Here is a 57,671-nt window from a genome sequence, read left to right on the forward strand (position 1 = left end):
GAAATTAACTGGCGGTGCGTTTTAAACGCTAAAAATTTACTAAGATAGGAAGTTATCAATGAGTGAAAAATTTACCAGAAGAGAATTTCTACAAAGTGCCTGTATCAGCGTAGGTACGCTAGCTACAACGGCTGGTGCGACCAATGTTTTTGCTGGTGAGTTGCCAAAAGGCAATGAAAATGGCTTGCCATCTGTTGATGTACTAATAATCGGCTCTGGCGGTGCTGGACTTCGTGCAGCAACAGCCGTTCGCAAGCAATATCCAAACTCAACCGTTGTTGTCGCTACAAAGATGATGCCATCACGCAACGCAACCTGTATGGCGGAGGGCGGAATAAACGGCGTTACTGACTTTAGTAATGGCGATAGCTTCAAGCTTCACGCTTATGACACAGTTAAAGGTGCAGCTTATCTTGCTGATCAAGATGCAGTTGTGAAATTTTGCGAGGCAGCAGGCGCAGTCATCCACGAGCTAGACCACAATGGCATGCTCTTTTCTCGTATAGACAATGGCGACGTGTCCCGTAAAGATAATGGTGATGTTGCGTTTCGCTTCATGGGTGGCGCTAGTAAAAAACGCTGTAACTACGCGGCTGATAAAACTGGTCACATTTTGATGCACGCCTGTCTTGACGACGCTATCACAGCTGGCGTTAAATTTCTAATGGATCATGAGCTACTTGAGATCGGTCTTGAGGATGGCAAGGTTGAAGGCGTCGTTCTTCGCAACATCCAAGATGGTCAAATTTACCCAGTTCTTTGCAAATCTCTAGTCATCGCAACTGGCGGATACACTAGAATTTTTTATAACCGCACATCAGTTCCATTTATAGCAACTGGTGATGGTATCGCTGCTGCGCTTAAAGCAGGTCTTGGTTTTGAAGACCCTGAGATGCTTCAGTTTCACCCAACTGGCGTTCAAAATGGTGGCACACTAATCACAGAAGCTGCTCGTGGCGAGGGTGGTTACTTGTTAAACAACAAGGGCGAGCGCTTTATGAAAAACTATCACGAAAAGATGGAGCTAGCTCCTCGTGACGTCGTCGCTCGTGCGATCGAGACAGAAATTCGCGAGGGTAGAGGCTTTGGTGAGGGCATGAGCGCTTACGTGCTTTGTGACGTTCGCCACCTTGGCAAAGATACTATTATGAAAAAGCTTCCAAAAATTCGCCACACTGCTATGCTTTTCCAAAACATCGATCTAATCGAACAACCAGTGCCTATCCGCCCAACAGCTCACTACTCAATGGGTGGTATAGAGGTAGCTAAATTTGATGATATGAGTACAAAAATTCCTGGAATTTATGTAGGTGGTGAGGCATCATGCGTATCTATTCACGGTGCAAACCGCCTTGGTGGAAACAGCCTAACTGACGCAGTTGTAACTGGCGATCTAGCTGGCAAGGGTGCTGGAGCTTATGCGCAAAATGCAAAATTTTCAAGCGGTAAAAAGACTTCTGAGCTAGCAAAAATGTGGCAGGATAAATTTAAAGCCATAGCAACAGGCGAGGGCGGTGTAAATGATATGTACGCACTTCGCGAAGAGCTTGGTAAAAACAACTGGGATCTAATGGGTATCTTTAGAACTGGCGCAAAACTTGATCAGCTCTCTAAAAATTTAGAAGCTATCCAAGCAAAATATGACACCCTTAAAGTGCCAAATCAAAACCCAGTTATGAACACAGCATTTACTGACTATGTCGAGCTTGGCAACCTTATTCTCCTTTCTCGTGCAGCATGTCTTGCAGCGCAAAATCGTCTTGAGAGTCGTGGCGCTCACACAAGAGAGGACTATCCAAAAAGAGATGATGCGAATTTCTTAAAACACAGCATAGTCACACTAAAAGACGGCAAGTTGGAGCTTGGCTACAAAGATGTTGTGACAGGCATATTTTCACTTGACGGCAAGAAGCCAGAGTAAGGAGCTAGGATGAAAATTATTATCGACCGCTTTGACGGAACTAAAAAATATGAATCAACTTATGAACTAACAAATGAAGAGATCGCGGGAAAAACTCTTTTAACAGTGCTTCTTGATATCAAACAAAAAAAGGATGCGACGTTAAATTTCACAGCATCTTGCCGCTCAGCGATATGTGGAGCGTGCGCTGTTAGAGTAAATGGTCACTCATATCTAGCCTGTGATACAAAGATGAATGAGCTTTTGGCGGAGTATGACAATCCAGAGAGCATAAGAATTTCTCCACTTGGAAATTTCAGGGTCATCTCTGATCTTATAGTGGACTGGGAGCCAAGTATCGAAAATTTACGCAAGATTAGGCCTAGCATCACTGCTAAGTCAGAATTTAGCGCAGAAAAAGGCTGTAAACAAAGTCAAAAAGAGTATGAAAAAGTAGCACTTGAATGGGACTGCATACTTTGCGGTGCGTGCGCTAGCGAGTGTAATAAACTTGAAGCTGATGCGAGTGATTATATGCAGCCATTTGTCTTTGTGCATGCTTATAGAGCGGCGTTTGACTCACGCAACAAAGATCCTATGCCGCACTTAAAACCAGCTATAGATAATGGTCTTTGGATGTGTGTAAAATGCCAAGAGTGCGCTGATCGATGTCCAAAAGGCATAAGCGCATGCAAAGACATAACTGATCTTCGCATTATGGCTATACAAAAAGGCTTTGATGATGGCATGGGGCCAGATCACGCTGAGGCGTTCTTAACCGATCTAGTTGATGGCTCAGGCAGACTAAATGAGATCAAGCTTGCACTTCGCTCTGAGGGAGTGTTTAGAAATATGGGCAAAATGGATATCGCTGCAAATTTAATGCTTGCAGGTAAGATGAATCCGCTTCATATTTTCGGCGAAGAGGACATAGAAGGACATGATGATCTAGTAAAAATGATAAATGCGGCTCGCAAAGCTGCTAGTAAGGAGTAACTATGCAAAACGAATTCGCTTTTTTCCCAGGATGCGTACTCTCTCAAGCAGCTAAAGAGGCTAAAATGTCGCTTGAGGCTATCGCTCCGATACTTGGCTGGAAGCTTCACGAGATAAAGGGCTGGAGCTGCTGTGGTGCTCAACAAGCACAAGACGTAGATCCTATCGCTGCACTTGTAGCAAATGCTAGAAACATAGCGCTTGCTGAGCAGATGAATATGCCGATGCTTACGACATGCTCAACTTGTATGCTAACTCTAACAAGAGCAAAAACTACACTTGATAAGGGTGCAAAGGACCGCATAAATACTTTCTTGGCTGAGGGCAATATGAAATATAATGGCTCAACCGAGATCACAAGCCTTCTTTGGGTACTTTATCAAAACGTAGAAACGCTAAGAGCAAAGGTTGTTAAACCACTTAGTGGGCTAAAAGTAGCGCTATTTTATGGCTGCCATAGCCTAAGACCTGAAAAAGATCTGCATAATAGAGAAAGCTCAGTCAATCCAAAGAGCTTTGAAACCGTTGTAGGCGCACTTGGTGCTACTATTGTGCCATTTGAGAAAAGACTTGACTGCTGCGGCTTCCACGCTAGCTATCCAGCTGGAAAATCAGTAAGAAAAATGTCAAGCCAGATCGTAAATAACGCTGATAAAAATGGTGCAGACGTAGTTGTAACTCCGTGCCCACTTTGTCAAATGCAGCTTGACATCTACCAAGAGAGATATCAAGATGAAAACCACTCAAACGTGAGAAAGCCAATCATCCACCTTTCTCAGCTTGTAGGTCTTGCACTTGGACTATCTGTTGAAGATCTAGGCCTTGATCTAAACATCATCGACGCTACCAAGATAGCTTAAATTTATCCCACGTCTTTTGGCGTGGGAAATTCTTAAAATTTATTTTTCTATTACAAACAAAGCAAATTTGGCATTTTATAAAAATTTTTAATATAAAAATGGATCAAAAATAATAAAATTTATTATGTAAATTCTTTTATTTATATAAAATATTTTTTAGCTATAATCGCGTGAAATTTTAAATGGATTGATTATTAAATTTAAAGGACTAAATATGCAAAACGTTGGTATAGTCGCAAAAATAAGCGGAAAAGTATTTGTAAAACGCAATGGAAAGTTGATCGCACTAAAACAGGGAGATGAGATATTTTTAGGCGACGAGATCATAACACAAAGCAGCGGTGATACAGTCGTTATAAATTTCTATCACGCTTCGCCTATTGCGCTACTTGAGCCCCAAACTATCGTCATCACAAAAGAGCTATCAAAAGCAAATTTTAATACGCAAGGCAGCGAAGCCCAGATAGAAGAAGATAAGAGAAATTTTCTTGTTGAGAATGAAGAAACAAAAAACAAAGGCGAAGACGACAGCTCTCATAACGCAAGTCATAGTTCTCATGGCTCAAACCACGGTAGTAGCTTTGCAAGCATAAATGGTTTAAATTTTGATACACAAGGTCATATCTCAAATATTATTAGTGTTGATGGTGGTGCGGTTGTACTGCCAGTCATATTAAAAGAGTCGGCATTGGCACATAGGTCTATTAGCGGCGCGGTAGCAGCGGTAGAGCAAAAAGAGAGTGTTCCAGTTATTGCAGCGCCAATTGTTAGAATTTTAAAAGACATTGATGGCGACGGCTATATAAATATTGCAGAAGCAGGCGGCGATGCAAATCATACTGGTATGGCGGTTACTTTTAATAATGACTTTAAGCCAAATGACAAAGTGACATTGGAAGTCGTAAATAACGGTGTAAAGACCATGCTTGTTTATAAAGTCGATCAAGCTGGTATAAGCGTGATAAATATAAATAATCCAAGTGAAATTTTACCTATTGCGCCAAATGCTACAAACCCAGAACAAAAAGAATTTATCATTCCAAGTGTCGCTGTCACTCCAAATACTACATTTAGTGTAAATTCTAGTATCACTCTGGCAAATGGCACTAACTCATCTGTGGCAAATATAGCCACAAGCGTTGATACAATCACTCCGACTCTTGGCTTCAAAAAGGTCGTTTTGGGAAAAGATTTAAACCGAGATGGCGTCATAGATGCAAGCGAAAATAGCTTTAATCCAGCAGTTAGTGCACCAAGTGATGATGCCAAGATCATCTTGTCGCCAAATATGAAAATAGGTGACAAGATAAAACTAACTACTACCGATCCTGACGGAACCTTGTATGAAAAGGTACTGGTTAAAACATCACAAAACACGCTTACAGATAAAGAGAGTGGCGAGAGCTATCCGCTCACAAGTGAAAGTGGTGGAAATGTCGGTTTTAACCTAGCAAATGCGGTTAAAATTTCATCTTCAACTCCAACAAATGTAAATATCCAAATGATAAGTAAGTCGGGTAATCCAGGTGCAACTGAAACCATAACCATAGCAAACAATAACGACCCAATCGCTGTTTTTACGCTTGATGAGAATAAAGATGGCATGATAAATTTGGCCGAGCTCGCAAAAAGTGGTGGCACAGCCTTGATGATAGATATTTATGTGCCAAACAATGCTACAGCTGGCGACAAGATCCGTATCAAAGTTGATGATCCAGCTAGCGCACCAACAAGCGTAACAAAGACATATACCATCTCATCTGACGGACTTACTGCTACGCTTGATGGTGGAACGGAGATTATCCCTATAGAAAATGGCAAGATTACTATTGCTGATCCAACAAACTCGAGCGATCCAAGCATAAAAAGGCTAAGTACGACGATCATTGATGGCACGACTGGCACCCCAAAAGCTTCAAGTGTAAGTGAAATTTCAAGCGATACAGTTGCACCTATTAAATCCCCACATGTACAGTTTGCAAAAGATAACGATAAAGATGGTGTTCTAACCAGTAAGGAGAGCGGCTTTAGCCCTGATGGTGTAAAGACACCGATAAAAATAAAAATTCCAAACGATGCAAAAGATGGTGATAAATTTGAGATAGATATCGCAGGAAGTGATGGTAAAACAGATAAAATCACTATTAAAATTTCTCAAAACGCATCTGGTGTATATAGTGCCACGAGAGATGATGGTGTGCCTATTAGTGTAAATAATGGTACCATAGAGACCACCACAAGACTTTATGGGCTTACGACAAATTTTACAACTACATTTACTGACAAAGCTGGCAATAAAGCAGCCCCAGTCACAGACAAGATAACTCTAGATAATAGCATAAAGGTGCAATTTGCAAGGGATAATGATGGTGACGGACTGATAGATAGCATCACAACTCCTTCAGGCTCGCCATCTACTCAAAGCGATCTTGATATCTACCTACCTAATAATACAAAACCAGGAAGCAGTATAAATGTCACGATATCAACTCCTACCATACCATCTGTTACAACAACTGTCAAATATACCATAAGCGATGATGGACTGACTGCCATACCAAGCGATGGATCAGCACCACTTCCGATAGTTGATGGCAAATTTAGCATACCAGGCGTTCCTATTTCTATGGATCATTCTACGCCGGTTAGAGCGACTATTACAACACCTGGCGAGACTACGACGACTGATGGTATCCGTGGTAGATTATTTGACTTTGGAATTTTAGAGTACATTGATGATGTAAAGCTTGCCACGCAGATAGATGGAGGAGTTATAAATATCGCAAAATACTTAAGAACAGGAGATAATGAAAAAGTTATTCAGAAAAATAACTTTGACAATGAGAGCAAAACTATAAAAGAGTACAATATTTCGCTTACTAACGATGAGCAGCCAAATATAGTCTTTGGTGTAGACCGTGCTCCTGGAACCAAGCTTCGTTTGGCTCTTGAAGATGATCTTGGTAATGCTAAAATTTTACCAAACGGACAAAACTATATAGATCTAGTTGTAGGTGCGGACAAGCGTGTAAATATGGACTTTGAAACGCTTGGGATAAAGCTAGATGAAAGATACTCAAATATTAGAGCGACTGTTTTAAAGAGTGATGAAACAAAAGATGATAATCTTTTGGTCCGAGTCGATCTTGATGCTACTCCAGATGCGATAGGCACACCAAATGCCACGTCTAATGTTACTAGTGTAGATATTTCAGGCAGTATCGGAACCGACTCAAATGGTAATAACACTCTTAATAAAAATACCATAAATAAAGTCGATCTTTATGATTTGCTAAATTCTGTTCACAAAAGCTCGTCTCTTGATAATACACACACTTATTCTGAAAATTTTGCCCTATCAGCCAATAGCACTGGGGCAAATTTTATGATAAAAAATTCTGACGCTGCAGGAAACGTATCTATTAGTACTGCTACATTTATTGGCAACAGCGGTCTTGATGCTGATATGTGGTTTTACAACTACGTAGATCCGTCATGGAGAGCTAGAGTTGGTAACAATTCTGGTGTTTATAGTACGCAAGGCGGCAAGCCTATCTATAAAAACTATATGGAAATTTATTCTCCAAGCGCCTCTACTACCTACGATGTTGTGCAGTTTGCTTCAGGAACACACTATAAGACGTTGTCTAATCAAGGAAATATGCATGCGGAGGATCTAGCTAGAGTTGGTAGGCATGAAGATAGTGCTTTATATGATGCGTCTAATCCATATGCACCAAAGAAATTTAGAAATGGCGTCGATACTGCTGCTGGCACTGGTGACAATATAGGCTTTGCAAATGGTGTTTTAAAAGGTAGACCCGGCAACTATACTCTTGGTGAGTCAAATCCTGTTGGATCTGATCTTGTTATGAAGATGAATGGCTGGATATATGTAAGTGCACCCGGAATATACTCTGTAAGAGCAGCAGACTTGCATAACTATGCAGAGCTTACTATAAATGGAACGACACAAAAATTTGGAAGTGCGACTAATTATATAAATCCATCTACCGAAGCATCATATGGTAAAAATGGTCAGTGGTGGAGTAGGGATTTTACATTTGATAAAGCTGGTTTTTATAAACTTGATATGGAGTATATGGACGGAACTGGTGAGATGAACTTATCTTTATATATGCTTCCAAAAAGTGTAGCAAACACTTATGGCCCCCAAGATCCATATCCTTCATCTATGCTAGTTGGAGCACAAGGTAGCGGCACACATCTATTTAGTAATAATTACGTTGAAGCACTTATCCAAAATGGACATCTAAAAAAGATAGGGACTACAAATTCTTACGAGCTAAGTGACGCTAGTAAATACGGCGAATCAAATTTTGGCGATCTAGTATATCTAAGACAAGAGGGCGATATAAAAGGTGGCAACCTAGATGATGCCTTTGTTTATAGTAAGGGTAGAATGATAGATGGCAGAGGTGGTGTGGATACTTTGATAGTCGTTGATGATGTGGATTTTTCAAATTTAGATAACGTTAAAAAGATAAATAACTTTGAAAAGATCCAGCTAGGAAGTGCTGATCAGGCGGTATCTATAAAATTTAGCCCAGATGGTGTCTTTGATATTGTTGATAGCAGAAACACAAGGGATGCAAGCAATAGTGTAGCTAGTGAGAGCGTAAATACAGTGCTAAAGATAATAGGCGACAGCAAAGACCTGGTACAGCTCACACATGACTTTGTAAAAGCTACAAAAGCTGATGTTGCTACGCTAAATAGAAAACATAGTGTTGTAGGTGACATATATAACAAAGTAGATGTCACAAGCGAGGGTGACGCAGTAAATCAAGTATATAAAGCGACATTTAATCGCCAAGAAACCATCAATGGAAATACAATAAACACAAGACACACCGTCTTTCTTGAGATCCAAGATGGTGTACAGGTCGATTTATTATAAGAAATTTAAATTTATAGAAGTAGGTTAAAGCCCAAAATTTCTCTTGGGCTTTATAAATTTAGATAGCTTTTATCATCACTTTTGTTAGAAGTTCTGAAAATTTAGCTGGATTTTCTAGACTCATGCCCTCATTTAGCCTTGCCATATCAAGAAGCAAAGGCGCTATGTCATAAACCATCGCCTCATTTTTCTCTAGTTTTGCAAAAATTTCATGATCAGCGTTGATCTCTAAGATCGGTTTAACTTTTGGAGCATTTGCGCCTTGTCCCATTTGCCTTAGCATTTCTTGCATAGCGTAATCAGGATCGTTTTTGTCGTAAATTAGCACCGCAGCCGAGCTTGATAGTCTTGAGCTTAGTCTTACATCTTTGACTTCATCTTTTAAAATTTCTTTCATTTTAACAAGCGTATTTGCAACCTTGCTCTCATCGACTTTCTCATCGCTTTTGATCTCGTCGTTTATATCAGCATGTGAGACTGATTTTAGAGGTGTTTTATCAAATTCATTAACCATTGGCATAACAATCGTATCGATCTCCTCGTCCATAATAAGCACTTCGATGTCGTTTTTCTTAAAGCTCTCAAGAAGCGGAGAATTTCTTAGCATATTTTCATTATTACCGCTGATATAATAGATCGATTTTTGATCCTCTTTCATTGCCTCTTTGTACTCTTTTAGGCTGATAAGTCCATCTCTTTTTGAGCTTTTAAATAGGCAAATGTCTAAAATTTGCTCTTTTTCAGCGTTAAAGCCGTAAAGTCCCTCTTTTAAAACCTTGCCAAATAGTTTGTAAAATTTTATGTATTTATCGCGGTCGCTCTCTTTTACTTTTGAAAGCTCGCTTAAAATTTTCTTCACGCTTTGCTCTTTGACGCTTCTCATGATCGCATTTTCTTGTAAAATTTCACGGCTAACGTTTAGCGGCAGATCCTCAACGTCGATCACACCTTTGATAAATCTTAGATAAGGTGGCAAAAGCTCTTTTGCATCGTCAGTTATAAAAACCCTCTTCACATAGAGCTTCACGCCACTTTGATAATCAACCCTAAAGAGGTCAAACGGCTCAGTGCTTGGCACATAGAATAGCGTCGAGTACTCGATCTTACCCTCAGCTTTTGTGTGGATATAAAGGAGCGGATCGCTGCTGTCATGTGAAATTTGCTTATAAAAGTCGTTGTAGTCTTGCTCTTTTAAGCTAGCTTTGTTTAGCCTCCAAAGCGCATTTGCCTTGTTTATCTGCTCATTTTTAGTCTCATAAGTGCCTTCTTTTTCACCTTCTTTAGGAGCGACATAGCTTTGTTTATCCATAAATATAGGATAAGGAATGTGATTTGAATACTTCTTGACTATTTCTTCGATACGCCAAGAATTTGCAAACTCATCATCGTTTAAATGTAAGATGATGTCCGTTCCAAAGCTATCTTTTTTAGTATCTTCTATCTCGTAGCTTTTTGCATCAGATATCCATTTATAGGCCTTCTCGCTAAGTGCTCGTTTGCTTATGACCTCGATCTTATTTGCCACCATAAATGCTGAGTAAAAGCCAACACCAAACTGACCGATTAGTGAGCTATCTTTTTTGGCATCGCCACTTAAATTTTTCATAAAACCTTTTGTGCCACTTCTTGCTATCGTGCCTAAATTTGCGATGAGCTCGTCCTTATCCATGCCGATACCATTGTCGCTGATGGTTAAAGTCTTAGCCTTATCATCTACTTTGATGTCGATCCTTGGAGTGTAGCTTAAGCTTTTATACTTTTCATCAGTTAAGCAAAGGTAGTTTAGCTTGTCAAGAGCGTCATTTGAGTTTGAGATGAGCTCTCTTAAAAATATCTCTTTATTTGAGTAAAGAGAGTGGATCATTAAATTTAAAAGGTCATTTACCTCAGTTTGAAATTCAAATTTATCTGCCATTTTTCTTTTCCTTGTTTTAGAATTTTGGCAGATTATAACACAAAGTGATAAAAATATACTTAACCTTGATAGTATTACTATCAAGGTTTTTAAATTAAATTTTTAAAATGATTTCAAAAAAGTTATAGTTTATGAATAAAATAATAATGATAATTTATTAATTATTATTAATTATACATTCTTGTATAAAATTTATTTAAAATGGTGCTATAATCAAGGCGAAAATTTTTAGGAAAAAGGAGACAAAATGAATTTACGAAGCATTTTGGTAAAAGTTTCAGCAACGATTGCTACGGTTTTGGCAGTATCTATGACATGTTTTGTTGTATATACATCAAATATTTTAGAGCGCGAGATAAAAGATGGTGTGCTTACAACAGTAGAACAAAACGTCCAGCTTGCTATGAATACGGTTAAATTATTTGAAAAAGATAATGTAAGTAGCGCAGAGCTAATAATGAGTGTTTTTAAAGAGATGATTGGAAAAATTTCAACTAATCACCAGATGAGCAAGACTGACAAATACGAGGCGATAGATCTAATATCTCAAAATGGTATTTTAAACAACAACTACGATATTCTGGATAAATTTAATAACGCTACAAAAGGCGGAATTTCAACCATTTTTGCAAAATCAGGTGATAATTTTTTAAGAGTTAGTACATCGGTGACGAAGGCTGATGGTAGTAGAGCTGTTGGTACGATGATTGACAAAAACGGTCAAGCCTATAAAAATATCATGAATAAAGAGAGGTATATAGGCGTTGTAAATTTATTTGGACGCAACTATATGAGTATTTATGATCCTATTATTGAAAATGACGAGGTAATAGGAATTTTATTTGTTGGTTATGATCCTACCGAGGGATTAAACAATATGAAAAAGACTTTTTCTGAGATGAAACTTGGTAAGCATGGATATTTTTCTCTTTACAATACTAAAACTGGTAAATTTGACTTTCATCCAACCAAGGCAAATCAAGAGCTAAGTAGTGAATTAAAAACTACTATGGATAATATTGTTAAAAAAGGAAAGGGTATTGAGCCTATTATAATTGATGGGGTTGACTGCATAGTTGCTTTTGAGTCATTTGATAAACTAGACTGGATGGTTTTAGGTTCAGCTGTTACTGATGATTTTTTAACACCACTAAAAGTAGTTAGTAAAAATTTCATCATAGCAAGCATCATAGTTACCTTACTTTTGATAGCTGTTTCGATGTTCTTGCTTAAGAAGATGGTTGCAAATCCTATTGATAGACTAGGAACAAATTTAAATGAGATAACATCTGATTTTACAATTAAAATTCCTATTTATGGTAAAGATGAAATAGCTAAAATAAGTAAAGATATAAATGATTTTATTGAAAGAATAAGGGTATTAATAAGTGATACAAAGCACCTTTCAAGTGAAAATAGCTCTGTTGCAAATGAGCTTAGTTCCACATCTCTTCAGACAGGCAAACGTGTAGAAAAATCAACCGAAATAGTGGAAGAGACAAATCAAAGATGTAAAGTAATGCAAGAAAATATGAAAGAATCTTTAGCAGTAGCTCAAGCTGGCAAAGACGATCTTCAAAAAGCAAGCACGCATATAAAAACGGCAACTGAAGCTATAAGATCGCTATCGGCACAGATTATTGACTCTGCTAATGTAGAAAATCAAATGGCTGATAAGATCGATCAGCTTAGCCGTGATGCCGAGCAGGTAAAATCAGTCCTTGTTGTTATCAATGATATAGCTGATCAGACAAATTTACTTGCACTTAATGCCGCTATTGAGGCTGCAAGAGCAGGTGAGCATGGACGCGGTTTTGCCGTTGTTGCTGATGAAGTTAGACAGCTAGCTGAGAGGACTCAAAAGAGTTTAACTGAGATAAATGCAACTATCAATGTCATCGTCCAAGCGATCAATGATAGCAGTGAGCAAATGGGTATCAACTCTAAACAGATCCAAGAGCTAACTCACGTGGCAAGCGACGTTGAAAAAACTATAAATGTTATGAGTGAGACAATGAATAACGCCATAGCAATGTCTGATAAGACTATGCAAGACTACATCGCAACTGGCAAAAATGTAAATGAAATCATGGAAGGCATCTCAAATATCAACCAAATTTCATCTGAAAATGCTAGAAGTGTTGAAGAGATAGCTTCAGCAGCAGAACATCTAAACAAGATGACAGATGCATTAAATTCAAAACTTAGTGTCTTTAGGACTTGAAAGCTTACCTCTTAAGCTAATATTTTTAGGTCTAGCTCCCGCTAGACCATTTTAAATTTATTGATAAAAATTTCTAGTATATAAAATCAAATTTTTATAGATAATGATATAGAAGCAGGGGGCTTTGTAAATTTGCAAAGCCAAATTTATTTTCTATTTTCGTCTAGGACTTTTTGCATACTCTCTCTAGTCGTCTCTAGCCAGTTGTCTTTTGAAGTATCGACTAAATCAAGACAAAAGAGCTTGATATCTGCTTTTTTAAAGCTAAATTCTTTTACTTTCATCGCATCGCTTCCTACAATAACGATAGGCTGGACTTTTAAATTTAGCTTTTCAACTAATAGTTTTGCACCGCCCTTAAAAGGTAAAAGTTTATTAGTTTGAGATCTAGTTCCTTCGGGAAATATGGCTAAAACGCGACCATTTTCAACTCTATCTTTTGCTTCGCTTAAAAGCTTTATAAGTGAGTGTTTATTTTCACGTTCAACCGCTATCATTTTTGGTAAGCTTAAAATTTTACCAATTATAGGAATTTTGACGATTTGTGCCTTTGCTATCCAGCAAAGATTTTTTGGATGAACCTCTTCAAGCACAATAATGTCAAGCATACTTTGATGATTTATAAGCAAGATATTGGCCTCATCTTTAAAATCACCAATTACTTCAAGTTTATATCCACCAAAAAACCTTTGCGATCTTCCCCAAAATTTTCTTATGGCTCTATTTTTATCATTAAATAGCCACATAAAAAAGACAACTAGAACAACGCTGATAACAAACTCAATAGCAAAAAATAAAGCTCTAATTTTTAACAAGATTATCCTTTTTTACCCAGCCAATCTTACCATCAGCAAATAAAATTTTTGAGTAGTCACCTTTTATGTCTAAAATTTCTACATTTTCATTTTTACGAGATGTGTAAAAAATGGTTGAGTTTTTTGTAGGCAAGATCGAAACGCTAATATCTGGTTTTAGAATAGCCTTACCAAAAGGGTTGTAGGTATAAATTCCAAGTGCGATAAAAACAGCTGCTACAAAAAAGTAGCTAAGCCTTCTGCGCCAAATAGCTAATAATATAAAAATTACCGCACAAGAGTATATCGTGATATCTTTATAGGTGCTAAACTCGCTTTGTTTTGGGTTTAGTCCGATTTGTGTGCTGACATCGTCATCTTCGACACTCACTGGCAAAGAAAAGCTTTCAAATTTAGCCTTTTTTAGGTTGTAGTAGTTAAAGTCAAGCGATTTTTTATTTGGCTTAAATACTGCAAAATAATATGCACTTTGTGAGTTAAAGTCGCCATTTATCGTATCTACGCCTTGCTTTAATATCGTTTTATTTTCAATATTAAAGGCGCTTAGATCGACATTGTTGCCATAAATTTCTACAACCATGATATTGTTTATATCATCAAATTTTGTTGTCTTAAATTTCTTAACTTCAAGATTATCAGCTACGATATGGTTGTAGTTCTCATCACTTCTAAGCTCTTTTAACTTCGGCAAAAAGATGTTTATGCTTGAGCTCTGATAGTTTTCGCCATTTCTTTTTAGGGTTAAGCTAACTTTTAAAGTCTTTGCGTCAATGCTTGTTGCCTCAAGATAAAAAGTACCTACATATTTGTTGTCTTCACTTTTTACCCATTGAAAATTTTTCTTATTTAGCCATTTGATATTTGTTTCATCAAGCTGTGTCTCAAACTCAAACTCAAAGTCATTTTGTGTATCAGCCACTATCTCAACACTAAAAATTTCTCCTATAACAACATTTTTTGGCACATTTGTGGCTTTTAAAAGAAGCTCTTTTACTTTGATCTTGTCATATACTTGATTGTCTGGAACGCTAATATCTGGCTCGTTTGTTGGCACGATGTTTCGCATCTGCTCTGGAGTGATACGTTCTGGCTGTGGTGATACAAATTTTCTTGAAAAATCTTGTTCTTTTGGTGGTTTTTGAGTTTTTGGATTTGAAGTAGGGCTATTTACAAATTTATCCTCCCTAGCTTCGTCCATCATGTCAAAAACGCTTACCTCGTCGGTATTTACAGCAAATAAATTTAGTACGAGTAGGGAGATAAAAAGAAAATGTTTTACCAAACTAGACCTTTTAGCATCTTCATACCATCATCTGTACCTAAAATTTTCTCACAAGCACGCTCAGGATGAGGCATAAGGCCAAAAATCTTTTTGTTCTCATCACAAATTCCTGCTATGCTATCGACTGAGCCGTTTGGATTTATTTCGTTGCCTTTAGCATCACAGTATTTTAGTAATACTTGATCGTTGTCATAAAGACCTTTTAGAGTGGTTGCGTCAGTATAATAGTTGCCCTCGCCATGAGCAATAGGGATATTAACCACTTCATTTTTGGCTAAATTTGCTAAGAATTTATTATTATTTGAGATTACTTTTAGATGGTGATATTTTGAGACGAAATTTAAATTTTCATTTCTTCTCATCGCACCCTTTAAGAGTCCAAGCTCAAGTAGCATCTGAAAACCATTGCAAATCCCTAAGATATAGCCGCCTTTTTTTGCATGCTCTTTTACAGCTTGCATAGCTGGGCTAAATTTAGCTATCGCAGCCGTTCTTAGATAATCTCCATAGCTAAAACCACCAGGTAAAACGACTAGATCAGCATCTATTTTATCTTCTTTGTGCCAGATGATCTGCGTTTGGCAACCAAGCAGCTTAAAAGCGTGAGCTGTGTCTTCTTCGCAGTTTGTGCCAGGAAAAAGTATGATCGCTACTTTCATAGCACGATCTCATAGTCTTCGATGACGGTATTTGCTAAAAGCTCTTCGCACATCACTTTTAGCTGCTCATTTGCTTTAGTTTTATCACTCTCATCTATATCTAAAACGATTTGTTTGCCTATTCTGACATTTGATACACCGCTAAATCCAAGAGAATTTAAAGCATGCTCCACTGCTTTGCCAGCAGGGTCAAGGACCCCACTTCTTAATGCTATATTTACAACAGCTTTCATTTTTGTCCTTACGATAAAATTCTTCTTAAAACTTCTTCGTAAGCGACTTTTACGCTACCAAGGTCTTGTCTAAATCTATCTTTGTCAAGTTTTTCATTGGTCTTAGCATCCCAGAATCTACAACTATCAGGGCTTATCTCATCAGCTAGAATGATATTGCCGTCTTTATCAATACCAAATTCTATTTTAAAATCAACTAGTTTTAGATCTCTTTCGGCAAAAAATTTAAATAATATAGAGTTGATCTCTCTTGCTGTGTGTCTTAGCGTTTGAAGATCTTTTTCACTCTTTACTAATCCCATGATAATACAGTGCTCATCTGTTACTAATGGATCGTGCAAATCATCGTTTTTGTAGTAAAACTCAACGAGAGTAAAAGGTAAAACTGTGCCTTCTTTTATACCAAGTCTTTTGCTTAGTGAGCCAGTTGCGATATTTCTCACAACAACTTCAAGAGGTATGATCTCGCATTTTTTGACTACTTGTTCAGTGTCGCTAATAGTCTCAACTAGGTCAGTCACGATGCCTTTACTCTCCAAAAGCTTAAAAAGCTGTGTTGAAATTTTATTATTTAATGCGCCTTTACCAGCTTCGTTGCCTCTTTTTTGAGCATCAAATGCTGTTAGATCGTCTTTAAATTCAGCCACAAGCAGATTTGCATCGTCTGTGGCATACATTTTTTTACCTTTTCCCTCGTAAATAAGTTCTCTTTTTTGCATGGAGATCTCCTTCTAATTTATTGTTTTATTTTTAAAATTTTGATCGTATCAATCGCTGTTTTTAATTGAATATCTTCATCGACTTTTTTTTGCGTGATTATCTTTTTATCATCTTTTGCTTCAGTTTTATTGCCCTCGCTTGTAGGATTTATCTTGTTTAGCTCGCTTTTTAGGTGCGCTTTTAGCTCACTCTCTTTGATACTAAATGCACTGTCGTCACTTTGTGGCACTTTACCAGGATGCACGACTACATCAGGTGTTACGCCAACTGCTTGGATAGTTCTGCCACTTGGCAAATAGTATCTTGCGATAGTTAGTCTTAGTGCTTCGGTGTCATCTATCGGAAGGATTACTTGAACACTTCCTTTGCCAAAGGTATTTTCGCCAATTATTACAGCACGTTTATGATCTTGAAGTGAGCCGCTTACGATCTCGCTAGCACTAGCACTTCCGCCATTTACTAGTGCAACAAGTGGTAGTTTTGAAAGAGTTTTGCTCGCACTTGCTTTATACTCTACATTTTCAGATGCGTCGCGACCTTTTTGAGAGACGATGACGCCGTTATCTACAAAAAGATCCACTAGATCAACAGCTTGATTTAAAAGTCCGCCAGGATTATTTCTAAGATCAAGTATGATGCCACTTGCTTTTGGATATTCTTTGATTGCTTCTTTTACCTTTGTAACGACGTTTTTGTCAAAATTTGTGACGCGTATATAAAGGATGTTATCGTTTTCTATCATTTTTGCATAGACAGACTCAACCTTTATAAGATCTCTTATGATCTTTACGTCAAATGGTTTTTGCTCGCCTTTTCGCAAAATTGTGATAGTTATTGGAGTTTTTGGCTTGCCGCGCATTTTATTTACAGCTTCATCTATCGTTGTACCGATAGTTGAGTTGCCATCTATTCTTAAAATAATGTCGCCTGATTTTATACCTGCTTTATCAGCTGGGGTATCTTCTATCGGTGAAATAACGGTTAGTGCGCTATCTTTCATACCAACTGTTATGCCAAGGCCACCAAATTCTCCACTTGTTTGCACCTGCATATCTTTGTAAGCTTTTTCATTTAAAAAGCTTGAGTGGGCATCTAAATTTTGCATTAAACCAGCAATGGCTTTATCGATGATCTCTTTAAATTTAATGTCATCAACATAGTATTTTTCAACAGTTGAAATTGTTTTTGTAAGCTTTGAAAGTGCTTCAAGCTTCGCACTTGCTTCGTCTTCACTCTTTGCAAAAAGTGCATTCACTGCTACGCTTGAAATAAGCAAAGCACCTGTAATTTTTAGTGCAAAAAATCTACTAAATTTATTCAAAATTTCTCCTATAATTTTTGGCTCAATTCTATTAGCTTTTGGCTAAAAAAAGTATAAATTTAAGCTTATATTTTTGCTTTTGGATAGTTTTTGATACAAATTTATAACAGCGAATTTTAGCAATTAAATAAAAAGAGTGACAAGTGTTATAAAAATACTTGACAATATAAGACTAAAGTTATATAATGGCGACCATATAAAATAATCCAAGGAGATTTAATGGCTGATATAACAGAAAATTTAACAGCTCAGATGCAAGAAAATCTTGAAAAAGGTATTAGTTTAGCGATATTTTCTAAAAATCCGCAAGTTGTTCCACTTCATATTTTTTGGGCTTTGCTTGCAGATAGCAATTCTATTTTAAACCAAGTGTTTAATAAAATGAATGTAAGTAAAGATGCTGTCGAGCTTGAAGTAAAAAGTAAAATTTCTTCACTTCCAAGTAGCTCAAACGTTACAAAAGATAACGTTTCAGTTTCAAGAGAGCTTATAAATTCTCTTGAAAATGCAAAAGCGTTGATGGTAAGCATGGGAGATAGCTACATAGCTGTTGATACATGGATCATCTCATCTCTTGAGCTTAGTGAGATCAAACAAATTTTAAGCAAATTTTGCGACATCTTAGAGATCAAAAAGAATCTTGAGAGCATAAGAGGCGGTAAAAAGATAGATAGCCAAACTGGCGATGATACTCTTGATAGCTTAGAGAAATTTGGTATCGATCTGACGCAAAAAGCGCTAAATAAAGAGCTTGATCCAGTCATCGGCCGTGATGAAGAGATCACTAGAATGATGCAAATCTTAATAAGAAAGAGCAAAAACAACCCTATCTTGCTCGGTGAGCCAGGCGTTGGTAAGACAGCCATCGTTGAGGGCTTGGCTCAAAAGATAGTGGCTCGTGATGTGCCAACAAGCCTTGCAAACAAGCGTGTCATCGCGCTTGATATGAGTGCAGTTGTAGCTGGTGCAAAGTATAGAGGTGAGTTTGAAGATAGGCTAAAAGCTGTCATCGACGAGGTAAAAAAAGCTGGTAACATCATACTTTTTATAGATGAGATTCACACCATAGTAGGAGCTGGTGCGAGCGAGGGCGGAATGGACGCTGCAAATATCCTAAAACCAGCTCTTGCACGTGGCGAGCTTCATGCTGTTGGTGCTACGACATTAAAAGAGTATAGAAAATACTTTGAAAAAGATGCAGCACTTCAAAGGCGTTTTCAACCAATAGACGTTAAAGAGCCAAGCGTAAATGAGGCGCTTCAAATTTTACGTGGTATAAAAGAGCGTCTTGAAGTTCACCATGGTATCACAATAACAGATAGTGCACTAGTTGCCGCTGCAAGGCTAAGTGATCGATACATCGCAAACCGCTTCTTGCCAGATAAGGCGATAGATCTTATAGATGAGGCAGCAGCTGAGCTTAAGATGCAAATAGAAAGCGAACCATATGAACTTTCAAAGATAAAACGCGAGATCGTAACGCTTCAAGTAGAAAAAGAAGCTCTAAAGATGGAGGATGCGGATAAAAATAAAGAAAGACTTGGCGAGATCGAAAAAGAGATAGCTGACCTAAACGAGAAAAAGCTAGCGCTTGATACTAAATTTGAAAACGAAAAGGCCGTTTTTGGCGGAATTTCAAAAGCAACAAAAGAGATCGATAGCCTAAAATCACAAGCTGAGATAGCAAAAAGAAATGGCGATCTTCAAAAGGCTGCCGAGATAGAATACGGCAAGATAGCTGACGCTAAAAAGCACAAACACGAGCTTGAAGAAAAATGGGAGAGCATGAAAAAAGAGGGTGTGCTTCTTAAAAATCAAGTCGATGAAGAGCTTGTAGCTGAAATTTTGAGCAAATGGACTGGAATTTCAGTCAAGAAGATGCTAACAAGCGAAAAAGAGAAGTATCTGCGCATCGAAGAGCATCTAAGAGAGAGCGTTGTCGGTCAAGATGACGCACTACACGCACTTGCACGTGCTGTTAAGAGAAACAAAGCTGGTCTAAATGAGGGTCAAAGGCCGATCGGTTCATTTTTATTTCTTGGGCCAACAGGCGTTGGTAAGACTCAGTCTGCTAAGGCTTTGGCTAAATTTTTATTTGACGATGAAAAGGCGCTTATCCGCTTTGATATGAGCGAATATATGGAAAAACATAGCGTGAGCAGACTTCTTGGTGCGCCTCCAGGATATGTAGGCTACGATGAAGGCGGTCAGCTAACAGAGGCAGTTCGCAGAAGACCTTACTCGGTCATACTTTTTGACGAGGTTGAAAAGGCTCACAAAGATGTATTTAACATACTTTTGGGAATTTTAGATGACGGACGTGCGACTGATAATAAAGGTGTAACGGTTGATTTTAAAAACACTATCATTATTTTAACTTCAAACATTGCTTCAAATTTCATCATGGAGCTAAAGGGCGAAGATCGTGATGTGGCTGTTAAAAACGAGCTTAAAAACTACTTTAAACCTGAGTTTTTAAATAGGCTTGATGATACTATCATCTTTAACCCTCTAAATGAGCAAGGCCTAATCTCTATCGTTGAGATCATGTTTAAAGAGCTTGAAAAAACTCTTCATAACCGCGGTATCAAAGCAATTTTAAGCGAAGAGGCTAAGAAATTTATCGCAAAAGCTGGCTTTGACATAGTTTATGGCGCAAGACCTCTTAGAAGAGCGCTTTATGAGCTAGTTGAGGATAAGATCGCTGATATGATCTTAAAAGATGAGCTTGAAAGTGGCGATGAGATCACCATCGATAGCGACGGCGAGAAGATTATCATTAAGAAAAAATAACTTCAAATTTACTTGGCAGGTTGAACTTGACTTGCCAAGCTCTCATATAAAATTTATACAAAAAATATCTAAAAATAGGGCGGTTTTCGTTATTTAAAAATATATCTAAACGCCTAAAAATTTAGCAAGGGCAAAATAAAATATAGCTGATGAGATAGCAGCTGCTGGAAGCGTGATGAGCCAAGCAAGAATGATAGGTTTTACCATTTTCCAGTTTGCATTTTTATTTACGATGCCGATACCTAAAACCGCACCTATTAGGATATGAGTCGAGCTAACCGGTATGCCAAGCTTTGTAGCTAGAAGTATTACGATACTTGAAGCAAGCTCTGCACTAAAGCCGGTCGTAGGTAAAATTTCAGCTAGTTTTGAGCCAATGGTTGTGATGACCTCTTTGCCTAAAAACCAAAGTCCAACGACGAGCGAAATTCCAAAGGTTACCATTGCGATGCTTGGTATGGGTGAACTTTCGTTTATAGAGCCAGTTTTTAGCACGTCGAGTACGGCTGCAAATGGTCCAACTGCGTTTGCGATATCGTTTGCACCATGTGAAAATGCAAAAGATGAAGCGGTAAAAATTTGAAACCATGAGAAAATTCTATTGATGCTCTTTTCGCTATCGTTTTTGCTCATGACGTTTATGATAGCAAGGCTTGCAAGATATGCTAGAGCTCCGATAACAAAGATGATCCAGACTGTTTGGATGATGCTAAAGGCTAAATTTATATGCTCTAGTCCTTTAAAAAGCATCATCGACGAGATCACCATCGCGGCAAATCCAGCGATGATTGGGATGTGCTTTTTCATCGCTTTAAAGGTATCTATCTCTTTTTCACTATCTTTCATAATGCGAATTTTTGAGCGGTACTCGCTGTATTCAGTGGTTTCGATCTCGTCCTCATCGATAACTGCTATCTTTGAAAGAGTAGCTATCTGCTCCTCAGCCGGCTTTGTTTTTAGTGCTTTTATGAAGCTTTCTTTATAAGCTTTTCGCTCAGCTTTTAGAGCTTTTAGATTCATTTTAAGTTCATGTGTTGGCTCGATAATCTTACTTTTTACATAGCCAAATATAATGTAAGACATCACGCCGCCAAGCAGTGGTGAGATGACCCAACTAACGGCGATCCTGCCGATCTCACTCCATGAAACCATGCTAAATGGTTCTGGATCTTTTATCATAAAACCCATAGCAAGTCCTGCGCCAACGATGCCGCCAACGATCGAGTGAGTGGTTGAGACTGGCAGACCTTTTTTGGATGCATAAAATAGCCAAAGCCCAGAGCTAAGAAGGGCTGAGATCATGATGATGACAAATTTCATCGGATTTAGATCGCTTGGAAATTTCACGATCTCGTTTCTAATCGTATTTGTAACCTCTGATCCTGCAAATATCGCACCACTAAGCTCAAAAATGGCTGCGATTACAAGAGCTTGTTTTAGTGTGAGTGTTTTTGCGCCGACGCTTGTGCCAAAGCTGTTTGCAACGTCATTTCCACCTATATTAAAGGCCATAAAAAGACCAAACATGCCAGCGATCAAGAATAAAAAGTAGTTATTTGTCGGTATGTATTGATAGCCCCAAACGAAAAATCCAACGCTACAAATTGCAAAAATAACAAATGCCAATAAGTTATCTCGAAGCAATCAAGCCCCCTTATAAGGTTTTTGATAGGGATTATATCTTGAAAAATATTAAAGTTTTTAGAATTTTTCAACTTTAAATGATACTAAATTATCATATGTTAGAATCTACAAAAATATTAAGGATAAATTTTGGTTATAGCGATTGATCTTGGCTCAAACACATTTCGTGTAGCACTTGTCAAAAAAGAGGAAAATGGCTTTAGTAATGAGCAAATTTATGAAAAGATAGTAGGAGCTGCTAGAGGGCTAAATGAAAGTAGCAAGATAGCAGATGAGTCTAAAAATAGGTTATTTGAAGCGATATCGGAGGCTAAAAATAAATTTGATTTTGATAAATTTAAATGCGCAGCAGTCGCAACTGAGGCTTTTAGGGTAGCGTCAAATAGCGAGGAAATTTTTAGCGAGATACGAGAGAAATTTGGCATAAATTTTCATATCATCAGTGGTAAAGCTGAAGCAAAACTTACATTTTTGGGTGTTCAAAATGCTTTTAAAAAGCTTGGAATAAATGAAAATTTTAGCGTCATTGACATCGGTGGAGCAAGCTCAGAGATCGGCGAAGATGAAAATTTTATGAGCTTTAAATTTGGCATTATTACATTTTTTGAAAAATTTAAAACACTTGATTTAATGCAAGAAAATGCAAAATTTTATACAAAAGATGCAAGAGAATTTTTAAATAGCTTAAGAAATAGATTTATCTTGCTGACTTCTGGCGTACCAACTACTATCGCAGCACTACGACTTGGACTTAACTACGAGAACTATGATCCAAAAAAAGTAAGTGGATTTGAGCTCAAAAATGACGATCTTGCTTGGTTTGTAAATGAGCTTTTAAAGATGGATGATAAAAGCGCTGATGTGGCGGTTGGAAGAAGCAGAAAGTATCCGCTCATCGCTGGAACCTTGCTTTTAGAGGAGCTTTTAAGTGGGCAAGAAGCAAAATTTTTAGTTATTGACGATGGGCTTAGAGAGGGTGTTGGGGTGGCCTATCTGCAAGGAAAATTTCAAGAAATTATCACAAATTTTTAGTTAATATTACAAAAATTTAAAGGAGAGGAAATGAGTATAAGAGAGCAAATTTTAGCTGATATAAAAGAGGCTATGAAGGCAAAGGATGAGTTTAAAAGAGATACTTTAAGAACGCTAAATGCAGCACTTAAGCAAGTTGAAGTCGATCAAAGGATTGAAATGACTGATGAAGTGGTACTTCCACTGCTTCAAAAGGAGATCAAAAAGAGGGCTGACTCGGTTGAGCTTTATATAAAAGGCGCTAGAGAGGATTTGGCTAAAAAAGAGCAGGGCGAGATTGAGCTTATTAAGGCATATTTGCCAGCACAACTAAGCGATGAAGAGCTTAAAGAGAAAATAAAAAATATTATTGAAAGAGCTGGTAAAAATTTAGGTGCTGTAATGAAAATAGCAAAAGATGAGATCGGAGCAAGTGCTGAAGCAAAACGCATAAGCATGATCGCAAAAGAGCTTTTGGCTTAAAATCTACAATCTTATAAAACTTTTAATTTTGAAAACTTACTTCTAAATGTGTAAGTTTTCAAAAAATCAAATACGACTTTCATTTTTAAAAGATAATTTTAAAAGCATAATACTTATATGAATATTGTTAAAAGGTAAAATACAAGCTTTTTTATATATTTGTATTGAAAACTATAATTTTCAAATTGTTATTTTAATTTTCTTATTTTTTCTTTTATATGAATTTAAATATTGATTTATAGGCTTATTTTGGATTTTATCTTTTGTATGATTTTAATTTATCCATTAAATTTGACATAAAAATATTTGTAAGAAAATTAGTTAAATTTTACACTTTTCAAAAAATGTAAAATTTATATTTATCTTATATATAACTTAAAATTTGATCTACCCTATTTTGAAAAAGTGAGCAAGAGCTATCTTTGGAGTTTGTGGTTCTTGCTTTTAAGCGCAGAGCACTAACCTTGCAAAAACTGCGATAAATGTACATAAAGCGCTCGCTCAAGAATTAAATTTTATCGTCAAAAAGTGTGCGGATATCCAGTGTGTAGTTTTTAGGCATAAAGATCGGCGAGTCTAAAATTTCAAGCAAGCCATCATCAAATGAGAGAAATTCCACTACTCTTTTGCGCCTATTATCAGTTTTTATGCTCATATCGGCTAGATGCACTACCTTTACGATCTGCATTTTATCTGCCGTCCATTCAGAAAAAGCTAGAAATTTAGAGTCCTCTGAAAACAAAAAGCAAGCAGTCGCCCTTTCGCTAAGTAAAATTTGAAACGCATCGTCATCTTTAACTAAATTTTGATCAAAATTTGATAGTCTTTTTTCGTGGTTTGAAGGCTCATTTTTTAATTTTAGACAGTGCTTGCTATTTATAAAAAGTCGTAGCTCGCCAAGGGTTGGGGCGCCCATAGCGACCTCACAGCCTTCAAATTTGGCGCTAAATTTGCCATCACTACTACACGCATTTGCCTCATAGTCCCAAGCCGAGCTCATAAATTTACCTATTAAATTTGCCTGCCATGGCTTTGTAGATATTTAGCTCGTCTTGTAAAAGCGTGTATTTTGCTTTTAATAGCCCTATTTTGGCTTCTAGCTCGCTATTTTTAGCCTCTAAAAACTGCTTTAGCTCGACCTTGCCGTAGGAGTATTTTAGTTCGTAAATTTTTGAAATTTCCTCATAGTTTTTTATCTGTTCTTGGTAGTTAGCAAGCAACGCTTCGTCGTTTAGGTAGCCTTTATAAAATGCGTCTATTTCGTTTAATGCGCTATTTAGAGTGCTTATGTAGTTTAGCTTTGCAAGCTCGAAATTTGCCTCGCTAACCTTTAAATTTGACTTTAGCTTGTGATAGTTTAAAAATGGTAAATTCAGAGCTATGTTGCCATTTAGAAATTTAAGGCTAAAGGCTTCCTCTTTTTTATCGGTGCTGCTTTTAAGGCTGGCTCCTAGCGTGATGCTTGGATAGAACTCCTTTTGGCTCACTTTGTAGTTTAAGATGCCCTCTTCTATGCGGTAAATGGCTGCTCTTAGATCAGGGCGGTTTGCTATGGTGCTTGTTGGCACATCTAGATCAACGCCCACTCTTTTAACGGGACTTAGTATAAGGTCTTCAAATTTAAGCTCAAATTCTGGCCTCTCATTTAGCAAAATCCTAAGCGTTTTTTTAGCACTCACAAGCTCTTTTTTGGCGCTTTCTATCTTATTTTGAGCGTTTAGCTGCTGTGAGTTTATCTGCTTTAGGCTTAGTGCCTCCTCTTTGCCAAGCTTAAATTTAAGCCCAACTATCTCATTTAGCTTGTTATAAATTTCTAAAATTTGATCATAAGTTTTTATGCTCTCGTTTAGATATAAAATTTGAAAATAGGCATCTGCTACTGAGTTTATAACGCTTAGTTTGCTAGCCCCTAGATCAAATTTAGTTGCTCTTGCTTCAAACATCGCTGCGTCTTTGCTATTTGCTAGCTTTTGCCAAAGGTCAAGCTCGTAGCTAAGCCCTATGCTTGAGCCAAAACTTCTAGTGACCGCACCGCCCTCTTTTATATTTTTGCTACTTCCAGCCTCAAAACCAGCATTAAAGCTTGGGATCAAATTTGCCTGCAAAATACCAGCTTGAGCGAGCGCTTTATTTACATTTATCGCGGCTTTTGCAAGGTCGGTGTTGTTTTTAAGCGCAAGTTCTACAAGCTCATCAAGGTAGCTTTGCTGATACTGCTTCCACCAAGAGGTGTCTAAATTTAGCTCACGGCTTACATTATCTTCAAGTAAAATTTGCTTATAGTTTTCATCTATATTTTTAACAGCGCAGCCGCTTAAAACGAGCACTAAAGCTAGGCTTAGAAATTTCATATTACTCCCTTGAAAGCGCATCTATTGGGTTTAGTTTTGAGGCGTTTTTGGCAGGCATGTAGCCAAAGATGATGCCAATAGCCATCGACGTGACAAGTGCAAGCACGATCGAGCCGTTTGAAAAGATCATGCTAAAGCCGTTTAAGAAGTTGTTAAAGATGTAGCCGATAGCGTAGGATAGGACGATGCCGATGGCTCCGCCGATAAGGCAAAGTAGCACCGCCTCTATCAAAAACTGCTGCAAAATGTTGCTCTGTCTAGCACCTATCGCCATTTTTATGCCTATCTCTTTGGTGCGCTCGGTGACTGAGACTAGCATGATGTTCATGACGCCTATGCCTCCAACTACGAGCGAGACGACGGCGATACTTGAGATGAGCAGGCGCATGGTCGAGATGGTCTCTTCGATCGTTTGCTTGATGCTGTCTGAGTTTCTTGTAAAAAAGTCCTTTTTGCCGTGCTTGATCTCTAAAAGCTCGGTTAGTGTTTTTTCGGCGATTTGCGCATTGACGCCCTCATTTACTTTGGCGGTGACCGAGCTTATAAATTTATCTCCTGTGACCTTGTTTAACACGGTCGTGTATGGGGCGTAAATTTTAAGCGTGCTTGAGTCGCCCATCTTAAAATCATCCTTTTGCAAAACGCCGATAATGCGAAGTGGCTTTTTGTTAAAAAGTATGATCTTGCCGATAGGATCATCATTTTTAAAGATGCTATTTTTGGTGTTTTGATCGATTAGTGCGACTGAAGCGGAGTTTAAAACCTCGTCATCATCGTAAATTCTGCCCTCTTCTAGCTTTAGCCCATTTACATCAAAGCTCCCTACCCCACCGCCTTTTAAGCTCGCACTTAGCGAGATATTTTCATAGGTTAGCACGCCTGAGGTGCTTGTATTTGGCGTGACTGAGTCTAAAAAGGACTGCTTGGCAAGCATGTTTGCATCGCTAATGGAGAGCGTTTTTACCTTGCCTGAGAGCATATCGCCAAAGCCTTTACCTGGCATGATGTCGATCGTGTTTGTGCCGATCTTTCTGATACCAGCTAAAATTTGCTCCTGCGAGCCTTTGCCAAGGGCAACGACGCTAATGACCGCTGTGATACCTATAATAATGCCAAGCATCGTTAAAAGCGATCTTAGTTTGTGCGCTAGCATCGCATTTACCGACATTTTAAAGCTCTCGATTAGCTGGTCTTTATAATAAGTAAATTTGCTCTTTTCTGGCTGGGTTTGCTTTGTGGCCTCGTAAATTTCACTATTTTTGACATTGTCACTTACGATGTTGCCATCTTTTATCTCGATCACACGGCTTGCATACTCGGCGATCTTTGGGTCGTGCGTGACGATGATGATGGTGTGACCTTTTTTATAAAGATCAACCAAAATTTCCATCACCCTTAGCCCACTTTTGCTATCAAGCGCGCCAGTTGGCTCGTCTGCTAAAATGATCTCGCCACCATTCATCAGTGCCCTTGCTATGGAGACCCTTTGCTGTTGTCCGCCTGAGAGTTTGTTTGGTAAATTTTTAGCTTTTTCGCTAAGTCCAAGTGAGCCAAGAAGCTCATTAGCTCTTTTCTCTCGCTCGCTCTTATTTGCCCCTGCATAAATGCTAGGAAGTGCGACGTTTTCAAGAGCGTTCATCGTGCTAAGCAGATTATATCTTTGAAAGATAAAGCCAAATTTATCCCTTCTAAGCTTAGCAAGTGCGTCGCTATCAAATTTTGATATATCTTTGCCGTCCAGCAGGTACTGTCCGCCACTTGGGCTATCAAGGCAACCAAGGATGTTCATCAGAGTTGATTTGCCAGAGCCAGACTGACCGATAATGGCTATAAATTCGCCCTTTTTTATCTCTAAATTTATGCCATGAAGAATTTCTATCTCATTATCGCCTAGCTTAAAGCTTTTTGTGATATTTTTTAGACTTATCACTTAAAACTTCTTATTTTCTTTTTCGATCATCTTGGCTATCTCGCTTGCTGAGCCTTGTGATGTGATGATCTCATCACCCTCGTTCACACCGCTAATGATCTGCGTATCGAGGTTGTCTTTTATGCCAGTTTTGACCGCTGTTTTTACCGCTTTGCCATCTTTTAGAACATAGACAAATGTGCCGTTTTCATCTTTTTTAATACCAATACTTGGTACTATGATAGCATCCTTTACGTTTGCTATTAAAAGCTCATTTTGCGTGGTCATGCCTATTCTTAAAATTTTATCTTTATTTTCAACTATGCTTTGAGCATAATAATAAACAGCTGAGTTGCTTGAAGTACTTGAGCTTGTGGATTTGCTACTACTGCTAGAGCCGTAGCTACCATCGCTTAATGTCGTTAAGCCAGGGTCGATTGAGCTAACCGTCGTTTGAAATTTTTTCGTTGGCTCAGAGAGGATCGAGTATTCAACTGGCGTGCCAACTTTTATCTTTGTGATGTCGCCCTCGGCTATTTGCATCTTCATCTTGACATAGCTAAGATCTGCGATCTTTACGATAGTTGGCGTAGTTTGATTGGCATTTACGGTCTGTCCCTCTTCGACCTGTACGCTTACTATTATGCCATCTCTTGGAGCTGTGATCTTTGTGTAGCCTAAATTTATCTTAGCGGTGCTTAGCTCGATATTTGTCTGCTTTATCTGAGCCTCAAGCTCCTTTATCTTGGCACTATTTGCGCTATAAGTGTTTTTTGCGCTTTCAAATTCTTGTTTTGAAGTGGCGTTTTTGGCAAAAAGTGCATTTTCTCTATCAAACTGCGTTTTGGCGATATTTAGAGCCACTTTTGCGCTTTCTAGCTGGGCTTTGTAGATAGCTAGTTGAGCTTCTTTATTGTCTATGCTATTTTGCTGGGTCGAGCTATCGATACTTGCGATCATATCGCCTTTTTTGACCTGATCTCCAAGCTTAACGTAGAGTTTTTTTATCTGGCCGCTCACCTGAGCACCCACATCAACTAGCTCGGTGGCGAAAATTTCTCCAGTCGCATCGACTTTTTTACTGAATGAACCTTTCTTTGCCTTTTTGGTGATAAATTCCACCTTTTCATCTTTTATCTTAAAAAAATTATCATAGATAAAATATCCACCGACGCCTAAAATAAGCAGGATTATTAAAATTTTAGATTTTTTCATTGCTTCTCTTTGTAAAAAATTGGTCAATTTTACTTAATAAGATTAAAATTCTCTTTAAACTTCCTCTTTTGCCATGCCAGCCTCTATCAAAAACCTACTCGGTTGGTAGTTGATCTTCTTTATCTTGTCGTATTTCGCGTAGCTAAGATAGAGCTCGTCTTTAGCCCTAGTTACTGCCACGTAAAAGAGCCGCCTCTCTTCTTCTAGGCTGCCGCCCATGCTCATTAGCTTTAAATTTGGAAAACGGTTTTGCGCAAGATCGACGATAAAGACCTGGTCAAACTCAAGCCCCTTGCTCGCATGCACGCTAAGCAAGCTAACACCCTGCCCTTCGCTCATCTCGTTGCTTCCAAGGGCTAAGAAGTTATAAAATTTACTGATGTCTTGATATTTTTTAGCTAGCTCGCTTAGCACCACGCTCTTTGCCATTATGCGCTCTTTGACCTCTTCTTTGAGAGCTAAGTCGACGTTGCCGTTTTTTAGAGTTGCCCTTTTTGTGCTGATGTTTTCGACGATTAGTGAGTAAATTTTGCTAGTTTTTATCTCATTTATCATCGTAGCTGGCTTTGAGATATTTCTCATGCCTCTTAAAAAGTTGTAAATTTCATATAAAAACTGCGCCCCACTCTCGCTTAGTTTTTGTAGTTTTAGCACTGGATGGCCTAGGAATTTATCGCTAAAGCCAAGCTTAGAAAACCTTGAGACCTCGGCAAATTCATCAAGATCGTCAAAAAGACCAAGCTGGTAGTTTCGCCTTTTGTTTGATGAGATATTTACGCTCTCATCTGGCTCAACTATACCTTTTATCAAATTTCCATGCCCAAGCTTAAGCAGTGCGTCAAAAATCTCTTTGCTAACTGCGCTTCCAACGCCCTTTGCGTATTCGCAGATGTGGATAAATGCCATTATATCTTTTGGATTGACATAAATTCCCATGATGTCGATGAGTGCCTTGATCTCACGGCTCTCAAAGAAGCTCACCCCACCCTTTCGCTTCGAGCCAATACCTCGCTCTTTTAGCGCGACCTCGATACCGTCCGCTGATGAGTTATTTCTAAAAATTATGGCGATATTTTCTCTATTAAATGGCGAGAGTGAGATGATATCGGCGATATTTTGATACTGATCAAAAAGCTCGTTATAGACAAGTAGCCTTGGAGGCTTAAAATTTCCCTCGCGGCTCACGGTTAGGTGTTTTTCATAAAGCCTTGGGTTGTTGTTTATGACCTTGTTTGCAAGGGCAAGGATGCTTGAACTTGAGCGGTAATTTACATTTAAAGCGTAGATATTTGCATTTGGGAAGCGATCTTTAAATGAGCCAATGATCTCAATATTTGCGCCGTTAAATGCGTAAATGCTCTGGTCAAAATCGCCCACGCAAAAAAGGCTCTTTGTCGCAAATGCGTCTATTAGGCTGCCTTGAAGGGTGTTTGTATCTTGATACTCGTCGATCAAAATTTCATCATAAGCTAAATTTGCCCCCTTTTTTAGCTCGTCGCGCATTTTGATAAGAAGGTCATTAAAATCAGCGTAGGCAAATTTAGCCTTTTCAGCCTCAAACTCCTCTAAAACATCTTCATAAATTTCGGCATAAACGCCCTGCTCTTCGCTCTTATCGCTTATCCATTTGCCAAAGGTGGTGCCTTGCTCGCTGTTTTGAAATAGCGAGTAAAGGTCGTATAGATAGGCTCCGCCGTAAGGCTTGACGTCGCTTAAGTGGTAAAATTTACGCCTCTCAACAAGACTTTTTAAAAGCGTCTTTAGCTCGCTTGGCTGCTTTAGCATGACGCCTTTATCAAGGCTTTTTAAAAGCGAAAATGAGACCGAGTGAAAGGTGCCTGCAGTGATTTTAGAGGTGACGGATTTATCAAAATACCTGTTTAAACGCTCTATCATCTCGCTTGCAGCCTTGTTTGTAAATGTAAGTAATAAAATTTTCTCTGGTGCAACACCTAAATTTAGTAAATGAGCGATGCGTGCGACAATAGTGCTAGTCTTGCCAGTGCCAGCTGAAGCGATGATGAGATTGTGTCCAAATGGCGCAGTTGCGGCGGTGTATTGTTCTTTGTTTAACCTAGATAAGGGCATTGTTTCCTCTTTTTAAAAAGGGCTAATTATAGCTACTTAAACTTTAACAGCTATAATCACGCGGATGAAAAAGTTTAAATTTCTAAAATTACTTGCCCTATTTTTGGCTTTAATGATCGCTATCTTTTTGATACTTGATCAAATTTATCCACTAAATTTAGATGCAATCAAAAAAGACGAAGCCAAAATTTTACTTGATAGAAATGGCAACATTATAAATATGAAGCTTAGCAGCGACGGAATTTGGAGATTTCACGAGCAAAGCTTCCCAAACTCGCTAAAACAATGCGTCGTGCTCTTTGAAGATAGATACTTTTACTACCATGTTGGCGTAAATTTTGCCTCCATTTTTAGAGCATTTTTTCACAACCTAAGAAGTGACAACCGCATAGGGGCTAGCACCATCACGATGCAAGTGGCCAGGATGCTTGAACCAAATGAGAGGAGCTATAAAAACAAGATAAGAGAAATTTTTAGAGCTTTTCAGCTTGAGCTTCATTTTAGCAAGGATGAAATTTTAAATTTATACCTAAATTTAGCCCCATACGGCGGCAACATCGAAGGTGCAAAGGCGGCTAGCTTTTTTTACTTTGGCAAAGAGCTAAACGAGCTTAGCTACGCTCAGGCGGCACTTTTAAGCACGATCCCTAAAAATCCAAATAGAAATAGGCTAGACCGCGTTTCAAACATAAATGCCCTAAAAAACAGGGTCATAAAGATGCTTTACAAGGCAAATTTAATCGATCTTAGCGCCTTTAAAAGAGCGCAGGCTGAGCCATTTAAAAATGTAAGAGCAAAAGCTATCGTAACAGCGGAAGATTATGCAAATGTCGCTTTTAAAAACCAAATTTCAAAGGCGAGTTTGGATCTAAATTTACAAAAAGATATGCTTAAAATTTTAAAAGATACAATGTTTTCACTAAAGGCTAAAAATGCAAACAACGCTGCAGCTGTGGTAATAGATAATAAAAAAATGAGCGTTGTTGCCTTCATCGGCTCGCACGATGAGCACGCACGGGATGGCAAAAACTCAGCTCTAAATATGAAGCGAAACACCGGTAGCACGCTAAAGCCATTTATTTATTCACTTGCGCTTGATAGCGGGCTTATAACGCCAAATTCGCAGTTAATAGACACGCAAATTTATATAAAAGAGTATGCTCCAAAGAATTTTAGTAATGATTTTTTAGGTATCGTAAGCGCGAAAGATGCCCTAAATTTTAGTCTAAATATTCCGGTTATAAATTTAAACTTAAAACTAAAAGATAATTCGCTTTACGAACTACTTGAAAAGGTAAATTTAGTAGATGAAAATAAGGAGTATTATGGAGCTTCTATAACGCTTGGAAGTGCTGAAATGAGCCTGCTTGATCTTGCTCATCTTTATACTATTTATGCAAATGACGGCATTTATAGGCCGCTTGAGTTTGCTGGCAAAAACTACAAAAATGAAGAGAAAAATGTAACCCTCATCTCGCCTCAAAGTGCTTATTTAACCGCTAAAATGCTAAGCGAAGCCTCAAGATCATATTTAAAAAATGCTTGGCAGTACGCCCAAAATACGCCAAAGATCGCTTTTAAAACTGGCACAAGCGCAAACTCACGTGATCTTTACGCAATAGGTGTTGATGAAAATTACACAATTGCTATTTGGATTGGAAATTTTAATGCCAGTAAAACTGATAAATTAACAGGACTAAATGACGTATCAAAGAGCCTTTTTGATATGTTTAAGATAATCGCTCAAAAAGAGAAGTTAAGATTTATGAGTGAGCCAGATGGCATAGAAAAGCTACCAACCTGCCTCGATGCCTTTAACTATGAAAAGTGTAAGAAAATGGCGCTTGATGATAGGATAAAGGGTGTAGATTTAAAAGATAAATGCGAAAGTTTAAGAGGTGAAGAGCTTGATTTTTTGGTTAAGAATGAGCTTTTGGATAAAGAAGAGATACAAAAAAGTCCTTGTGCTGAAATTTTTAAAGATAAAAAGCCAGTTTTTGCCTATCCGTATGACAATGAAGAGATAGTGACAGATGAAAATATTACACAAGTTATGGTAAAATGCTACGCGTTTTTAGGCGATGAAATTTACCTAAAAATAGATGATTTGAACTTTTCTAAGATAGAAAATGCAAGCGAAAAAAAGTTTGATCTAACTCTTGGCGAGCACAGTATAAAATGCCTTGATCAAAACTCAAATCAAAGTGAAATAACAATAAAAATAAGGAGATAAAATGTGGCAAAAAGTAGCGCTTCTAGCACTTTTGGGAATGACAAATTTATATGCTTTGAGCCTAAATGGCACTGCGCAGATAAAATCGCCCCTAAGCGTAGAGTTTGGACTAGAAGATAAAGTCGATAAAAATTTTGTTGGTATGCTAAGTGATAAAAAGCTACTTTTGTGCCAACCAGCATTAAATGGTACGGTTAGATTTAATAGTCAAAGCTTGCTGCTTTTTACAAAAGATATGCATGCTGGTTTGGATTATAGCTGCAAGCTTGAAAATGGAAGCACTGCTAGTTTTGCCACGAAAGAATTTGAGCTAACAAAGATAGAAAAAATAAGCGATAGTAAATATATACTTAAATTTAATGATGAAGTAAATATTGAAGCTATCAAAAATATTGCCGTAAAAGATGCAAAATTTAAAGTGATTGAGCTTTCTAACAATAGCTTTGAGCTTAATCTTGATAAAAATTTAAGCAATCCAGTTTTTGATTTTGGTGAAAAATTTGAGAGCAAATTTGGCGCAACGCTTTCAGGTGAAACGATAGTAAATTTTGCCGATGAAATAAGCGAAGAAAGCGTAAATATAAATGATAATGCAAAGAGTCTTGAGATACCAGAAATTTATCCAGTGAGCCTTGATAATGGTATCTTGGGCTTTAGAATTTATCTAAAAAATTGGCTTGATGACGACATTAACTTAAAAAAATTTATAAACATTAAAGGTGTAAAAAACTTTAGCATTAGTGACGTTAAATATAGTGACAACTATGAAGAAAACTCAGAGCTTAGCGAGTATTATTACTACATTGATATTACAAGTGACGATTTTAAGCCACAAAATAGTTATGAAATCACCATTAAGCCCGGTTTTGGCGATGATAGAAATGTAGTAAGAGAAGAAAGTAGCTATGAAGTAGTAGCTGGCAATTTTACTTCATTTGCAAATTTTATAAATAATGAGCCATATATCTCAAGCGTCGGTGAGATCGGTATCAGAAGTGCAAATTTGCCTGAGTTAAATGTAAGCATTGAAAAGCTAAGCGATCAAAATTTTAGATATTTCTTAAATTTTAATGACAATAACGAAGAGTTAAGCAACTTCAGCACAAAAGTGGCAAGCAAAAGCTATAAACTTGATGGCGCATTAAATGAAATTTCTCTAAATAAAATCAAACTCGACTTTGCCGGGGCTGGAGACGGAGTTTATAAGATAAACTTAAACTACGGCAAAGATAAGAGCGTCTCAAAAGTAGTCTATCTAAGTGATATCGCCGTAAATGCAAAGCTTGGCAAGGATGAAATTTTCGTATTTGCAAATCGCCTTGGCGAAAATACAATGCTTCCAAACGCAAATGTGAAAATTTATGGCAAAAAGAACGAAGAAATCGCAGTTGGTGCGACAAATGATATAGGCGTTTTTAAATTTAACAAAAAAGATATTTACAAAGATATCTCCTCAGTGGTTGTCTCTCTTGGAAAAGAGCAAAATTTTCTTATTTTAAAAGAAGACGAAGCGCTAAATGAAGCGAAATTTATGAGCCAAAATGCCAGTGAGAGTATCGATGCGTATGTTCATTTTGCTTCAAATATCATAAGACCAAATGAGAGTTTAAAGGGTGCAATCTATCTAAGAGATAGAGATTTTAATCCTTTAAAAAATATGCCTATAAAGATAAAATTTTTCGATCCACAAGGCAAAAGTAGTGCTGAAATTTCAAAAAATACAAATGACGTTGGCATGGTAAATTTTGAAAAAGAAATATTAAGCGATCTTAGCGGTAGATTTAATATGCAAGTAATTTACGCAAGCAAGGTGATCTCAAATGTGCCATTTTTTGTTGAGAGTTTTATGCCAAATAGGATAAAAAATGAGATAACGCTTGAGAGAGATAAATTTTTTGCAAATGAGCTTGTTAAAGCCAATCTAGCCAGTAACTATCTCTTTGGTGGCGCTGCTAGCGAGCTTGATGGTAGCATGCAGGTTAGCTTTTTTGATGATGAATATAAAAATAGCGAGTTTAAAGAGTATAAATTTAAAAACAATACGCTAAAACCAAGCGCTTATCCATCTTTCGAAAACGATCTCACTCTTTCAAAAGATGGCAAATCAAGTCAAATGATAGATCTTAGCTTTAGCACTAAAAATGCCTCTTCTATCATAACAGGCGTGATAAATTTCAATGTGAATGATGATGGCAAAAATGTAAGCGATACAAAAAGCTTTACTCTCTATCCTTATAAGGATATGGTCGGTATTGCAGCAAGCACGACATTTGCTGAGCCAAACGAAGATGTAAAAATAAGAACGGTTGTGGTAGATATGTCAAGTCAAAAGGCCGTAAAATCAAATTTAAAATTTGATATAAAACGTGTCACTTGGCAATACCAAAGAGACGCAAATGGCTATATAAAGTGGTTTCAAACGCTAGAAGATGTAGATAATTTTTATAAAGATAATGGCGAGTTTAGCTATAAATTTACACAAAGTGGCTCATATGTGATCATCGCTACAAATCTAGTAAGTGGAGCAAGCACAAGCCTTGATATGGACGTAAGTGGCTACAACTACTCGACTCTAGCACCAACAAAAGAGCTTAGCAAATCTCAAATCAAACTAAATAAAAATATCTACAAAAAAGGCGATGAACTAAGTGCTGATATAAGCTCAGCTATAAAAGAAGGTATCGCCCTTGTTACACTTGAAGATGGTGGCGTGAAAGCTTACAAGGTTGTTAAAATAAAGAATAACTCAGCAAATGTGAAATTTAAACTTGATTTTGATTTTAGTGGACTTTACGTGAGTGCAAATATCTACCGCATGACAGATGGTGGATTAACTCCATTTAGGACTTACGGTAAGGTTTATGCTAAGGCCGATAAGTCATCAAGGATACTTGATCTAAGTCTTGATGCACCAAATACGGCAAAAAGCGATGAAAATATAAAAATTTCTTTAAAAACAAAGCCAAAAGCTTATGTGAATTTATTTATCACAGATGTTGGTGTGCTTGATATAACGTCACAAAAGCCAGCTGATCCACTTAAATTTTTTGATAAAATTTTACCAGATGGCGTCTTTGATTATGACATTTATAATATGCTCACAAACTATAAGGTTGAGGGCAAAACTTTAAGCTTTGGTGGCGATATGGCGGCACTTGCCATGGAGGCAAAAATGGCAAAACATGCTAGCCCAGTCGATAGCAAAAAGGTAAAAACATACGCAAATTTAGTAAGTCTTCAAGCTGACGATAATGGTGAAATTTTATACGAGTTTAAAACGCCAAATGGCTTTAACTCTGCCGTTAGAGTAGATGTCGTGGCAAATAATGAAAATAGTATGAATGCGGCAAATAAAGAAATTTTAGTAAAAGATGATGTGATTATTAAGCCAAGTGCGTTAGTTTATCTGTTAAAAGGCGATGAGCTAAATGCAAACTTAAGGCTCATAAACACAACAAATGAGGATAAAAATTTAACCATAAAAGTGGCTAGCAGTAAAAATTTAAGCATCAAAACAAAAGAAAATATAAATTTAAAGCCGCTTGAAAATAAAGCCTTTACATTTAAAATTTCAGCTCTTGAAGCTGGAGCTGGCGAATACAATATAACAATAAGCGACAAAAACAGCTCAAAAACTGCTCAAAATTTACTTGATGTAGTTAATCCTTATACGATTAGCACCTATGCAAAAAGTAGCGTCTTTGATAAAGAGAGCATGATCTCCCTTCCAAAAGGCTTTCACAATGTTAGTATAGATGCGTCAAGCTCGGTCTCAAGCGTATTATTAGCAGCTTCTAAAAATTTAGTCGAGTATCCTTATGGATGTGCGGAGCAAAGGAGCTCAAGACTGCTTGCGCTTTTAAATTTAAAGCCAAAAGATGAGCTTGAAAAAAATGATCAAAAGAGATTTATTGCAAGCGGTATGAGTGAGCTAATTAAAATGCAAAAACCAGATGGTAGCTTTGGCTACTGGAGCGATCTAGGTAGTACAAATGCATTTGCTTCGATCTATGCAACTGATGTGCTGCTTGATCTTGAAGAGGCTGGATATGAGCTAAATAAAAATGTAAAGCAAAGAGCATTAAATTCGCTCTTAAAATATACAAATACAGATATTGAAGCTCTATATGCTATCTATGTAAGCTCCCGCGCAAATGTTGCTGATAAATCAGTGCTAAATAAAATTTATGACCATAAAGCTTACAATACGACCGCACTTAATAAATATCTAATGGCAGCGGCTCTAAAGCTAAACGGCTTAAATGACGAAGCAAAGGTGGCGCTAAAAGATATTAAAAAAGCTCAGGCGGCTGATTACAGCAGGGATTATTCTAGCTTTGGCTCAAAGATGAGAGATAATGCGTTTATCCTATATCTGCATGCAAAATATTTTGAGAAAAACGACTACTCAGATGATCTTGCAAATTTCTTGATCACAAATTTAAATGAGCTAAGCTCAACACAGGAGCGTGCATTTACCCTTAGGGCGCTAAATGCTTACTTTGGCAAAGATAGTGGCGAGAAAAACAATAAATTTAAGCTTGCCTACAACGGTTCAAGTAAAGAATTTGACGGCCTTTTAAGTGTATCTTTTACAACAAAAGATGGAAATTTCACCATTACACCACTTGGCGAAAACAAGCTATATGCCACTATTTTAAGCTACGCTTACGTGCCGCTTGAGATCAAGCACAAAATAGAGCCAAAAGAGCTTGACATCTACCGAACATTCGTAGATGAAAAAGGCAAAGAGTTGGGTCTTGACAGCCTAAAAGTAAATGACGTCATCTACTCAAAAGTAGTAATAAATTCAAAAACAATGGTCAGAAATGGTGTTATAAACGAGATCGTAAGTAGCTGCTTTGAGCCGATAAATGAAAATTTAACTAATTTTACAAAGAGCCTAAAAAGTAGCTTGCAAGTAGAGTATAAAGACATAAAAGATGACCGCGTGTTAAGCTTTTACACACTAAGTAGTGATCAAAAAGACGCCGTGCTTTACACACCTTATAGAGTAAGACTTGGTGGCAAATGCTCTCTTGGTGCAGTCACAACTGAAAATATGTACAACGAAAGACAAAACGACTACGACCTAGCTCAGCGAAGCTTTAACGTCAAATAGGCTATTTAAACTCAGGGGCGGTAAACGCCCCAAGCCCATATTTCCCACTTTTGCAAAGATTTTTTTAAACAAATTTTAGATAGTATTAAGCATTTTTTAAACGAAACTGAGGAGACAAAAGTGGCAGAATTTTACAATGCAAAAGAGATAGAAGACAAATTTTATAAAATTTGGGAAGAACGTGGATACTTTGAGATAGACGCAAACAAAGATATCCAAAAAGATGGACGTAAATTTTGCATTATGATGCCACCTCCAAACGTGACTGGCTCACTTCACATCGGACACGCCCTAACCTTCACACTCCAAGATATCATGACTCGCTACAAGAGGATGGATGGCTACAAGACACTTTGGCAGCCAGGTCTTGACCATGCCGGTATTGCCACTCAAAACGTCGTTGAAAAACAGCTTTTAGCTCAAGGGATCAAAAAAGAAGAGCTTGGACGTGAGAAATTTGTAGAAAAAGTGTGGGAGTGGAAGGAAAAAAGTGGTGGCATGATCGTCCATCAGATGCGCAAGCTCGGTATCACTCCGGCTTGGTCACGCCAGAGATTTACTATGGATGAGGGTTTAAGAAGAGCTGTGAAAAAAGCCTTTGTAAATTTATACGATAAAGGGCTAATTATCCAGAAAAACTACATGATAAACTGGTGTACGCACGATGGCGCACTCTCTGACATCGAGGTTGAGCATAAGGAAAATAAAGGCAAGCTTTATCATTTGAGATACTACTTTGCAGACAAGCCAAGCGAATTTGTTGTTGTGGCGACTACTCGTCCTGAAACATATTTCGGCGACACCGCCGTAATGGTAAATCCAAACGACGAGCGCTATAAAAATTTAATCGGCAAAAAAGTGGTGCTACCTATCATAAATAGAGAGATCGAGATTATCGCTGACGAGCACGTTGATATGGAGTTTGGAACAGGCCTTGTTAAGGTCACTCCTGCGCACGATCAAAACGACTACGAGGTTGGCAAAAGGCATGACCTTGAGTTTATCACTGTATTTGATGAAAAAGGCATTTTAAACGACAAGTGCGATAAATTTGCAGGTCTTGAGAGGCTTGAGGCTAGAGATATCGTCGTGGCCGAGCTTGAAAAACTTGGCAATGTCGAAAAAATCGAAGACTACGAAAACCAAGTAGGCTACTGCTACCGCTGCAAAAACGTCGTCGAGCCATACATCTCAAAGCAGTGGTTTGTCAAAAAAGAGATCGCAGACGAAGCGATACAAAAGGTCTCAGAGGGCCTTGCCAAATTTTACCCACCGCACTGGATAAACAGCTTTAACGCGTGGATGAGAGAGCTAAGAGACTGGTGTATCTCACGCCAGCTTTGGTGGGGACATCAAATTCCGGTATTTTACTGCGACGAGTGCGGCCACATGTGGGCTGATGAGGATGAGCCATGCGAGTGCAAAAAGTGTAAAAGTAAAAATTTCCATCAAGATCCAGACGTGCTAGATACGTGGTTTAGTTCTGGTCTTTGGCCATTTAGTACGCTTGGCTGGGGCAATGATAATGAGCTAAAAAATGAAAAATGGTTTAAGGAAGACCTCGCTGAGTTTTATCCAAACAACCTTCTCATAACTGGCTTTGATATATTATTTTTCTGGGTTGCTAGGATGATGTTTCAGGGTGAAAATGCCCTTGGCAAGCTGCCGTTTGACGATATCTATCTGCACGCGCTTGTAAAGGATGAATTTGGCAGAAAGATGAGTAAAAGCCTTGGCAACGTCATCGACCCGCTTGATAGCATAAATGAGTATAGTGCTGATATATTGCGCTTTACGCTGACACTTCTAGCCGTTCAAGGACGTGACATCAAGCTAAGCGACGCTAAGATGAAGCAAGTAAGAAATTTCACCAACAAGCTTTATAATGCGAGCAAATACCTCATGCTAAATGAGAGCAAATTTGAAAATTTAGAAGACATCAAGCTTCAAACAAAGCTTGGAATTTATATGAATAGTCGCTTTAATGAGTGCGTGAGAGAGGTGCGCGAAAACATCGACGCTTACCGCTTCAATGACGCTGCAAACACACTTTATAAATTCTTTTGGGATGAGTTTTGCGACTGGGGCATCGAGCTTAGCAAGGCTGATAAAGCGAGCGTAAAAGAGCTTGGAAGTATATTTAAAGAGGCTATGAAACTGCTAAATCCTTTCATGCCATTTCTCTCAGAGTATCTATTTCAAGAGCTTAGTGGCACACGGCTTGAAAATGCAAAATCAATAATGGTGATGAGCTATCCAGAGGTAAAAGAGCGAAATTTAGAGGTTGAGAAGAAATTTGAGCTAGTTATCGAAGCGATCGTGGCTATTCGCCGTGCAAAAGCTACTATCGATCTTGGCAACTCAAAGATCACAAAAGCCTTTGTTAAATTTAACGAAAAAATAGATCTTGACGAAGTAAAAGAGTATATCAAGCTGCTTGCAAAATGCGAAGAGATCGGCTTTATAGATGAAAAGATCGAAAATTCAATAAGAGACGTGAGTGAAAATTTAGAGGCATTTGTCCCACTTGAAGGGCTTGATATGAGCGGTATCATCACAAGGCTAAGGTCTCAAAAGACAAAACTTGAAAAAGAGATAGCCAAACTCTCAAGCATGCTAAATAATCAAAATTTCGTAGCAAACGCACCAAAAGAAGTTATAGAGACGAACAAAGAGGCGCTAGAGAGCGCTGAGGCTAAATTTAAAAAAGTATGTGAAGAATTAGAAGCTTTTGGAGAAAAATAGTGATAAAAATAGAAAATTTAACCAAATTTTACGGTGATACGCAGATCCTTTTTGATGTAAATTTAGAGGTTAAAAAGGGTGAAATTTTTGCTATCGTGGGACACAGCGGTGCTGGTAAATCAACGCTTTTAAGGTGCATAAATGGGCTTGAAAGCTATCAAGGTGGCAGCTTAAAAGTCTTTGATAAAGAGATAAAAAATTTAGATGAAATGCAGCAGAGACATTTAAGGCGAGATGTTGGGATGATATTTCAGCATTTTGCATTAATGGCTAGAAAAAATGTCTTTGAAAATGTCGCTACTCCGCTTAAATTTTGGGGTTATAAAAGCGATGAAACCGAAAAAAGAGTGAGAGAGCTTTTAAATTTAGTCGGTCTTGAAAACAAGGCAAAAAGCTATCCAAGCGAGCTAAGTGGTGGACAAAAACAGCGTGTGGCGATCGCTAGAGCGCTTGCTTTAAATCCTAAAATTTTACTAAGCGACGAGGCGACTTCGGCTCTTGATCCAAACACGACAAATCAAATTTTAGAATTGCTTGAAAAAATAAATAAAGAGCTAGATATCAGCGTCGTCATCGTCACGCACGAGATGGAGGTTGTAAAATCTATCGCAAAACGAGCGATCTTGCTAGAAGGCGGCAAGATCATAGGCTCTGGAAGCATTGAAGAGTTATTTTTAAAGCCAGATGAGAAGATGAAAGAGTTTTTAGGTGAAGTTGAAATTCTGCCAAGCACTGGCACAAATATCAGGCTATTTTTCCCAAAAGAAGTGGCTCAAAATAGCGTGATCACGCATATGGCTAGAAGCCTAAATATCGACTTTAACATAGTTTGGGGCAAGCTTGAAAAGCTAAACGACAACGTCCTTGGCTCGCTTGTCATAAACATAGATGAAAAAGATAAAGAAAACGTGCTTAACTACATCAAGCAAAGTGGCGTTTTATGGGAGGTTGCTTGATGTTTGGTATTGATTTTTCTAAATTTCCAGATGTGTTTTCGAGGATACTGTTGCCAGCTATCGGCGAGACGCTATATATGAGCATCGTCTCTACCCTACTCGCCTTTGCCATAGGCCTCATACCTGCGGTTTTGCTCATACTTTCAGACAAAGACGGACTAAAGCCAAACAAACAACTTTATTTTGTCCTAGATATCGTTATAAACGTGCTTAGAAGCTTTCCATTTATCATTTTAATCATCGTGCTCTTTCCAGTCACAAAAATGATCGTGGGCACAAGTATTGGCACCACAGCTGCGATCGTTCCGCTAACTATCGGAGCGGCTCCGTTTGTAGCAAGGCTCATTGAAAATGCACTAAAAGAGGTTGATAAAGGCATCATCGAAGCTGCTCAAAGCTTTGGCAGCTCAAAATTTCAGATCATCTTTAGAGTAATGTTTGTAGAGGCGCTTCCTGGTATCATCTCGGCATTTACACTAACTCTTATCGTAAATATCGGCTTTTCAGCAATGGCTGGTGCAGTTGGCGGTGGCGGACTAGGATCTGTCGCTATAAACTATGGTTATCAAAGATTTCGCCCAGATATCATGCTCTACACCGTGGTTATTCTTATCATTATGGTTCAAATTTTCCAAGTTTTAGGTAACTACTTATATAAAATTTCTAAAAAATAGGTCTTTGTTTTTATCTGATTTTAAGCTTTTTTCCTTAAAATTGCCCGAATTAATTTTTAGCTGAAAGGATAAAAGATGAAATCAGATATGTGCCACATGTGCCGCCTAGTAAAAAACGCGTTGTCGAAAGACTAATCTCTAAGCATAAAATTTCTTTTTAAGTGCTTAGAACTAGCTTAAGCGCTTAAAAAGAAATTTAACCCTCTAGCTTAAATTTATCCTTTTTTGGTGCTTGGCAAATTTTAAAAGGATAATAAATGAAAAAACTACTTCTCACTTCTTTAGTTGCTCTTAGTCTTAGTGTAAGTGCAAATGCAGCTGATAAATCAAAAACAATAATCGTTGGTGCTACACCTATCCCACACGCTGAAATTTTAGAGGTTGTAAAGCCTATTTTGGCAAAAGATGGCTATACGCTTGAGATCAAAGAATTTAACGACTACACCACGCCAAACCTTGCGACAGAGGACGGCGACCTTGACGCAAATTTCTTTCAGCACATCCCATATCTTGAAGAATTTAACAAAAACAAAGGCACTCACCTTGTAAAAACAGTTGGCGTGCACCTCGAGCCAATGGGAGTTTATTCTAAAAAGATAAAAGACATCAAAGAGCTAAAAGATGGCGCAGTTGTCTCTATCCCAAATGACCCAACAAACGAGAGCCGCGCACTTGACATCATAGCTAGCGCTGGACTTATCAAGCTAAACAACAACCCGCTAAAAACTCCGCTTGATATAGTTGATAACCCTAAAAAGCTTAAATTTGAAGAGATCGAGACTGCTCAAGTGCCAAGAACGCTTGATGACGTTACTATCGCAGTTATCAACACAAACTACGCGCTAAATGCAAATCTCAACCCAACAAAAGACGCGCTTGTGATCGAGAGCAAAGATAGCCCATACGTAAATTACGTAGTTGTTAAAGCTGGCAACGAGAACAGCCCTAAAACTAAAGCCCTTGATAAAGCGATCAACTCACCAGAAGTTAAGAAATTTATCGAGACAAAGTATAACGGCGCTATCATCCCAGCGTTTTAATTAAATTTATAAAAAGCGACGTAAAAGCTTTTACCTTTTTAGCGTCGCTTCAAATCAAATCAAAAAAGGAAAAACAATGAAATTTATCAAACTTTTAACCGCATCTTTAGTTGCTCTAAGCCTTCACGCAGCCGACAAGGACCACACTATCACTGTTGGTGTCTCGCCTGTGCCACACGCTGAAATTTTAGAATTTGTAAAACCAAAGCTAAAAAATAAAGGCTATGACCTTGTTATCTCTGAAATTTCAGACTATTCTATACCAAATGTCGCCACAGAAGATGGCAGCTTAGACGCAAATTTCTTTCAACATTTACCATATCTTGAGGAGCAAAACAAGGCTAGAGGCCTGCATCTTGTAAGCGTTGCGAGCGTGCATGTCGAGCCACTTGGCTTTTACTCTAAAAAGATAAAAGATATCAAAGAGCTAAAAGATGGCGCAAAAGTGGCGATCGCTTACGATCCGTCAAATGGCAACAGAGCGCTTAGAATTTTAGAAAAAGCTGGTCTTATAGAGATCGATAAAAACGTAAAAGTCGCAACCATAAATGACATAACTAAAAATCCTAAAAATTTACAATTTGTAGAGCTTGAGGGTGCTCAGATACCAAGAACGCTTGATGATGTCGATATCGCTGCCATTAGTACAAATTTCGTCCTTGATCTTGGCATGAGCGTGGCAAAAGACGCACTTTTGCTTGAAGACGCCAACAGTCCTTATGCTAACATCATCGTCACAAAGGCTGGCAACGAAAATAACCCTAAAATCAAAGCTTTAGTTGATGCGGTACTTAGCCCTGATACTAAAAATTTCATCATTACTCGCTACAAAGGCGAAGTTATACCTGCATTTTAAAAATGGGGCGAGCTTTCGCCCTATTTTGCTTCTACTTTTATCTGGTTTTAATAAGCTATAAACTCTCTTTATTTTTGTCAAAAAGCTTAAGCTATGCTTTGTTAAAATGGCTCATTTTAAAATTTTTCAGGAATTTAAATGCTGCATGGTGTTATTGATTTTATAGTTGCGAGTGTAAGTAGCTGGGGTTATGCTGGCATATTTATCATGATGTTTTTAGAAAGCTCATTTTTTCCATTTCCAAGCGAGGTAGCGATGATACCAGCTGGCTATTTGGCACATAAGGGTGAAATGAGTTTAATTTTGGCCTTTCTTGCAGGTACGCTTGGAAGCCTGCTTGGAGCTATTTTTAACTATTATCTTTGCTACTTTTTTGGGCGTGAGATCTTTTTAAAATACGGCAAATTTGTGGGAATCACTCACGAAAAAATGGATAAATTTGAAGCATTTTTCAATAAACACGGCGAAATTTCAACCTTTAACTCACGTCTGATTCCTGGCATTCGTCAATACATCAGCCTACCAGCCGGACTTGCTAAGATGAATATTTTTAGATTTTGCCTATTTACCACGCTTGGAGCTGGGATTTGGTGTGCTGTTTTGCTTGGAGTTGGCTATTTTATAGGTTCAAATCCTGGCAAACAGACACTTTTTTTAATCACGATCGCTCTTTTGGCTGTAGTTACTGTAATAAGCGTGGTCTATATAATAAAGCAAAGAAAAGCCTAAATACATATAAAAATATGTAAAATTTAGTGTATTTCATAAAATTTTTATTTGTGGTATTTAGTTAGATTTAACCTAGCAAATCGCCCTCATCTTCTCTAATCTAGCTAAATTTCTTGAAATTTTTTCTAGTTCGCTTTGCTCGTACACCTCGGCACCAGAGTAGAAAAATTTCACATTTGAAGTTAAATTTGCATTTGAAATTGTAAGCCCAAGCTCGCTAACAAGGCGATTTATTGTCCCTTCATTGCCATCAATTATGCTTATATTTGACGGCAAAATTTCTCTTAGGCTATCTTTAAAATAGTTAAAGTGTGTGCAGCCAAGCACTAAAAACCCAAATTTGTTTAGATCAAATTTGGCTAACTCTTCTTTTAGATATGATTTCACATTCTCGGTGTCAAATTCCCCATTTTCAGCAAAATTTACAAGGCGCGGCAGTGCAAGTAGCTCAGTCTTATCTTTTGCGTGTAAATTTGCGATCAGCTCTTTTAGTTTTGCACCATTTACGGTGACCGGAGTGGCTATGACAAGCGTTTTTAAGGCATCATCATGGCTTAAGTCATGAGCCTTTTTTACGGCTGGCTCCATGCCGATTATAGGTACATTTAAATTTGCTCTAAGCTCTTTTATCGCTACGCTTGTTGCCGTGTTGCAAGCCACTACAACGGCGTTTGCGCCATTTTCTATGAGAAATTTCACCGCATCAAAGCTAAATTTTAAGATCTCATCCCTGCTCTTTTGTCCGTATGGAACATTTTTAACGTCTGCGTAATATAAAAATTCATGCTCACTAAGCTTGCTTAAAGCTTCATTTAAGACGCTCAGCCCGCCAAGTCCTGAGTCAAATATACCTATTTTCATGCCCTTCCTTAAAGCCTGCAATTATAGCAAATAATATCTTTGTAAGCCGTTTTTTATTATACTTTGGCACTTTTTAAACTTGGAGTTAAATTTTGGCAGTTGATAAGATCATTTTCTATCTTTGTTCGACTTTAATTGCTATAAGCATTATTTTTTCACTATCTTTGCCAGTTTTTACGGTTTTATTTTTTAATTACGACGAGTTTCACTTTTTCATCCGCCAGTTTATTGTTGGTTGTATCGGAATTTTCATTATGTGGTGGCTCTCTAGGCTCAATCCTGAAAAGACGCTTGTTTGGATAGGGTTTGGCCTTCTTATATCTTGCGGTATCGCCATGGGGCTAATGCATGCATTGCCAGCTTCAATGGTAACTGATGCTGGTGGTGCCAGGCGTTGGATAAGGCTACCTGGTTTTTCACTAGCTCCAGTTGAGTTTTTTAAAATCGGTTTTGTCTACTTCTTGGCTTGGAGTTTTACTAGAAAATTTAGTGAAGGCAAAAGGACCCTGCTAGATGAGATTAAGATACTTATGCCTTATATTATTCTTTTTGGTGTTGCCATCTTTCTTATCGCTGTTATGCAAAATGACCTTGGTCAAGTGGTTGTGCTGGCGCTTACATTTGTGACGATGGCGCTTTTTGCAGGAGCAAGTGCGAGACTTTTTAGTATCGGTATCTTAGGAGCTGCTTTTGTTATGACAGTAGCGATAATCAGCTCTGAGCATAGAATTTTACGTATAAAGTCATGGTGGGGCACGATACAAAATATGGTGCTTTCTTTCTTGCCTGACAGCGTTGCAGATGTATTAAGAGTGGCTGATGCGCCAGAGCCATATCAAATTTCTCACTCATTAAACGCTATAAAGCATGGCGAATTTTTCGGCGAAGGGCTTGGCGCTGGTATATTTAAGCTTGGCTTTTTAAGCGAGGTTCATACTGACTTTGTACTAGCTGGTATCGCTGAAGAGGTTGGTGTATTTGGTATTTTGTGTATCGTAGCTATATTTATAACGCTACTTTATAGAATTTTTAGAATTTCAGCTAGAAGCGAAAATAAAGTCTATCATCTGTTTACGCTTGGTGTCGGGCTTATCTTATCGTTTTCATTTTTAATGAATAGCTATGGCATCACATCGATCACGCCTATTAAGGGTATTGCTGTGCCATTTCTTAGTTACGGCGGTAGCTCTGTGCTTGCGATTTGTATCGGTATCGGCATGGTTTTGATGGTTAGTAAAAGGGCAAAATTATGATTGTTATTTGTGGTGGAGGCACTGGTGGGCATTTAGCGATCGCAAGAAGCTTTTGCGAAGAGCTAAATAGACGAGATATCAAGCCTATATTTATCGGCTCAACTAGTGGGCAAGATAAATTTTGGTTTGAAAATGACGAGAATTTTTTACAAAAATTTTTCTTACCAAGTAGTGGCGTTGTAAATAAAAGAGGCTTTGCTAAACTAAAATCACTAACAAATATCGTAAATCTTGCTTTAAAATGTAGAAAAATTTTTAAGCAAAATGACGTTAAGGCAGTCATTAGCGTTGGTGGCTATTCAGCAGCTCCGGCAGCCATTGCAGCCATTATCTCAAAAGTGCCGCTTTTTATCCACGAACAAAATGCTGTAATGGGCAAACTAAATAAAATTTTAAAGCCCTACGCGAAAGGCTTTTTTAGCTCTTATGATGAAGCTTCGCCCTACCCTTACCCTGTGGCAAAGAAATTTTTCGATAGTGCAAGAATGAGAGAAGAGCTAAAGACTATTTTGTTTTTGGGCGGCTCGCAAGGCGCAAAAGCGATAAATGAACTAGCTATAAATTTAGCTCCATATCTTAAAGAAAAAGGCATAAATATAATTCATCAATGTGGTAAAAACGGCTTTGATGAACTTAAAAAAAGATATGATGAACTTGGCTTTAATGAAACGAATTTAGAAATTTTTGAATTTAGTAAAGAGATAGAAAATAAGATGAGCAAGGCTGACCTTGCCATATCAAGAGCAGGAGCTAGCTCGCTTTGGGAGCTTTGTGCAAATGCCCTGCCATCTATCTTTGTGCCATTTCCTTATGCCGCTGGTAATCATCAGTTTTATAACGCTAAATTTTTAAAAGATAAAGGCATTGCTGAAATTTGCTTGCAAAATGGAGAAATTTTAAACAAAGATGAAGTTATAAGAATGATAGAAAATTTTGATCTAAACAAAAGCAGCAAAGCTCTAAAAGAGATTCTTTTGCCAAATGGAGCAAAAGAGATAATTGATAAAATTTTAAACTAGCTCCTCGCCTATCGCACAAGCTTTTAGTTCTTTTAGCTCAAAGATTAAGTAGTGATAAATAAGCTCATTTGTGTTTAAAATTTTTGCACTAAAGACTGGTTTTATCATAGTTATTATCTTGTCAGTTATACCCGCGATCTCCACTAGCAAAAGCTCATCTTTGCGTTGTTTCGCTGCCTTAATACAATTATAAAAGAACGTATAAATTATCTTAAAATTTTGTAAAATAACATTTGAAACTATCCTAGAATGAATATGTAAAACATTATGTATACGCTCTTGTAGAGTATTTAGCTCCGCAAGTAGTGATTTTATTTGAGTAGTATCTGTTGTCCTAGAAAAGAGATTTTTCGCTTTATTTTTGTTTTGTATTTGATACTCTGCTACTAAAATTTCTATTATATTTAAAATAGCGACATAGCTCTCTTGTAAATTTTCATTTGCCTTAAAGCTCACACCGTTTTTCTCAATTTTATAATTTAAGCTTCTCTTTATCTGCTCCAAATAAGTACTAATGTTTTCATAATAGTCCTCTGTATTGAAGACACTTTTAAAAAAATCGCTTTCACCTTTTAAATTTGCAAGCTTTTTTTTAAGTTCATCAGCATTTTTATTAAACTCAACAACTCCAACCGCCAAGCCGATCTCGTGCTCACTATTTTGTTCTAATGCTGTCAAACTTTCTTTTAGTACCGAAATTTGTTTTTGAATATTTTGAAAATTCATTTTTTCTCTTTTAATTTTTTTGTTTATTTTACTATAAAAATTATGAAGTTTGTCATTAAGAATTAAAAAGATGGTGCGCCCGAGAGAATTCGAATCTCTGACCTTTTGAACCGCAATCAAATGCTCTATCCAGCTGAGCTATGAGCGCACAAGAAAGTTAAGTCGAGATATTAGCCAAACTTTCCTTAAAGAAAAATTGTATTCATTTTAATTTTATAACTGTTTTAGTAAAATCCAATAAAAATAAAAGGAGCAAAAATGAATGATTTTTTCGATAGTTTAAAAGAGATAAAAAAAGAACTTACTAAAGAGCAAGGTGAGATCAAAAAAACTCAAAAAGAAGTCGTTTCTCATACAAAGGAAGAGGCGATCTCGTATAAAGAAAATAAACTAAAAAACGAATTTGCAGAGTACATTAAAGGCCAAGATATAAGAAAAATATAAATTTGGAATGCTTATTGCTAAAACATGTAATATTTTATGTGGAGCAGGCAATGAAAGTTACGCAAACATTAGAATCTCTAAGCATTTTAACCGATAATGACACTTTGTTTCGTGAGCTTAGAGATATGATAAGCAGAAATTTTACAAAAATTTTATCTAATAAAAATAAGGTTATTTCGTTTTATGAAGAGAGTGAGATCCCGCAACGCAAGTGCTTTTTAAAATTTATAAAAAAACTTTATGAAAAGCAAAGCGATGATAAGCTTGATATTCGTTTTGCAAACTATAAAACCATAAAGCTTGGCTTTGTTCAAAAAAATACCCTAACTCCAGTCATTAGCCTAAACGTAAATTTTGTAAAAAATGAAGTCAAATTTGAACTAAAAGATGCACTTTGCAGAGATTTTGCTAGCTACATCAGTGAGAGTCTGGTAAAAAGCAATGTTACTTTTAGCAAAAATGATGATTTTTTAAACATCACCATTTCAAACGACAACGACATAAACACATTAAACAAACTGCTTTACAAAAGAAGCTATCCAAAATTTAGCGTAAATTTTATCTATGATGAAAAAGACTACAAAGCCTTTAAACAAGGCATAAAAATAAAAAGCTCATCTAAATTTGTAAGCAGATTTTCTGTGCTTGCAAATTTACTTGAGGAAAATTTTGGGATTTTAGGTTGCAAAAAAGATGATGACTTTGAAACTATCAGACAGAGCTATCTTTCACTCGTAAATATCTATCACCCAGACAGGCACGCCAACAAAAATTCTCTCATACAAGAAGAGTACGCAAAGAAATTTAAAAATATTCAATCTGCTTATGAGGGCCTAAAACCATACTTTAAAAATCAAGAAAATTTTGTGATGGTTGGCTAGAGCACGGCTTGCCAAGAGAGTTATTAAAGAGAGCAAAAATGAATGGTGAAATGTTTAATATATGCGCCATTATTGTTGCCGCAAAGCAGGCCATAAAGTCAAATTCTCCTATCCTATATAGTGGCACTAACTACGAAAATAGTATAAATTTTCACTTTCTCTCAGGCCATAGGGCAAATAGCGTAAATGAGTGGTTTGAGCACGCATTAAAACTTGGATTAAGCGATGTAAGACTTACTGCAAATTTAACTGGCTCATCAGATGAACGTTTATTGCTTAGCTTTTCAAACTCTACCGCAAAATCGATCATTTGCATTTTCAAAGAGCACATAAGTTACTTCGTACCATACTGGAAATACAACAAAGATCAAAGAGGCTGGGACATAATATATAAAGAATTTGGTCTTGAAAAAGATGTAAATTTAGAAAATTTTAGCGACAACACAGAGGCTTTTGTGGACACACTTACCAAGATAGCGGCCTTTGCAGATGAGATAGAGTGTAAGAATTTTGGTGAGTGTTTTCGCAGGGCATTAAAATCACTTGGATCTTTAAACAATGATGACCAAAAGATATTTAATGCACCACTTATGCCAAAGAAAAATTTAGCTCTTTTTACTGCGACAAGCTTGGCTGATGTCTTTGGTGGTATGGGCTCTTGGAACGACGATGCAGCGGGCATGGCACAATATAAAAAAAACGTGGCAAAGAGTACGAAGAGCTTAGCAACGAGCTTTTTGCACAGATGCACAAGGTCATACTTTTTGCTGTAAATGAGTGGTAGTTAGCCATTTATCTGATAAACTCTTTTTCGCTGGCTTGAGCTGCCGATATTTAGAATTTTGCGGTATTTTGTGATGGTTCGGCGAACGATTTGGATGTTAAATTTGGCTTGGATTAGTTCTTGAATTTTTAGATCAGAAAGTGGCTTTTTGCGATCTTCACCTTTAATGAGCTCTAGTAAAAATTCCTTTATTGCAGCGTTTGAGGTCTCCTCGTCAAAGCCAGTTGAAAAGAAATTTTTAAGTGCGACCGTGCCTCTTGAGCAGCTTAGATATTTGTTTGCGATCGCTCTTGATATGGTTGATGGGTTGCGCCCAAGCTCGCCTGCTAGGTCTTTTAGCTTCATGGGCTTTATGTCGCCACCCAAAAAGTAGTCATACTGATACTCAACTATCATGAGCCCTATCTTATAAAGCGTCGCTTTTCTCATCTCAAGGGCGTCTATGAGCTCGCTCGCCTCTTTTATGCGTGAGCTTACAAAGGCCTCTTTTTCGTCTAATCCCTCGGTATCAACCAAAATTTCTGGATAGTACTCATCATTTATCTGTACACTTATGCCACTGCTTGTACTTAGCACGAAGATATCAGGCACCGTCTCTTTTTCATCTTCGAGATACTCAATGGCCGGGGGATTTTTAAATTTCTTTATGATTTTTAGCGCATCATCGTAAAATTTAAGCTTTCTAAGTTTTTCTATATTTTCAAAATTTAAGATGATCTTTTTCGCGCACTCTATGATCTCTTCACTTGCCTCTGCCTCGCTTAGCTGAAACAAAAAGCTCTCTTTGATATCTTTTGCACCCACGCCACAAGGCTCAAGGTAGGCAAATCTCGCTCTAACCCGCTCTACTTCGCCCTCATTAAAGCCCGCAAAAATTTCATCATCATAAGAAAAATAGCCCTCATCGTCTAAGCACTCGATGATCTTATATGCGATATCTTGAGACTTTTGCGCGGGGAAAAGTGGCGGATTGATTTGACTAATTAGCTTTTCATAGAGGCTTTCTTTGTAGATGCTTAAAGCCTCGATGCTCTCGCTAACCGAGTTTTTGCTAACCTGCTCGAAAAAATTTCGCTTTTTCTCGCTTTTTTCTAAATTTTTATGTTCGATCGTGGCAAATGGATTGTCTTTTATAAAAGGCTCAAGCGTCTCTTTTAGCTCATCAAGTCCGCTTTGAAGTATGGGAAGCCAGCTTCGTAGCGTTTGGTTTAGTTTGATCTTTGGCGCTAAAGTTTGCTTTTGCCTTAGCATCATCTACTCAAGTAGCTTAAATTCTTCGCCAAGATAGTGCGTTCTAACGAGCTTGTTGTTTGCCACTTCGCTCGCACTGCCGCTTGCTAGTAGCGAGCCATCTTTGATGACGTAGGCTCTGTCGCAAATGGCTAGCGTCTCACGGACGTTGTGGTCGGTTATCAAAACGCCGATGCCTAACTTTTTAAGGTCTCTAACGATGCTTTGGATGTCGCTAACTGCGATAGGATCGACGCCTGCAAATGGCTCATCAAGCAGCAAAAATTTTGGCTTTATGATGAGACTTCTTGCGATCTCACAGCGTCTGCGCTCGCCACCACTTAGGCTAACGCCCTTTCTTAGGCGAATAGGCTCGATATTTAGCATATTTAGCATCTCATTTACTCTTTTTGCTATCTCTTCCTCACTTTGATTTAAAATTTCAGCCCCAAGGAGTAAATTTTCTTCTACGCTTAGCTCTTTAAATATACTTGATTCTTGCGGCAAATAGCCAATACCAAGGTGTGCTCTTTTGTGAAGCGGGACGTTTGTAATCTTTTCGTCATTTAAAAAAACATCTCCGCTAGTTGGCGAGATGAGTCCGCAAATCATATAAAAAGTGGTCGTCTTTCCAGCACCATTTGGCCCAAGAAGCCCAACGACTTCGCCACTATTTACCTCTAAAGATATACCTTTTATGATCTCACTTTTCTTAATCGTCTTTTTTAGATCTTTTACTTCTAGTTTATGCACTTATAACCTCGTATTTTCTGCCATTTTTGCTAGGAGAAATTTTTACTAACGTATAGCTCTCGCCGTTTTTCTTTAGAGCTTTTTCTAAATTTTCATCGCCCCACTCTACTAGATGAAGCCCCTCTTCAAATAAATTTTCAAAAAGGCCGTTTTTTGCCATCCCGTCAAATCCGATCTGATAAATGTCGTAGTGGTAGATATCTTTACCATAAATTTGCATCAAAGAAAACGTAGGCGACGTCACACTCTCTTCTATGCCATGAGCCTTGATGATCGCCTTTACAAGCGTTGTTTTGCCACTTGCTAGATCGCCACTTAGTAGCACCACGCCACTTTTTGGCAGCACCCGCACAAGCTCATCAAGCTCATTTTCTAAAAGCTCAAAAACCATCAAAGCTCTTTTACGTATTCGCTCTGAGCGCTTTTTGGTATGCTTTTTGTAGTTGGGATCGCTAGCACCTCATATCTCGCCTCGCGAGCTAGAAATTTGATGGTGATCACGTCGCCGATCTTTACATCTTTTGCCGCTTTTGCCTGCATGCCGTTAATGCTCACAACGCCACTTTTGCACATATCTTCGCTGACAGCACGCCTTTTGGTGATATTTACTACGTTTAAAAATTTATCTACTCTCATGTGGCGGATTTTAACAAAAATAGCCTTAAATTTTTAATCCTTCAGATATTTTAAAAGCTCTTTTAAATTTAGAGGTATGACGCTGCCATGGGTTTCATTTTTAAAAAGCTCAAAGTGAGAATTTACGCCACTTTGCTTTAAAATTTGGGCTAGATCGCTCGCCTTTAAAATGCCAGCTTTGTCCGTTTTGCCCTTTCTCTTTTCAAGCTCGCCAACGCTAAGAAAGACAAATTTAGCTCTTATTTTCTCTTTAAATTTGCCCTCGCTCACATTTTGCTTTACAATTTCAGACTCACCCCACCAAAGAGATGGCGAAGCGATAAAGAAATTTGTAAAAATGCCCTCATTTTTAAGCAAAGCATAGAGCGTAAAAAGGCCGCCAAAAGAGTGTCCATAAAGGCTTTTTGGGAGGTCTTGCACATTAAATTTCTGATCGATAAGTGGCACTAAAATTCTTGTCAAAAAATAGTAAAACGCATCTGCGCCACCACCCTTGCTAAACTCCTCGCCATCCGCCTTTGGCGTGAGATCTCTTGTGCGTTTTTCTACTTCGTAGCTTTTATCTGTGTCATATCCTATGCCTACTATTAGCGGAGCAGCCTTGCCATCAAATTCATTTAAAAGCATATTGAACTGGGCATTTGCATCAAGCAAGAAAAGCACATTTTTAAACTCATTTTGTCCCTTTGGCTTGGCTGTGAAAATTTTATAAATTTCATCATTTGCACTCATTTTAAAGGTTAAAATTTCAAATTTACTAGCAGCTTTTTGGCTAAGTGGCTCAGGCGTTTGTTGTGGAGCTGCTTGTAAAATTTGCATCACGCTAAGCGTAAAAAGCAAAAATTTAAACGCTCTTACCATTTTGCGGCGACCTTAAACCAAAATCTCCTGCCCTCTTGCGGATACCAGTAGTAGTTGCCGTCGTCTGCTAGCGCCTCATCGTATCTTACTTTATCAAAGATATTGTAGGCATTTAGGCTAAGTGTTAGGTGTTTATTTGCATCCCAGCTTACACCTGTATCAAATGTGAGTAAATTTTTGTCATTTTCACTCACTTTGTTGCCAGGGCCAAATTTCACGCTAGTAAGCTTACTCTCATAGTTTGTAGTGAAGAATGTTTTTACGCTCTTAATTGGCTTATAAGCAAGTGTTGCATGAAATGCGTGCTCTGGAGTTGCTGTAAGGCTTTTTGCATCAAGTCTGCCAAGATTTGTCTCACTAAATTTCATAGGGCCTCTTGGCGTATTTATCGTTGGGTTGCCAGTTTTTATCTTTGACTTATTATAGGTGTAGTTTGAGCTTAGATTTAGATTTGAAAGAACATCATAGTCTCCGCTTAACTCCACTCCCCAAACAGTTGCACCTTCTATGTTAAAGTAAGTTCCCCAGCCAGGACAATTAACGTGTGGTGCACCTGCGCAAGTGCCAAAGGCAGGAATTTTATTGACGTTACTGCCATCAGTGTCTAGGATCTTATCTTTAAACTCATTTCTAAAAAGCGTTACCGAGCCTCTAAAATCAGCCTGATTGTCATAATATGCACCAACTTCGTAAGTTATACTTTTTTCTGGCTTTAGATCTTTGTTTCCAAAATCAACTATTCTCCAAGCATTTTGAATAGTGCCTACTTCTGGGGAGATTTGATTGACATTTGGCGTTTTATAGCCAGTTGCTACGCCACCTTTTAAGCTTAGCGTATCTGTGGCGTTATAGACTAGGTAGGCTCTTGGCGAGAGGTGGTTACCAAAAAATTCGTTGAGCGTGAGCCTTGAGCCAAGCGTTAAAAGTAGCTTCTCATCTAAAATTTGCCACTCATCCTCTATAAATCCCGCATGCTCACTCATCGAGTAACTTTTTGGATTTCTAAGACCATTCCTTGAGATGTTTGAGACGATGAAGGTCGTGCCGACATTTTGCTTGCTAAAGTCATAGCCAAAAGTTAGTGCGTGAGCGCCAAAAAACGTTGTAAATTTAGAGTTAAAATTGTGATTTTTGGCTTTTGCAGGTATGAGGCTGTCAAAAAGACTCGTTCTTTGTGTCTCATCATAAATGTAGCTAAGATCGGCATTTAGATTATCAAATTCGCCAAGATAGCCCACGCCATAGCTCTTTTTCTCATAGTCATAGGCGTTTAGAAGTCTGTTTGTTCTAGTAGTGGCTGACTTTCCAACAGTTCTTGAGTAATCATGCCTCTCATTTGAACCAAGGATAAAAAATTTATTGTGCTCATCTGGTGTGATCCAAAGTTTTGCGCTTAAATTTCTCTTATCACTCTTTTGATAACCGCCTTTATAGTTGTCCTCATCTCTTAGCTTTTTGTATCCCCAAAGCTGCAGTGCTAAAAGGTCTTTATAAAGTGGCAAATTTAGATAAAAGTCCCCCTGTCTACCATCGCCAATGCCTTTGTGCGTGTTTATCGTAGTTGAGAGACCGACGTTGCCACTAAATTTTGAAAAATCTTTTTTAGTGATGATATTTATTACGCCTCCAACTGCGTCGCTACCATAAAGCGAGCTCATAGGACCGCGGATGATCTCTATACGCTCGATCGCCTCGGCTGGTGGTATGAAATTTGAGTTCATATCCCCTGCTCCACCCTTTGGGTTTGCGCTGCTTGAATTTACCCTTTTGCCATCAATTAAAACTAGCGTTTGAGAGCTTTCCATGCCGCGTATTGAGATACCACTAGCTGGACCATCCTCACCACCTATGACATTTACACCTGGAACTTTCTGGGCGATAGAGTGAAGTGAAGTAAAGCTATCTTTTGTAAGCTCATCGCCTTTTATTACGCTGATACTTGCAGGAGCTTCTTTAATCTCCTGTGAAAAACCACTAGCACTTACTGCAATGCCATCAAGTTTTGTTTCGTTATTGTCTTTATGCTCTGCTCCAAAGAGAGAATTTGCCACACAAACACTAAGGCAAATGGCAATAAAATTTGTTTTTCTCATGACTATTCCTTTTTTAAATTTTAAAACCAAAAAATTTAACAAAGTGTATATAAAAATAATATTAATTATCATAATTTTAAATAGTAATCTTTTTTATAAGAATTTCTAGTAAAATCTTAAATTATTCATTAAATTAATTTATTAAAAATTAATCAATTTAGGCTAAAATACGACTATTTCAACAAAAGGAAGAGCTATGAAAAAAAACGTAAAAAAAGTGGTTTTGGCATACTCTGGCGGACTTGACACAAGCATTATTTTAAAATGGCTTCAAGATGAATACAAATGCGAAGTAGTTACTTTTACAGCCGATATAGGCCAAGGCGAAGAGCTAGAGCCTGCACGCAAAAAAGCCCTAGCACTTGGCGTGAAGCCTGAAAATATTTTTATAGAAGATTTAAGAGAAGAATTTGTACGCGATTATGTATTTCCAAT

Annotated in this window: 42 protein-coding genes, 1 tRNA gene and 2 pseudogenes (1 of these 45 running past the window's edge); 23 read left to right on the forward strand and 22 right to left on the reverse strand. The window is 37.8% G+C overall.

All coding sequences use genetic code 11. From position 1 onward, the window contains the following. Positions 1-58 precede the first annotated feature (58 nt). From sdhA to CYP54_RS01380, 4 genes are all read left to right on the forward strand, one after another. On the forward strand, positions 59-1,921 hold the full coding sequence (gene sdhA, locus CYP54_RS01365) for an 8-methylmenaquinol:fumarate reductase flavoprotein subunit (protein WP_103603899.1): 1,863 nt from the start codon (positions 59-61) through the stop codon (positions 1,919-1,921). Between the two features lie 9 nt (positions 1,922-1,930). After that, positions 1,931-2,896, forward strand: a complete 966-nt coding sequence (sdhB, locus tag CYP54_RS01370) for an 8-methylmenaquinol:fumarate reductase iron-sulfur subunit (RefSeq protein WP_103603900.1) — start codon at positions 1,931-1,933, stop codon at positions 2,894-2,896. Positions 2,897-2,898: 2 nt separating this feature from the next. Then, positions 2,899-3,756, forward strand: coding sequence for an 8-methylmenaquinol:fumarate reductase membrane anchor subunit (gene sdhE / locus CYP54_RS01375; protein WP_103603901.1), 858 nt, complete (start codon positions 2,899-2,901; stop codon positions 3,754-3,756). A 214-nt stretch (positions 3,757-3,970) separates the two neighbouring features. Further along, positions 3,971-8,677 carry a hypothetical protein gene (locus tag CYP54_RS01380; protein WP_103603902.1) on the forward strand — a complete coding sequence of 1,569 codons (4,707 nt, stop codon included), beginning with the start codon at positions 3,971-3,973 and terminating at the stop codon, positions 8,675-8,677. Positions 8,678-8,735: 58 nt separating this feature from the next. On the opposite strand, the gene htpG is transcribed toward CYP54_RS01380, so the two are convergent. Continuing rightward, on the reverse strand, positions 8,736-10,592 hold the full coding sequence (htpG, locus tag CYP54_RS01385; RefSeq protein WP_103603903.1) for a molecular chaperone HtpG: 1,857 nt from the start codon (positions 10,590-10,592) through the stop codon (positions 8,736-8,738). A gap of 310 nt (positions 10,593-10,902) precedes the next feature. On the opposite strand from htpG, the pseudogene CYP54_RS10260 reads away from it, so the two are divergent. Both CYP54_RS10260 and CYP54_RS10265 read left to right on the forward strand, forming a co-directional pair. Further along, positions 10,903-11,736 (forward strand): annotated as a pseudogene (locus tag CYP54_RS10260) (Cache 3/Cache 2 fusion domain-containing protein); the annotation flags it as partial. 27 nt (positions 11,737-11,763) lie between these two features. Then, positions 11,764-12,816 (forward strand): annotated as a pseudogene (locus CYP54_RS10265) (methyl-accepting chemotaxis protein); the annotation flags it as partial. 146 nt (positions 12,817-12,962) lie between these two features. Here the strand turns inward: CYP54_RS10265 and CYP54_RS01395 are convergent. The 6 genes from CYP54_RS01395 to ctpA are packed head-to-tail and all read right to left on the reverse strand — an operon-like array spanning position 12,963 to position 17,858. Next, positions 12,963-13,637, reverse strand: a complete 675-nt coding sequence (locus CYP54_RS01395; RefSeq protein WP_258033591.1) for a lysophospholipid acyltransferase family protein — start codon at positions 13,635-13,637, stop codon at positions 12,963-12,965. Continuing rightward, positions 13,618-14,913, reverse strand: a complete 1,296-nt coding sequence (locus CYP54_RS01400) for an SH3 domain-containing protein (RefSeq protein WP_103603906.1) — start codon at positions 14,911-14,913, stop codon at positions 13,618-13,620. Before CYP54_RS01400 ends, CYP54_RS01395 begins: the two co-directional genes overlap by 20 nt. Further along, positions 14,907-15,572 carry a phosphoribosylformylglycinamidine synthase I gene (purQ, locus tag CYP54_RS01405; protein WP_103603907.1) on the reverse strand — a complete coding sequence of 222 codons (666 nt, stop codon included), beginning with the start codon at positions 15,570-15,572 and terminating at the stop codon, positions 14,907-14,909. The genes CYP54_RS01400 and purQ overlap by 7 nt, the downstream gene beginning before the upstream one ends. Then, positions 15,569-15,805: a phosphoribosylformylglycinamidine synthase subunit PurS gene (gene purS, locus CYP54_RS01410; protein WP_103603908.1), complete on the reverse strand. Its 237-nt coding sequence runs from the start codon at positions 15,803-15,805 to the stop codon at positions 15,569-15,571. The genes purQ and purS overlap by 4 nt, the downstream gene beginning before the upstream one ends. A gap of 8 nt (positions 15,806-15,813) precedes the next feature. Beyond that, a complete protein-coding gene (purC, locus tag CYP54_RS01415; protein ID WP_021091373.1) occupies positions 15,814-16,524 on the reverse strand; it encodes a phosphoribosylaminoimidazolesuccinocarboxamide synthase in 711 nt (236 codons plus the stop codon). A gap of 17 nt (positions 16,525-16,541) precedes the next feature. Then, positions 16,542-17,858 (reverse strand): carboxyl-terminal processing protease CtpA, encoded by a 1,317-nt coding sequence (gene ctpA, locus CYP54_RS01420; protein ID WP_410470364.1) that lies wholly within the window; start codon positions 17,856-17,858, stop codon positions 16,542-16,544. A gap of 207 nt (positions 17,859-18,065) precedes the next feature. Between ctpA and CYP54_RS01425 the strand changes: the two genes are divergently transcribed. Continuing rightward, complete coding sequence (locus tag CYP54_RS01425; protein ID WP_103603910.1) at positions 18,066-20,639, forward strand: ATP-dependent Clp protease ATP-binding subunit; 2,574 nt, start codon at positions 18,066-18,068, stop codon at positions 20,637-20,639. Between the two features lie 105 nt (positions 20,640-20,744). Here CYP54_RS01425 and CYP54_RS01430 read toward each other — a convergent pair whose 3' ends face one another. Next, positions 20,745-22,283, reverse strand: coding sequence for an inorganic phosphate transporter (locus tag CYP54_RS01430; protein ID WP_103603911.1), 1,539 nt, complete (start codon positions 22,281-22,283; stop codon positions 20,745-20,747). A gap of 129 nt (positions 22,284-22,412) precedes the next feature. Between CYP54_RS01430 and CYP54_RS01435 the strand changes: the two genes are divergently transcribed. Together CYP54_RS01435 and CYP54_RS01440 are read left to right on the forward strand one after the other, a co-directional pair. Then, positions 22,413-23,315, forward strand: coding sequence for a Ppx/GppA phosphatase family protein (locus CYP54_RS01435; RefSeq protein WP_103603912.1), 903 nt, complete (start codon positions 22,413-22,415; stop codon positions 23,313-23,315). A 30-nt stretch (positions 23,316-23,345) separates the two neighbouring features. Beyond that, entirely contained in the window at positions 23,346-23,777 is a 432-nt protein-coding gene (locus CYP54_RS01440) for a GatB/YqeY domain-containing protein (protein WP_103603913.1), read from the forward strand. A 508-nt stretch (positions 23,778-24,285) separates the two neighbouring features. On the opposite strand, the gene CYP54_RS01445 is transcribed toward CYP54_RS01440, so the two are convergent. The 5 genes from CYP54_RS01445 to CYP54_RS01465 are packed head-to-tail and all read right to left on the reverse strand — an operon-like array spanning position 24,286 to position 31,340. Further along, on the reverse strand, positions 24,286-24,777 hold the full coding sequence (locus CYP54_RS01445) for a flagellar protein (RefSeq protein WP_103603914.1): 492 nt from the start codon (positions 24,775-24,777) through the stop codon (positions 24,286-24,288). 4 nt (positions 24,778-24,781) lie between these two features. Beyond that, positions 24,782-26,128 carry a TolC family protein gene (locus CYP54_RS01450; protein ID WP_103603915.1) on the reverse strand — a complete coding sequence of 449 codons (1,347 nt, stop codon included), beginning with the start codon at positions 26,126-26,128 and terminating at the stop codon, positions 24,782-24,784. Between the two features lies 1 nt (position 26,129). Then, entirely contained in the window at positions 26,130-28,058 is a 1,929-nt protein-coding gene (locus tag CYP54_RS01455; RefSeq protein ID WP_103603916.1) for a MacB family efflux pump subunit, read from the reverse strand. After that, positions 28,059-29,252 carry an efflux RND transporter periplasmic adaptor subunit gene (locus CYP54_RS01460; RefSeq protein ID WP_103603917.1) on the reverse strand — a complete coding sequence of 398 codons (1,194 nt, stop codon included), beginning with the start codon at positions 29,250-29,252 and terminating at the stop codon, positions 28,059-28,061. It abuts the gene before it with no gap. A gap of 54 nt (positions 29,253-29,306) precedes the next feature. Further along, the gene (locus CYP54_RS01465; RefSeq protein WP_103603918.1) at positions 29,307-31,340 is read right to left on the reverse strand and encodes an ATP-dependent helicase; all 2,034 of its coding nucleotides are present in this window, start codon (positions 31,338-31,340) and stop codon (positions 29,307-29,309) included. A gap of 64 nt (positions 31,341-31,404) precedes the next feature. On the opposite strand from CYP54_RS01465, the gene pbpC reads away from it, so the two are divergent. From pbpC to CYP54_RS01505, 8 genes are all read left to right on the forward strand, one after another. Next, positions 31,405-33,573: a penicillin-binding protein 1C gene (gene pbpC, locus CYP54_RS01470; RefSeq protein WP_103603919.1), complete on the forward strand. Its 2,169-nt coding sequence runs from the start codon at positions 31,405-31,407 to the stop codon at positions 33,571-33,573. A 1-nt stretch (position 33,574) separates the two neighbouring features. After that, a complete protein-coding gene (locus CYP54_RS01475) occupies positions 33,575-38,695 on the forward strand; it encodes an alpha-2-macroglobulin family protein (RefSeq protein WP_103603920.1) in 5,121 nt (1,706 codons plus the stop codon). Between the two features lie 120 nt (positions 38,696-38,815). Further along, on the forward strand, positions 38,816-41,440 hold the full coding sequence (locus tag CYP54_RS01480) for a valine--tRNA ligase (protein WP_103603921.1): 2,625 nt from the start codon (positions 38,816-38,818) through the stop codon (positions 41,438-41,440). After that, positions 41,440-42,396, forward strand: coding sequence for a methionine ABC transporter ATP-binding protein (locus tag CYP54_RS01485; RefSeq protein WP_103603922.1), 957 nt, complete (start codon positions 41,440-41,442; stop codon positions 42,394-42,396). Before CYP54_RS01480 ends, CYP54_RS01485 begins: the two co-directional genes overlap by 1 nt. After that, complete coding sequence (locus CYP54_RS01490; protein WP_021086223.1) at positions 42,396-43,070, forward strand: methionine ABC transporter permease; 675 nt, start codon at positions 42,396-42,398, stop codon at positions 43,068-43,070. Before CYP54_RS01485 ends, CYP54_RS01490 begins: the two co-directional genes overlap by 1 nt. 257 nt (positions 43,071-43,327) lie before the next feature. Further along, positions 43,328-44,110 carry a MetQ/NlpA family ABC transporter substrate-binding protein gene (locus CYP54_RS01495; protein ID WP_103603923.1) on the forward strand — a complete coding sequence of 261 codons (783 nt, stop codon included), beginning with the start codon at positions 43,328-43,330 and terminating at the stop codon, positions 44,108-44,110. Positions 44,111-44,186: 76 nt separating this feature from the next. After that, the gene (locus CYP54_RS01500; protein WP_103603924.1) at positions 44,187-44,966 is read left to right on the forward strand and encodes a MetQ/NlpA family ABC transporter substrate-binding protein; all 780 of its coding nucleotides are present in this window, start codon (positions 44,187-44,189) and stop codon (positions 44,964-44,966) included. A gap of 138 nt (positions 44,967-45,104) precedes the next feature. Next, positions 45,105-45,695 carry a DedA family protein gene (locus CYP54_RS01505; protein WP_103603925.1) on the forward strand — a complete coding sequence of 197 codons (591 nt, stop codon included), beginning with the start codon at positions 45,105-45,107 and terminating at the stop codon, positions 45,693-45,695. Positions 45,696-45,767: 72 nt separating this feature from the next. Here CYP54_RS01505 and murI read toward each other — a convergent pair whose 3' ends face one another. Further along, positions 45,768-46,556, reverse strand: a complete 789-nt coding sequence (gene murI / locus CYP54_RS01510; RefSeq protein WP_103603926.1) for a glutamate racemase — start codon at positions 46,554-46,556, stop codon at positions 45,768-45,770. A 92-nt stretch (positions 46,557-46,648) separates the two neighbouring features. Between murI and CYP54_RS01515 the strand changes: the two genes are divergently transcribed. Next, on the forward strand, positions 46,649-47,809 hold the full coding sequence (locus CYP54_RS01515) for an FtsW/RodA/SpoVE family cell cycle protein (protein WP_021091312.1): 1,161 nt from the start codon (positions 46,649-46,651) through the stop codon (positions 47,807-47,809). Then, positions 47,806-48,828: an undecaprenyldiphospho-muramoylpentapeptide beta-N-acetylglucosaminyltransferase gene (murG, locus tag CYP54_RS01520; protein ID WP_103603927.1), complete on the forward strand. Its 1,023-nt coding sequence runs from the start codon at positions 47,806-47,808 to the stop codon at positions 48,826-48,828. The genes CYP54_RS01515 and murG overlap by 4 nt, the downstream gene beginning before the upstream one ends. Here the strand turns inward: murG and CYP54_RS01525 are convergent. Beyond that, complete coding sequence (locus tag CYP54_RS01525; RefSeq protein ID WP_103603928.1) at positions 48,820-49,554, reverse strand: imidazole glycerol phosphate synthase; 735 nt, start codon at positions 49,552-49,554, stop codon at positions 48,820-48,822. The genes murG and CYP54_RS01525 overlap by 9 nt on opposite strands. Positions 49,555-49,625: 71 nt before the next feature. Further along, positions 49,626-49,702: transfer RNA gene (locus CYP54_RS01530), tRNA-Arg, on the reverse strand. A 110-nt stretch (positions 49,703-49,812) separates the two neighbouring features. Here CYP54_RS01530 and CYP54_RS01535 point away from each other — a divergent pair. From CYP54_RS01535 to CYP54_RS01545, 3 genes are read left to right on the forward strand one after another with little or no spacing between them, the layout of a single operon-like run. Next, the gene (locus CYP54_RS01535) at positions 49,813-49,998 is read left to right on the forward strand and encodes a hypothetical protein (RefSeq protein WP_103603929.1); all 186 of its coding nucleotides are present in this window, start codon (positions 49,813-49,815) and stop codon (positions 49,996-49,998) included. 50 nt (positions 49,999-50,048) lie between these two features. Continuing rightward, the gene (locus CYP54_RS01540) at positions 50,049-50,879 is read left to right on the forward strand and encodes an adenylosuccinate lyase (RefSeq protein ID WP_103603930.1); all 831 of its coding nucleotides are present in this window, start codon (positions 50,049-50,051) and stop codon (positions 50,877-50,879) included. A 38-nt stretch (positions 50,880-50,917) separates the two neighbouring features. Continuing rightward, positions 50,918-51,652 carry an RNA polymerase subunit sigma gene (locus tag CYP54_RS01545; protein ID WP_181001487.1) on the forward strand — a complete coding sequence of 245 codons (735 nt, stop codon included), beginning with the start codon at positions 50,918-50,920 and terminating at the stop codon, positions 51,650-51,652. An 11-nt stretch (positions 51,653-51,663) separates the two neighbouring features. On the opposite strand, the gene CYP54_RS01550 is transcribed toward CYP54_RS01545, so the two are convergent. The 6 genes from CYP54_RS01550 to CYP54_RS01575 are packed head-to-tail and all read right to left on the reverse strand — an operon-like array spanning position 51,664 to position 57,236. Further along, a complete protein-coding gene (locus tag CYP54_RS01550; protein ID WP_258033592.1) occupies positions 51,664-52,914 on the reverse strand; it encodes an RNA polymerase factor sigma-54 in 1,251 nt (416 codons plus the stop codon). A gap of 3 nt (positions 52,915-52,917) precedes the next feature. Then, positions 52,918-53,646: an LPS export ABC transporter ATP-binding protein gene (gene lptB, locus CYP54_RS01555; RefSeq protein ID WP_103559271.1), complete on the reverse strand. Its 729-nt coding sequence runs from the start codon at positions 53,644-53,646 to the stop codon at positions 52,918-52,920. Beyond that, positions 53,639-54,037 (reverse strand): tRNA (adenosine(37)-N6)-threonylcarbamoyltransferase complex ATPase subunit type 1 TsaE, encoded by a 399-nt coding sequence (tsaE, locus tag CYP54_RS01560; RefSeq protein WP_103603932.1) that lies wholly within the window; start codon positions 54,035-54,037, stop codon positions 53,639-53,641. The genes lptB and tsaE overlap by 8 nt, the downstream gene beginning before the upstream one ends. Then, complete coding sequence (locus tag CYP54_RS01565; protein WP_103603933.1) at positions 54,037-54,282, reverse strand: RNA-binding S4 domain-containing protein; 246 nt, start codon at positions 54,280-54,282, stop codon at positions 54,037-54,039. Before CYP54_RS01565 ends, tsaE begins: the two co-directional genes overlap by 1 nt. A 33-nt stretch (positions 54,283-54,315) precedes the next feature. Next, complete coding sequence (locus CYP54_RS01570) at positions 54,316-55,143, reverse strand: alpha/beta hydrolase (RefSeq protein WP_103603934.1); 828 nt, start codon at positions 55,141-55,143, stop codon at positions 54,316-54,318. Further along, positions 55,137-57,236 (reverse strand): TonB-dependent receptor domain-containing protein, encoded by a 2,100-nt coding sequence (locus tag CYP54_RS01575; protein WP_103603935.1) that lies wholly within the window; start codon positions 57,234-57,236, stop codon positions 55,137-55,139. The genes CYP54_RS01570 and CYP54_RS01575 overlap by 7 nt, the downstream gene beginning before the upstream one ends. 196 nt (positions 57,237-57,432) lie before the next feature. Between CYP54_RS01575 and CYP54_RS01580 the strand changes: the two genes are divergently transcribed. Further along, positions 57,433-57,671: the beginning of an argininosuccinate synthase gene (locus tag CYP54_RS01580; protein ID WP_103603936.1), read on the forward strand. The gene runs 985 nt beyond the window's last position; the window shows 239 of its 1,224 coding nt (coding positions 1-239); the start codon lies at positions 57,433-57,435; its stop codon lies off the right edge, out of view.

It is taken from the genome of Campylobacter concisus (genome assembly GCF_002914005.1).
In the GTDB taxonomy this organism is placed as follows: Bacteria; Campylobacterota; Campylobacteria; order Campylobacterales; family Campylobacteraceae; genus Campylobacter_A; species Campylobacter_A concisus_N.

Excerpts from the sequence above, each read along its gene's own strand:
- sdhA (WP_103603899.1), top strand. The coding sequence starts at position 59 with ATGAGTGAAAAATTTACCAGAAGAGAATTTCTACAAAGTGCCTGTATC.
- sdhB (WP_103603900.1), top strand. The coding sequence starts at position 1,931 with ATGAAAATTATTATCGACCGCTTTGACGGAACTAAAAAATATGAATCA.
- sdhE (WP_103603901.1), top strand. The coding sequence starts at position 2,899 with ATGCAAAACGAATTCGCTTTTTTCCCAGGATGCGTACTCTCTCAAGCA.
- CYP54_RS01380 (WP_103603902.1), top strand. The coding sequence starts at position 3,971 with ATGCAAAACGTTGGTATAGTCGCAAAAATAAGCGGAAAAGTATTTGTA.
- htpG (WP_103603903.1), bottom strand. The coding sequence starts at position 10,592 with ATGGCAGATAAATTTGAATTTCAAACTGAGGTAAATGACCTTTTAAAT.
- purQ (WP_103603907.1), bottom strand. The coding sequence starts at position 15,572 with ATGAAAGTAGCGATCATACTTTTTCCTGGCACAAACTGCGAAGAAGAC.
- purS (WP_103603908.1), bottom strand. The coding sequence starts at position 15,805 with ATGAAAGCTGTTGTAAATATAGCATTAAGAAGTGGGGTCCTTGACCCT.
- purC (WP_021091373.1), bottom strand. The coding sequence starts at position 16,524 with ATGCAAAAAAGAGAACTTATTTACGAGGGAAAAGGTAAAAAAATGTAT.
- CYP54_RS01425 (WP_103603910.1), top strand. The coding sequence starts at position 18,066 with ATGGCTGATATAACAGAAAATTTAACAGCTCAGATGCAAGAAAATCTT.
- CYP54_RS01440 (WP_103603913.1), top strand. The coding sequence starts at position 23,346 with ATGAGTATAAGAGAGCAAATTTTAGCTGATATAAAAGAGGCTATGAAG.
- CYP54_RS01445 (WP_103603914.1), bottom strand. The coding sequence starts at position 24,777 with ATGAGCTCGGCTTGGGACTATGAGGCAAATGCGTGTAGTAGTGATGGC.
- CYP54_RS01450 (WP_103603915.1), bottom strand. The coding sequence starts at position 26,128 with ATGAAATTTCTAAGCCTAGCTTTAGTGCTCGTTTTAAGCGGCTGCGCT.
- CYP54_RS01460 (WP_103603917.1), bottom strand. The coding sequence starts at position 29,252 with ATGAAAAAATCTAAAATTTTAATAATCCTGCTTATTTTAGGCGTCGGT.
- CYP54_RS01465 (WP_103603918.1), bottom strand. The coding sequence starts at position 31,340 with ATGCCCTTATCTAGGTTAAACAAAGAACAATACACCGCCGCAACTGCG.
- pbpC (WP_103603919.1), top strand. The coding sequence starts at position 31,405 with ATGAAAAAGTTTAAATTTCTAAAATTACTTGCCCTATTTTTGGCTTTA.
- CYP54_RS01475 (WP_103603920.1), top strand. The coding sequence starts at position 33,575 with ATGTGGCAAAAAGTAGCGCTTCTAGCACTTTTGGGAATGACAAATTTA.
- CYP54_RS01490 (WP_021086223.1), top strand. The coding sequence starts at position 42,396 with ATGTTTGGTATTGATTTTTCTAAATTTCCAGATGTGTTTTCGAGGATA.
- CYP54_RS01495 (WP_103603923.1), top strand. The coding sequence starts at position 43,328 with ATGAAAAAACTACTTCTCACTTCTTTAGTTGCTCTTAGTCTTAGTGTA.
- CYP54_RS01500 (WP_103603924.1), top strand. The coding sequence starts at position 44,187 with ATGAAATTTATCAAACTTTTAACCGCATCTTTAGTTGCTCTAAGCCTT.
- CYP54_RS01505 (WP_103603925.1), top strand. The coding sequence starts at position 45,105 with ATGCTGCATGGTGTTATTGATTTTATAGTTGCGAGTGTAAGTAGCTGG.
- murI (WP_103603926.1), bottom strand. The coding sequence starts at position 46,556 with ATGAAAATAGGTATATTTGACTCAGGACTTGGCGGGCTGAGCGTCTTA.
- murG (WP_103603927.1), top strand. The coding sequence starts at position 47,806 with ATGATTGTTATTTGTGGTGGAGGCACTGGTGGGCATTTAGCGATCGCA.
- CYP54_RS01525 (WP_103603928.1), bottom strand. The coding sequence starts at position 49,554 with ATGAATTTTCAAAATATTCAAAAACAAATTTCGGTACTAAAAGAAAGT.
- CYP54_RS01535 (WP_103603929.1), top strand. The coding sequence starts at position 49,813 with ATGAATGATTTTTTCGATAGTTTAAAAGAGATAAAAAAAGAACTTACT.
- CYP54_RS01540 (WP_103603930.1), top strand. The coding sequence starts at position 50,049 with ATGAAAGTTACGCAAACATTAGAATCTCTAAGCATTTTAACCGATAAT.
- CYP54_RS01545 (WP_181001487.1), top strand. The coding sequence starts at position 50,918 with ATGAATGGTGAAATGTTTAATATATGCGCCATTATTGTTGCCGCAAAG.
- CYP54_RS01550 (WP_258033592.1), bottom strand. The coding sequence starts at position 52,914 with ATGCTAAGGCAAAAGCAAACTTTAGCGCCAAAGATCAAACTAAACCAA.
- tsaE (WP_103603932.1), bottom strand. The coding sequence starts at position 54,037 with ATGGTTTTTGAGCTTTTAGAAAATGAGCTTGATGAGCTTGTGCGGGTG.
- CYP54_RS01565 (WP_103603933.1), bottom strand. The coding sequence starts at position 54,282 with ATGAGAGTAGATAAATTTTTAAACGTAGTAAATATCACCAAAAGGCGT.
- CYP54_RS01570 (WP_103603934.1), bottom strand. The coding sequence starts at position 55,143 with ATGGTAAGAGCGTTTAAATTTTTGCTTTTTACGCTTAGCGTGATGCAA.
- CYP54_RS01575 (WP_103603935.1), bottom strand. The coding sequence starts at position 57,236 with ATGAGAAAAACAAATTTTATTGCCATTTGCCTTAGTGTTTGTGTGGCA.